47 protein-coding genes (1 of these 47 running past the window's edge) are annotated in these 57,671 nt (G+C 46.4%); 32 read left to right on the forward strand and 15 right to left on the reverse strand.

Translation table 11 applies throughout. The features are described from left to right. On the forward strand, positions 1-256 hold a 256-nt coding region (locus tag LZZ85_RS23215), incomplete at its 5' end, for a hypothetical protein (protein ID WP_237875778.1). Positions 257-284: 28 nt separating this feature from the next. Next, positions 285-1,712, forward strand: a complete 1,428-nt coding sequence (locus LZZ85_RS23220; protein ID WP_237875780.1) for an L-serine ammonia-lyase — start codon at positions 285-287, stop codon at positions 1,710-1,712. Positions 1,713-1,825: 113 nt separating this feature from the next. Here the strand turns inward: LZZ85_RS23220 and LZZ85_RS23225 are convergent, their stop codons facing one another. Together LZZ85_RS23225 and mqnE are read right to left on the reverse strand one after the other, a co-directional pair. After that, complete coding sequence (locus LZZ85_RS23225; protein WP_237875782.1) at positions 1,826-2,260, reverse strand: CBS domain-containing protein; 435 nt, start codon at positions 2,258-2,260, stop codon at positions 1,826-1,828. 209 nt (positions 2,261-2,469) lie between these two features. Next, on the reverse strand, positions 2,470-3,645 hold the full coding sequence (gene mqnE / locus LZZ85_RS23230) for an aminofutalosine synthase MqnE (RefSeq protein WP_237875784.1): 1,176 nt from the start codon (positions 3,643-3,645) through the stop codon (positions 2,470-2,472). A 173-nt stretch (positions 3,646-3,818) separates the two neighbouring features. Here mqnE and LZZ85_RS23235 point away from each other — a divergent pair, with 173 nt between their 5' ends. Further along, a complete protein-coding gene (locus tag LZZ85_RS23235; RefSeq protein ID WP_237875787.1) occupies positions 3,819-5,075 on the forward strand; it encodes a nucleoside permease in 1,257 nt (418 codons plus the stop codon). Positions 5,076-5,096: 21 nt separating this feature from the next. Continuing rightward, entirely contained in the window at positions 5,097-5,939 is an 843-nt protein-coding gene (locus tag LZZ85_RS23240; protein ID WP_237875789.1) for a hypothetical protein, read from the forward strand. A 515-nt stretch (positions 5,940-6,454) separates the two neighbouring features. Here the strand turns inward: LZZ85_RS23240 and trxA are convergent. The 3 genes from trxA to LZZ85_RS23255 all read right to left on the reverse strand — a co-directional run bounded on the left by trxA (position 6,455) and on the right by LZZ85_RS23255 (position 11,980). Beyond that, entirely contained in the window at positions 6,455-6,772 is a 318-nt protein-coding gene (gene trxA / locus LZZ85_RS23245) for a thioredoxin (protein WP_237875791.1), read from the reverse strand. 213 nt (positions 6,773-6,985) lie between these two features. After that, complete coding sequence (gene dnaE, locus LZZ85_RS23250) at positions 6,986-10,603, reverse strand: DNA polymerase III subunit alpha (protein WP_237875793.1); 3,618 nt, start codon at positions 10,601-10,603, stop codon at positions 6,986-6,988. Positions 10,604-10,729: 126 nt separating this feature from the next. Then, the gene (locus tag LZZ85_RS23255; RefSeq protein ID WP_237875795.1) at positions 10,730-11,980 is read right to left on the reverse strand and encodes a YncE family protein; all 1,251 of its coding nucleotides are present in this window, start codon (positions 11,978-11,980) and stop codon (positions 10,730-10,732) included. Between the two features lie 213 nt (positions 11,981-12,193). Between LZZ85_RS23255 and LZZ85_RS23260 the strand changes: the two genes are divergently transcribed. Then, positions 12,194-12,907: a C40 family peptidase gene (locus tag LZZ85_RS23260; RefSeq protein ID WP_237875797.1), complete on the forward strand. Its 714-nt coding sequence runs from the start codon at positions 12,194-12,196 to the stop codon at positions 12,905-12,907. A gap of 307 nt (positions 12,908-13,214) precedes the next feature. On the opposite strand, the gene LZZ85_RS23265 is transcribed toward LZZ85_RS23260, so the two are convergent. Continuing rightward, on the reverse strand, positions 13,215-14,714 hold the full coding sequence (locus LZZ85_RS23265; RefSeq protein ID WP_237875799.1) for a lipopolysaccharide biosynthesis protein: 1,500 nt from the start codon (positions 14,712-14,714) through the stop codon (positions 13,215-13,217). An 89-nt stretch (positions 14,715-14,803) separates the two neighbouring features. After that, on the reverse strand, positions 14,804-16,471 hold the full coding sequence (locus LZZ85_RS23270; RefSeq protein WP_237875801.1) for a M1 family metallopeptidase: 1,668 nt from the start codon (positions 16,469-16,471) through the stop codon (positions 14,804-14,806). Positions 16,472-16,526: 55 nt separating this feature from the next. Between LZZ85_RS23270 and LZZ85_RS23275 the strand changes: the two genes are divergently transcribed. Then, on the forward strand, positions 16,527-18,188 hold the full coding sequence (locus LZZ85_RS23275; protein WP_237875803.1) for an ABC transporter substrate-binding protein: 1,662 nt from the start codon (positions 16,527-16,529) through the stop codon (positions 18,186-18,188). A 149-nt stretch (positions 18,189-18,337) separates the two neighbouring features. Here LZZ85_RS23275 and msrA read toward each other — a convergent pair whose 3' ends face one another. Beyond that, the gene (msrA, locus tag LZZ85_RS23280; protein WP_237875805.1) at positions 18,338-19,021 is read right to left on the reverse strand and encodes a peptide-methionine (S)-S-oxide reductase MsrA; all 684 of its coding nucleotides are present in this window, start codon (positions 19,019-19,021) and stop codon (positions 18,338-18,340) included. Positions 19,022-19,259: 238 nt separating this feature from the next. On the opposite strand from msrA, the gene LZZ85_RS23285 reads away from it, so the two are divergent. Then, on the forward strand, positions 19,260-21,371 hold the full coding sequence (locus LZZ85_RS23285; protein ID WP_237875807.1) for an endonuclease MutS2: 2,112 nt from the start codon (positions 19,260-19,262) through the stop codon (positions 21,369-21,371). 140 nt (positions 21,372-21,511) lie between these two features. Here the strand turns inward: LZZ85_RS23285 and LZZ85_RS23290 are convergent, their stop codons facing one another. Beyond that, positions 21,512-22,027, reverse strand: a complete 516-nt coding sequence (locus tag LZZ85_RS23290; RefSeq protein ID WP_237875809.1) for an acyl-CoA thioesterase — start codon at positions 22,025-22,027, stop codon at positions 21,512-21,514. Between the two features lie 204 nt (positions 22,028-22,231). On the opposite strand from LZZ85_RS23290, the gene LZZ85_RS23295 reads away from it, so the two are divergent. From LZZ85_RS23295 to LZZ85_RS23370, 16 genes are all read left to right on the forward strand, one after another. After that, entirely contained in the window at positions 22,232-23,461 is a 1,230-nt protein-coding gene (locus LZZ85_RS23295) for a proline dehydrogenase family protein (RefSeq protein WP_237875811.1), read from the forward strand. A gap of 296 nt (positions 23,462-23,757) precedes the next feature. After that, on the forward strand, positions 23,758-24,351 hold the full coding sequence (locus LZZ85_RS23300; protein ID WP_237875813.1) for an RNA polymerase sigma-70 factor: 594 nt from the start codon (positions 23,758-23,760) through the stop codon (positions 24,349-24,351). 284 nt (positions 24,352-24,635) lie between these two features. Next, a complete protein-coding gene (locus LZZ85_RS23305) occupies positions 24,636-25,757 on the forward strand; it encodes a FecR family protein (protein WP_237875815.1) in 1,122 nt (373 codons plus the stop codon). 262 nt (positions 25,758-26,019) lie between these two features. Beyond that, entirely contained in the window at positions 26,020-29,370 is a 3,351-nt protein-coding gene (locus LZZ85_RS23310; RefSeq protein WP_237875817.1) for a TonB-dependent receptor, read from the forward strand. A 17-nt stretch (positions 29,371-29,387) separates the two neighbouring features. Beyond that, a complete protein-coding gene (locus tag LZZ85_RS23315; RefSeq protein ID WP_237875819.1) occupies positions 29,388-30,905 on the forward strand; it encodes a RagB/SusD family nutrient uptake outer membrane protein in 1,518 nt (505 codons plus the stop codon). 26 nt (positions 30,906-30,931) lie between these two features. Next, positions 30,932-31,855, forward strand: coding sequence for a hypothetical protein (locus LZZ85_RS23320; protein ID WP_237875821.1), 924 nt, complete (start codon positions 30,932-30,934; stop codon positions 31,853-31,855). 14 nt (positions 31,856-31,869) lie between these two features. Continuing rightward, complete coding sequence (locus LZZ85_RS23325) at positions 31,870-32,715, forward strand: glycoside hydrolase family 16 protein (RefSeq protein WP_237875823.1); 846 nt, start codon at positions 31,870-31,872, stop codon at positions 32,713-32,715. 559 nt (positions 32,716-33,274) lie between these two features. Then, positions 33,275-33,853, forward strand: coding sequence for a hypothetical protein (locus LZZ85_RS23330; RefSeq protein WP_237875825.1), 579 nt, complete (start codon positions 33,275-33,277; stop codon positions 33,851-33,853). Positions 33,854-33,963: 110 nt separating this feature from the next. Further along, positions 33,964-34,758: a thymidylate synthase gene (locus LZZ85_RS23335; RefSeq protein WP_237875827.1), complete on the forward strand. Its 795-nt coding sequence runs from the start codon at positions 33,964-33,966 to the stop codon at positions 34,756-34,758. 25 nt (positions 34,759-34,783) lie between these two features. Beyond that, positions 34,784-35,275, forward strand: a complete 492-nt coding sequence (locus LZZ85_RS23340; protein ID WP_237875829.1) for a dihydrofolate reductase — start codon at positions 34,784-34,786, stop codon at positions 35,273-35,275. A 284-nt stretch (positions 35,276-35,559) separates the two neighbouring features. Beyond that, a complete protein-coding gene (locus tag LZZ85_RS23345) occupies positions 35,560-36,354 on the forward strand; it encodes an O-methyltransferase (RefSeq protein ID WP_237875831.1) in 795 nt (264 codons plus the stop codon). A gap of 96 nt (positions 36,355-36,450) precedes the next feature. Then, positions 36,451-37,563, forward strand: a complete 1,113-nt coding sequence (locus LZZ85_RS23350; protein ID WP_237875833.1) for a Re/Si-specific NAD(P)(+) transhydrogenase subunit alpha — start codon at positions 36,451-36,453, stop codon at positions 37,561-37,563. 54 nt (positions 37,564-37,617) lie between these two features. Beyond that, positions 37,618-37,929 carry an NAD(P) transhydrogenase subunit alpha part 2 gene (locus LZZ85_RS23355; protein ID WP_237875834.1) on the forward strand — a complete coding sequence of 104 codons (312 nt, stop codon included), beginning with the start codon at positions 37,618-37,620 and terminating at the stop codon, positions 37,927-37,929. Positions 37,930-38,000: 71 nt separating this feature from the next. Further along, on the forward strand, positions 38,001-39,461 hold the full coding sequence (locus LZZ85_RS23360) for an NAD(P)(+) transhydrogenase (Re/Si-specific) subunit beta (RefSeq protein WP_237875836.1): 1,461 nt from the start codon (positions 38,001-38,003) through the stop codon (positions 39,459-39,461). A gap of 134 nt (positions 39,462-39,595) precedes the next feature. Next, entirely contained in the window at positions 39,596-40,972 is a 1,377-nt protein-coding gene (locus LZZ85_RS23365) for a methyltransferase RsmF C-terminal domain-like protein (RefSeq protein WP_237875838.1), read from the forward strand. Positions 40,973-41,064: 92 nt separating this feature from the next. After that, positions 41,065-42,066 (forward strand): LysM peptidoglycan-binding domain-containing protein, encoded by a 1,002-nt coding sequence (locus tag LZZ85_RS23370; protein ID WP_237875840.1) that lies wholly within the window; start codon positions 41,065-41,067, stop codon positions 42,064-42,066. 196 nt (positions 42,067-42,262) lie between these two features. Here LZZ85_RS23370 and fmt read toward each other — a convergent pair whose 3' ends face one another. Beyond that, on the reverse strand, positions 42,263-43,258 hold the full coding sequence (gene fmt, locus LZZ85_RS23375; RefSeq protein ID WP_237875842.1) for a methionyl-tRNA formyltransferase: 996 nt from the start codon (positions 43,256-43,258) through the stop codon (positions 42,263-42,265). Between the two features lie 21 nt (positions 43,259-43,279). After that, positions 43,280-44,599 carry an exo-beta-N-acetylmuramidase NamZ family protein gene (locus tag LZZ85_RS23380; RefSeq protein ID WP_237875844.1) on the reverse strand — a complete coding sequence of 440 codons (1,320 nt, stop codon included), beginning with the start codon at positions 44,597-44,599 and terminating at the stop codon, positions 43,280-43,282. Positions 44,600-44,863: 264 nt separating this feature from the next. On the opposite strand from LZZ85_RS23380, the gene LZZ85_RS23385 reads away from it, so the two are divergent. After that, on the forward strand, positions 44,864-45,319 hold the full coding sequence (locus LZZ85_RS23385) for an FKBP-type peptidyl-prolyl cis-trans isomerase (protein ID WP_237875846.1): 456 nt from the start codon (positions 44,864-44,866) through the stop codon (positions 45,317-45,319). A gap of 123 nt (positions 45,320-45,442) precedes the next feature. Beyond that, positions 45,443-46,690 carry a peptidase T gene (gene pepT / locus LZZ85_RS23390; protein WP_237875848.1) on the forward strand — a complete coding sequence of 416 codons (1,248 nt, stop codon included), beginning with the start codon at positions 45,443-45,445 and terminating at the stop codon, positions 46,688-46,690. 121 nt (positions 46,691-46,811) lie between these two features. Here the strand turns inward: pepT and LZZ85_RS23395 are convergent, their stop codons facing one another. Next, complete coding sequence (locus LZZ85_RS23395; RefSeq protein ID WP_237875850.1) at positions 46,812-47,819, reverse strand: LLM class flavin-dependent oxidoreductase; 1,008 nt, start codon at positions 47,817-47,819, stop codon at positions 46,812-46,814. 85 nt (positions 47,820-47,904) lie between these two features. Between LZZ85_RS23395 and LZZ85_RS23400 the strand changes: the two genes are divergently transcribed. The 5 genes from LZZ85_RS23400 to LZZ85_RS23420 all read left to right on the forward strand — a co-directional run bounded on the left by LZZ85_RS23400 (position 47,905) and on the right by LZZ85_RS23420 (position 52,348). Further along, on the forward strand, positions 47,905-49,023 hold the full coding sequence (locus LZZ85_RS23400; protein ID WP_237875852.1) for an OmpA family protein: 1,119 nt from the start codon (positions 47,905-47,907) through the stop codon (positions 49,021-49,023). Positions 49,024-49,229: 206 nt separating this feature from the next. Then, positions 49,230-50,186 carry an SPFH domain-containing protein gene (locus tag LZZ85_RS23405; RefSeq protein WP_237875854.1) on the forward strand — a complete coding sequence of 319 codons (957 nt, stop codon included), beginning with the start codon at positions 49,230-49,232 and terminating at the stop codon, positions 50,184-50,186. Positions 50,187-50,596: 410 nt separating this feature from the next. Next, positions 50,597-51,289 carry a MotA/TolQ/ExbB proton channel family protein gene (locus tag LZZ85_RS23410; protein WP_237875857.1) on the forward strand — a complete coding sequence of 231 codons (693 nt, stop codon included), beginning with the start codon at positions 50,597-50,599 and terminating at the stop codon, positions 51,287-51,289. An 11-nt stretch (positions 51,290-51,300) separates the two neighbouring features. Further along, on the forward strand, positions 51,301-51,699 hold the full coding sequence (locus LZZ85_RS23415) for an ExbD/TolR family protein (protein ID WP_237875859.1): 399 nt from the start codon (positions 51,301-51,303) through the stop codon (positions 51,697-51,699). Between the two features lie 229 nt (positions 51,700-51,928). Further along, complete coding sequence (locus LZZ85_RS23420; protein WP_237875861.1) at positions 51,929-52,348, forward strand: hypothetical protein; 420 nt, start codon at positions 51,929-51,931, stop codon at positions 52,346-52,348. 217 nt (positions 52,349-52,565) lie between these two features. Here the strand turns inward: LZZ85_RS23420 and prmC are convergent, their stop codons facing one another. Beyond that, positions 52,566-53,420 carry a peptide chain release factor N(5)-glutamine methyltransferase gene (gene prmC, locus LZZ85_RS23425; protein WP_237875862.1) on the reverse strand — a complete coding sequence of 285 codons (855 nt, stop codon included), beginning with the start codon at positions 53,418-53,420 and terminating at the stop codon, positions 52,566-52,568. 33 nt (positions 53,421-53,453) lie between these two features. Here prmC and ribD point away from each other — a divergent pair, with 33 nt between their 5' ends. Together ribD and LZZ85_RS23435 are read left to right on the forward strand one after the other, a co-directional pair. After that, a complete protein-coding gene (gene ribD, locus LZZ85_RS23430) occupies positions 53,454-54,530 on the forward strand; it encodes a bifunctional diaminohydroxyphosphoribosylaminopyrimidine deaminase/5-amino-6-(5-phosphoribosylamino)uracil reductase RibD (RefSeq protein ID WP_349291754.1) in 1,077 nt (358 codons plus the stop codon). After that, complete coding sequence (locus tag LZZ85_RS23435; protein WP_237875866.1) at positions 54,531-55,133, forward strand: IMPACT family protein; 603 nt, start codon at positions 54,531-54,533, stop codon at positions 55,131-55,133. Positions 55,134-55,300: 167 nt separating this feature from the next. Here the strand turns inward: LZZ85_RS23435 and LZZ85_RS23440 are convergent, their stop codons facing one another. Beyond that, positions 55,301-57,127, reverse strand: coding sequence for an alpha-amylase family glycosyl hydrolase (locus tag LZZ85_RS23440; protein WP_237875868.1), 1,827 nt, complete (start codon positions 57,125-57,127; stop codon positions 55,301-55,303). Positions 57,128-57,370: 243 nt separating this feature from the next. After that, on the reverse strand, positions 57,371-57,671 hold the 3' portion of the coding sequence (locus LZZ85_RS23445) for an acyltransferase family protein (protein ID WP_237875870.1). 800 nt of this gene lie beyond the right edge of the window; only the last 301 of its 1,101 coding nucleotides appear in the window; its start codon lies beyond the right edge, outside the window; the stop codon is at positions 57,371-57,373.

Consider the following 57,671-nt stretch of genomic DNA (forward strand, 5'->3'; position numbering starts at 1 on the left):
GGTGAAAGGGAATCCATGGGAAAAGCACAGGATCTTCCGGGAAAATAACGGAAATGTAGCGGTGAATAAACGACCGGTACATAAGCTGAATGTCTTATCCGTCCCCCCAACTTTTGCACCGATCCACGAGCCGCAGCTGCTGATCGCGAAGACACTCTGCAAGGCCTGGAACTGCTATTCGAAAGGTTCATTGCGTCACATCAATATTATCCATGGTCTGCTGTCCATGGTCCGCAGTCCTTCTTCTCACTTGTAAGCACTAACTTTACATCAAACTTTCTCCCTTGTCATACGAACCTATTTCCGTCTTTGATATTTTCAAAATTGGTGTTGGCCCTTCAAGCTCACATACGCTGGGACCCTGGCGCGCAGCACAGCGATTCTTGCAGTCGCTCGAAACACAAGGACTGCTGGATACCGTGACATCGATCCAGGTATTACTATATGGTTCGCTGGCGAAAACGGGCATCGGGCATGGAACAGATATCGCTGTTCAACTGGGCCTCGCGGGTACGGATCCGGTAACGATCCCTGTGGACAGTATTCAGCCCGTGATCAGGCGGATTGCGGAAGCAAAAAAAATAAAGCTGGCGGGTAAGCTGGAGATTGATTTTGATCCGGAAACCGCCATTGGTTTTCTTAGCTCCGAAACACTGCCGTTTCATTCCAACGCACTTAGCTTTCTTGTAAGACTGAATGACGGGGGATCTATCTCTGAAACATATTATTCGGTGGGCGGCGGTTTTGTCGTGAAAGAAGGAGAGACGACAGGCGTCAGATCAACCGTTCAACTTCCTTTCCCGATCAATACGGCAAATGACCTGCTGCGCTGGTCCATCAAAACCGGCCTGGCGATCAATGAGATCGTTCTGGAAAATGAAAATGCCTGGCGAAGCGAAGCTGACACCCGCGAAGGGCTCTTGAAAATATGGGAGGTGATGCGCGAATGTATCTACCGCGGTTGCCATACCGACGGGTTTTTACCGGGAGGGTTGAATGTTCGCCGACGTGCATCCGGATTGAATAGAAAACTATTGAAGGACACTGTTGTGTCAGACTATGAAAGCTGGGCAAAAGCGATCCGCCAGGGTGGGATGGGTTTCAATTATGTACTGGATTGGGTAAGCTGTTTTGCATTGGCGGTGAATGAGGAGAATGCTTCGTTCGGCCGCGTAGTGACTGCACCTACGAACGGAGCTGCAGGCGTAGTGCCTGCCGTGCTGATGTATTTTGTATTGTTCACAGAAGGTGAGGAGATGGATAAAGTAACGCGCTTTCTACTGACCGCAGCAGAGATCGGAAGTATATTTAAGAAGGGAGCAACGATATCCGCGGCAATGGGTGGCTGCCAGGCTGAGATCGGCGTATCGTCTGCAATGGCTGCCGCAGCACTGACAGAAGCGAGTGGCGGCAGTCAGCGGCAGGCAATGATGGCCGCCGAGATCGCGATGGAACATCACCTCGGTATGACCTGTGATCCTATCGCCGGACTCGTGCAGGTTCCCTGTATCGAACGCAATACCATGGGAGCGATCAAGGCGATCACCGCATCACAACTTGCCTTGCAAAGCACACCTGATTTTGCAAAAGTGTCCCTGGACGCGGTCATAAAAACGATGTGGGATACCGCACAGGATATGAACTACAAATACAAGGAAACGGCTGATGGTGGATTGGCGATAAATGTGCCCTTGAGTCTGCCGGAATGTTAGATAAGTAAAAATTAAAAAGTCAAAATTAAAAAATACACGCTGTGGCATACAAAGGATCTCTTCTGTAGCACAGCGTGTATTTTTAATTTTGACTTTTTAATTTTTACTTCCCTCTAGCCCTGGCCGTGTATATAATTTTCGAGCTGATTGATTGTCTCCTTTTGGCTTAGTATTGTTTCCTTCACTACATCACTCATGGAGATAATTCCTGCGAGTTTACCATTTTCAAATACGGGAACATACCTGATCGCATTTTTTGTCATCAGGGACATGCAATGTTCAACACTGTCTTTAGGTGTAACGGTGGGCAGTTCGGAGCTCATGATCTCCGATACGAGTGTATCATGCGAGTGTTTTCCTTTGAGGATCACTTTTCTTGAATAGTCTCTTTCAGAAACAACTCCGACAAAGTTTCCATCATAGATGACCATTACAGATCCGATGTTCTTTTCTGCCATGATCCGCAATGCATCGAGTACGGTAGTATTGGGAGAGACACTGATCGTGTCGGTTCCCTTGCGCGCAAGAATAGATGAGATTGAATTCATACCAGCAAGTTTTTTGGTTAATGGAATTTAACGAAAAAACAGGAGGCAGAAAAAAAATGTTGGCGGCATGAGGTTCCGTGGATTTGATCTCGTATGGTCAACGCAGAGATCGCAGAGTAACCGCAGAGGGCGCGAAGGGGATAATATCCTTCGCGCCCTCTGCGATCTTTGCTTTGCTCATACGCAGGCAGATCAATTGCCGGTCCTTGCTAGTTCAGCAAAGGATTCGTCTCTATCTCTTTCACATCCAGCTCGCTATAGTCACGGATGACATTGTAAAGAGTACCTCTTTCAACAGGCTTACGGCGGGCCTGTTTGATAAGGGTAACGAGTTGAGCTGTGTTCATGGAAGGCGTTTGCTCTTCGGAACCGGCCATCGAATAGATCTTGGTGGTATCGTCGATCGTGCCATCTATATCATTAACCCCGAAAGAAAGGGTCAGCTGTGCATTGTGACGTCCCAGCATCGGCCAGTAAGCCTTCAGGTGCGGAAAATTGTCCATATAGATCCGTGCGATCGCGTACATGCGCATGTCTTCGATCACGGTGGATTCTTTGATATGGCTCATATCGTTCTGCTGGTTGCGGAATTTCAGGGGGATAAAGGTGTTGAATCCTCCGGTCTTATCCTGCAATGCCCGTAAACGGCTCATGTGATCTACACGGTGGCTGTAATTCTCGATATGCCCATAGAGCATGGTCGCGTTGGTATTCATTCCCAGCTTGTGGGCCGTTTCATGGATATGCAGCCAGCCGGTACCATCGATCTTATCGGCACAGATCTGTTCGCGTATCTCCGGGTGGAAGATCTCCGCTCCACCGCCGGGCAGGGAATCCAGGCCGGCTTCATGGAGATAGGCCATTCCTTCTTCCACAGTCTTCTTTGCTTTGCGGAACATATAATCCAACTCTACGGCGGTAAAGCCTTTGATATGAAGATCAGGGCGATGGCCTTTGATGGAGCGCATCAGTTCCGCGAAGAATTCGAGATTCATTTTCGGGTGAACGCCGCCTACCACATGCACTTCCGTTACCGGTTTGCCGTCATAGCTTTTCACAATATCCATCATCTGCTGCTGGCTCAGTTCCCAGCCTTCATCGCGATGAGCATAAACACGGCTGTACGAGCAGAAATGGCAGGAATAGACGCATACGTTGGTCGGTTCGATATGGAAATTCCGGTTAAAATAGGTCGTGTCCCCATGCAGTCGCTCACGGATACTGTTGGCCAGTGAGCCTACAAAAGACAGGGAGCCTTTTTCAAAAAGGAGGATCGCGTCTTCGTCAGTGATCCGCTCGTTTCTGCGCACTTTATCGGCGATCTTCACCAAAGCGGGGTCAAGCTGAGATTCTGAAAAAACATCGGAGGGTAATACGGCTGCCATAGATTCTTTTTAAATCGGTGCAAATTTACGATTCATATTGAACAAACCTGCCCGTAAAAAGTTGTTATACGATCCTGCAGACCGGCAGAAATCCCGCGTGTATTCATTTCAAAACGTAAAATTCTTATCTTCCGCTTTATTACCCTGGTAATAAGCATCTAAACTAACGTATTATGAATTTGAGGATCCGTCTGACCGTTCTGAGTTTTTTTGAATTCTTTGTTTGGGGCGCGTGGCTGATAACGATTGGGGCGTATTGGTTTCAGACAAAACAATGGGGCGGAGCTGAGTTTGGCGCGATCTTCTCCACGATGGGGATCTCTGCCATCTTCATGCCGGCCATCTTCGGGATCATCGCAGATCGTTGGGTCAATGCGGAACGCCTTCTTGGTATTTGTCACCTGATCGGCGGTATCATTCTTTATTTTATCCCGCAGGTAAACGATCCTAATACTTTCTTCTGGGTGTTGTTACTTTACATGGTGTTTTATATGCCTACGATCTCACTGGCCAATACTGTTTCCTATACCGCGCTAATCAAAAATGGTAAGGACATCATCAAAGACTTTCCTCCGATCCGTGTGTGGGGAACGATCGGTTTTATTGCCGCCATGTGGATCGTAAGCCTGCTCCATATTGAAACTTCTGCCGCGCAATTCTATGTGGCTGCAATTGCTTCCGTGTTATTCGGATTTTATTCGTTCTCGTTGCCGAAATGTCCTCCCCAATTAAAAACTACCGGGCAAACTTCCCTGGTGGATGCATTAGGATTGAAAGCTTTCTCACTGTTCAAAACGCCGAAGATGGCGTTGTTCTTCATCTTTGCTTTATTGCTGGGTGCGGCATTGCAATTGACGAATGCGTATGGTGATACATTCCTGCACGACTTTGCCAAAATGCCTCAGTATACGAATACGATGGCGGTGAAATATCCCGCGATCATTATGTCAATTTCTCAAATGTCAGAGACGGCATTCATTCTTGCGATCCCCTTTTTCCTGCGGAAGTTCGGCATCAAACAAGTGATGCTGATCAGTATGGTTGCATGGGTGCTGCGTTTCGCGCTGTTCGCATATAGTGACCCGGCGGGAGGTTTGTGGATGATCGTTGCATCATGTATCGTATATGGAATGGCATTTGACTTCTTCAATATATCCGGTTCTCTTTTCGTGGATACACAGGTGAATCCTGAGATACGCGCCAGCGCTCAGGGGATCTTTATGATGATGACCAACGGCTTCGGGGCATTCCTTGGAAGCCAGATCAGCGGTATGGTGATCGAGAAATATTTTACCAATGCAGACAGAAGCATGGACTGGACAGGTATCTGGCTGGCCTTTGCGGGATATGCATTGGTTGTGGCAGTGCTGTTCGCTATCTTCTTCAGGCATAAACATGAGCCGGAAGCTACCGCCAGTGTAAGACACTAGTCCTCTTAATAAGCCATTCATATGAATAGATTCGTTCTCACTGCATTTGCGGCAGCGTGCATGTTCTCATCATGTAAAAATGAAGAGAAGAAGCCTGAGCCCGCAAAAGGCGCAACACCGGTTTCGGGTCAATGGATCATCATTTATCCCAAAGACATCCTCGTCAGTGATGATCAGAAAGTCGTGTACGCAGCCGCGCAGGATTCCATCGTTAACTTATTCGGCTTGAAGCTGATCAGCTTTGGTGATGACGGGCGTTTTGTACAGGCAGACAGCAGCCAGGCACAACCGGGCACCTGGTTGCAAAAAAACAATGGGGAGATCCTGATCGATCATGGCGGATTGGGGTTTGATAATTTCCGTGGCGATCTTGTTGGTGTGGATATTAAGACGATGAAGATCTCACAGGATCTGAAGATCGAAGATCAGACAATTCCGGTGGAATGGCATCTTAAGCGATTGAATGTTGACCAGGCAAAAGCACTGCTTGGAGCAAAGGAGAACTGGTGGAGAAAGAAAGCTCCGGTTCCCGAATCAGATAGTGCAATAAAAGTACGCATCAGAAGCATGCTCGAATATTACTCCGCTTATTTCACGCTGGTGTCTGAAGAGTCATCTTATTTCTCTATGGAGAGGGTGATGCTTCCGTTCAATTATTATCAGCATGCGGTGGGACTGAAATCTTACAAGAAAACTTCCCCAGCATTTCTGAATGTGTTCTATAATGAATCAGATGCGCAGCGGGCATATAAAATACTGGAGAGTGGAATGATCAAACGGGCGAAGCTGAAGGATTATCCCTCAGGGAAGGATTATGTGATAGAGTATGCGATGTATATGAAGAAACTGGCGGAGGCGCTGTAGGGAATGTAAAAGTCAAAATAATAGCGAAAACCTGTTTGGTTTTAATTGATAAAATTTCAGTGTGCTGAGTTGAAAATTTTACCCCAGCGATCCAATGTTATTTACTCCCGGGAATAGGATGTTGGTCGCCTCTTCAATTTTTGCCTTGAGGCGCGCCTACGCGCCCTGTCCGGCACAAATAAGGTATAGAGGTATTCACCACCCGGACCAGTGAAACAACACCTTGAATTTAAGAGAGCCGGAGTGAGATCAGTCTCAAAAGACTCGTCTGTTTCAGGATCTGAAACGGTCAGTCGCATCGTTTTACCAGGGTTTCGCCTGATCCGTAGCGTCTTTCTGATGGTTGGAAGGCCTGTTCCAGGCCTCAACGATGGCTTTCACCAATCGAAGCATACCCCGCCTGCATGCTTGGCACCAGCTTGAAATCAGGTCCCCACCAAAAACAAACAACCCCGCTCAGCATCTGAACTTCAGTTCAAATACCAAACGGGGTCATTCTTATCTTTTATGGTCTGTTAAATATGCGCTTCGATCTTCTTAACGAAGTTGCCTTTAGGCTGAGCACCAACGAGTTTATCTACAACCTGGCCATCTTTAATGAAAAGGATAGCAGGGATAGAGGTAATACCATAGTTCATTGAAACCTGTGGGTTATTGTCCACGTTCACTTTACCTACGTTCACTTTGCCATCATATTCTTTGGAAAGTTCCTCGATCACTGGTCCGATTGCGCGGCAAGGTCCACACCATTCTGCCCAGAAGTCAACCACGGTCAGTTTATCAGAAGCCAGGACATCAGCCTGGAAGTTGGAGTCATTGAATTCTTTTGCCATTTTATTACGATTTTAAGTTTGTTAGTAATTTCTATCAGGGTTGCAAATTTAAGTCCGATATGAATAACAGGAATACGTGGCAGAAAGTTGTGCAAAAAATGTCATAATTACCTGCTTGTTTCTGCCAAAATGGTCCTTTAACGTTTTGTTTTACAATGTGTTAAATATGTTAACATAGTTTACTGCCGTTATCCACGTCCCGCAGTTTCTGCTTTAGCTGGCCTGCACCTGCACACGAAGCTCGGGTGTTTCCTGCAGGAAATGGATCATTTCATCATTCATTTCGAACCCGTTATTTCCGCTGACCAGGCTGATCCTCATTCCGGCTTTTGGCTCGGAGAGGATAAATTTCAGGGCCGTGCTTCCGCCACGGAAGCTCTTCAGGTTGCTTTCAACAAAATCGATCATGCCTTTGTTCAAATCCTGCGGGTGGATCTCGATATTGATCTGCCTGGTCATCGTCTTTTTGACAGACTCGGCCAGGGTGACCTGCTGGATCTTGAACTCAAACTCTTCTTTATTCCATCTTGGTTTCAGAAAACCCGTAAAGAAAACCGTTGTTCCCTGTTGCAGGAACGGCGAGATCTTCAGATAGTCTTCGCTGAACAGGGCAAAGTCCATTTTGCCGGTATAATCCTCAATAACAAAGCTTCCAAACTTGTTGCCACTTTTAGCGATCCGGTGCTGGGCATCGGCTACCAGGCCAAGCATTTTGAAGATCCTGCCCGGATTTGGCTGCAGTTTAATAGAGTCCCGGAACTCAAGGAAATCAGCAATAGGCGTCATGCCATAGTGTTTCATCTCAAAGCGGTAGTGGTCGAGCGGATGACCGCTCAGAAACATACCAGTTACTTCTTTTTCTTTATCCAGTTGCTCGGTAAGTGACCATGGTTCACAATCTGCCAGCTTTGGGGTGGGGATTTCCATCATCGTCGGCAGATCTCCAAAAAGGGTATGACCGGAACTGGCATTCTGATTGGCGACGATCTGGCCGTATTTGATGATCTTCTCCAGGCCGGTGGCGGTTTCTCCTTCGGGAATATTGAAATACTGCCTGCGGTGATGCTCGGGGAAACAGTCAAAGCCTCCGGCATAGGCAAGGCTTTCCAGTGTTTTCTTGTTCACCGCACGCTGGTTGATCCGTTTAATGAAATCAAATATATTTGGATAGCCGTCCTTTCTTTCTTCTACAATATTCTCTACCGCTGCTTCACCAACTCCTTTCATACCACCCAGACCAAAACGGATCTCACCGATCTTATTCACGGCAAAGCCTTTCAACGATTCATTGATGTCCGGCCCGAGTACTTTAATACCCATCCGCTTACATTCTTCCATGAAGAATGTGATCTTCTCAATACTGCCGGCGTTATTCAATACGGCGGACATATACTCACCCGGGTAGTGTGCTTTTAAGTAGGCTGTCTGATAAGCCACAAATGCATAGCAGGTAGAGTGGGACTTGTTGAACGCGTATTGCGCGAACGCTTCCCAATCGGTCCAGATTTTTTCCAGTTTATCGGCAGGCAGTCCTTTTTCAACGGCGCCTTTGATGAACTGGGCTTTCATTTTATCAAGAACAGCTTTTTGTTTTTTACCCATCGCCTTCCGCAATACGTCGGCATCACCTTTACTGAAGCCGGCGAGACTTTGCGCCAGCAACATTACCTGTTCCTGGTAAACAGTGATCCCGTAAGTTTCTTCGAGATACTCCTTCATTTCTGGAAGGTCATAGGCGATCTCTTCTCGGCCGTGCTTACGGTCGATATAGTTCGGGATGTATGCGATAGGACCGGGGCGGTACAGGGCGTTCATCGCGATGAGGTCACCGAATTTATCGGGTTTCAGCTCGCGAAGGTATTTCTGCATACCGGGGCTTTCAAACTGGAATGTGCCGATGGTAGCAGCCTGTTGATAGAGTTCGTATGTTTTTTGATCATCCAGCGGAATGTCATCGATCACGATGTCGATGCCATGGTTCTGTTTGATCATGGTCAGTGCATTCTTGATGATGGTCAGGGTTTTCAAACCCAGGAAGTCCATCTTGATAACGCCTGCATCTTCGATAATACTTCCTTCGAACTGGGTTACCCAGAGAGGAGAGTCTTTAGCGATGGACACCGGTAAAAGTTCGGTCAGGTCTTTTGGTGCGATGATGATACCCGCTGCGTGAATCCCGGTGTTGCGGACAGAACCTTCCAGACGTTCCGCTTCGTGCAATACCTTGCCTGCTGGTGTATCCCGCTGAGCATAGAGTTCGCGGATCCGCCTGACATTATCCAGGTCTTCGCTGGCCAGGCCGTCTTTTTCTTCCAAAGACTTTTCACCGTCCTTGGTTTTCATTGGTGCCTGCAGTACCCGCCTTAATTCGATCCCTGGCTTATCCGGAACCAGTTTCGCTATGGCGTTTGATTCCGCCAAAGGAAGGTCCATTACACGCGCCACATCTTTGATAGACATTTTCGCGGCCATGGTACCATAGGTGATGATCTGTGCCACCTGGCTTTTACCATATTTATCTACCACGTAGTCGATAACCTTCTGACGGCCTTCATCGTCGAAGTCCGTGTCGATATCCGGCATTGACTTACGATCGGGATTGAGGAACCTTTCAAACAGGAGCTTGTATTTGATCGGATCGATATTGGTGATACCGATGCAATATGCCACGGCGGAACCGGCAGCGGAACCACGACCGGGGCCGATAAATACGCCGATATCGCGGCCAGCTCTGATGAAGTCACTTACAATCAGGAAGTAACCGGCGAATCCCATCGTCCGGATCGTGTAAAGTTCAAAGCGAAGACGTTCGTCAATTTCTGGCGTGATCTCGTTATAACGGGCTTTGGCTCCTTCCCAGGTAAGGTGCTCGAGATATTCGTCCTGTGTGGCGAATTCCGGGGGCGTCTGGAAATTGGGAAGAAGGATATCCCGTTTAAGGTTGAGCAGATCGATCTTATCGACGATCTCATTGGTATTATCGAGCGCTTCGGGGAGGTCATGAAAGACCTTGCCCATTTCAGCGGTTGTTTTGAAATAGAACTGATCATTGGGGAATGCGAAACGTTTTCCTTTCATGTTCATATCGTCATCGGCGAAGTCACGCATCGCTGGGGTGGTGATCTTTTCTCCGGTGTTGATACAAAGAAGGATATCGTGTGCGTTAAAGTCTGACTGATCCACGTAGTGAGAATCATTGCTGGCAATGATCCTTACGTTGTGCTTGCGGGCAAATTTGATCAGGATCTCGTTCACCTTATCCTGCTCGGTCATATTATGCCGTTGCAGTTCGACGTAGAAGTCATCTCCGAAAAGGTCCAGCCACCATTTGAATTCTGTTTCTGCTTCTTCTTCGCCTTTCCGTAGGATCGCCTGTGGAACGGATGCACCCAGGCAGCAGGTAGTGGCGATGAGTCCTTCGTGGTATTGAACAATAAGTTCTTTATCGATACGTGGATACTTACTGTACAGCCCTTCGATAAAGCCGAGCGACGTCAGCTTTACAAGGTTTTTATAACCCTGTTCGTTCTTGGCCAATAAGATCTGGTGATGACGAACGTCACGTTGCTCTTTGGTAAAGATCTTCTGGTGACGGTTAGCGGTAACATAGAATTCGCAACCGACAACGGGTTTTACTTTAAGGTTGCCATTAGCGTCTTTGTGTTTGTATGCTTCGGATACGAATTCGAAGGCACCGAACATATTGCCATGGTCGCTGATGGCGAGGGCGGGCATACCATCGGCAATTGCTTTTTTATAAAGTGCCTGAATGGAAGCCTGTCCATCCAATAAAGAGAACTGGGTGTGTACGTGTAAATGAGAGAATTTCATGGGTTGTCGTTCCTGGTATTAGTCAGCGTAGCAATATCGCAGAGGAAGCTATGTGAACGCAGAGAGCGCCCAGACTTTGCGTGCTTTGCGTTCATATAGCGCTCTCTGCGATACTCCTACGCCAAATTATTTCTTCTTAAAACTGAAAACGTTGATCAAGCCATTAGTATAACTGCAAACCCATGCTTCGAGTTTACTGTCGTCCTCAAAAATGTCTACGCCAACGGGATGTCCTTTACATGGCAAAGATGCCACTTTCTCAAACTGTGTGTCGTTTATTTTATAAACATCTACGAAGTCGGAACTATAGCAGGTAACAAACAGGAATTGCTGATTTTTTGAAAGGATAAGTGTGCGGGGTTGGGCATGTGTGGTGGCGGTAAAAAGCGTTTTTCCCGTGGAAGGGTCTACACAAGCGATCTTCGCGAGTTTATTGTAGGAGACAAAAAGCCGGCCTGCTGTGTCTGCTACCACATGCCTGGGGTTGGAAACCACCTGGATGGGCTCTTCTTTTTCCCAGGTTTCATTGTTGATAACATCTATGACGGAGCCTCCCATGATGGCGACATATGATTTTTTTTCGTCGTCATCTACGGCAATACCGCGGGGAATGGCGACTGTTTTGATGGTATCGATCATTCGGGCTGCCGGGAATCCGGCAGTGTCCATTTCCAGGACGCTGACGGTATAGGAGTGCCAGTTGCTGACCAGCAGGTGTTTATCGTCGGCGGTTTTAGAGATGACCTTCGGAGTTTTACCTGTTTTGACCAGCGGCACCCAGAAGGAGTCTTTTTCCGCCTTGCCAGGATAATTGACGGTGATCTTTTTAAGATGCTGGTCTTTTAGTGGGTGTGGTTCGTTTTCGTCATTGTCGTCCACCCGGATAGGCACGATACCTTCCGCATTGTGAAGGGATACCCAGAGGATCCTGTCGTCATGACTCAGGCAGGCCTCCACCGGTTTTTCTTCGTATGAAGAGATCGGTTTGTCGGTGGTGTAGTCCCATCCGGTGCCTTTTGTTGGCGCAAATTTGAACTCGCGTATGACAGACCGGGTGGTCTGATCGAATTCATAAATGCTCATCCCTTCAAGGTTCATTGCGTAAAGCTTTGAGCCATCTCCGTTAAAAAGCACGGATTTGGTGCCGGGGGCTGCTTTCAGGACCTCTGTTTTTTCGTATACGATGTGAGAGTAGGGCGCCAGCACGGGTTTTTGAACGGTATCAACAGTGACCGTGGCAGGAATAGAATCCGCCGCGAGCACAAGATTCTTTGGAATGGAGTCCTGAACAGCCGCTGGCGTAACGGCTTTTACGCTGGCCGCACCCTGGCAGCTGAACAATACAAGACAAACGGGAATGATCAAAAACAAAGGCATTTTGGGTATGATTAACATGTCAAATATATCTCACCTGTTGATCTGCATCATCAAATCAATATACACACAGATTCCCCGAAAATTTAGCTGGTAGTGTCATACAATTAAAAATTTTAATTTCAGTTACTCCCTTGTTGAATTTTCACTAAAAAATCCTATATTTTTGCATGGTTTTTGATGAAACCGGAAAACCGAATTCTTAAAAAAGGCCTGATGACACGACAACTGATCCCGGCTTTTGCCATCATTCTGTTTCTTACCAGCTGTTCTTCTATGAGGCCGGTGAATTCAAAGCAGCCTGTTATCGCAGGCAAAGGCAATTCCGCAAATACTGACAAAGTACAATTCCTGAACGATATCAGCACGGAGTCAACCCCTCCGGTGTTGAAATATGCGGCTCCTAAAACGCAAACTTCTTCCAAAGCTTCTCTAAAAGAGGATCATGGATCTGTGACGCATGCTGCGGCAGCGGTGGAAAAAGCTTCTGCAACACAATTGAAATATGCCATCCTGCTGGATACAGAAGTGGAAAGCCTTGATGGCGACCTGTTACTGGATCATGTAGATGAATGGTATGGAACACGTTATAAGCTTGGGGGTAATTCAAAAGCGGGTATCGACTGCTCCGCATTTGTACAGGCTGTATATGTTTCCGCATTTGCACTGACCTTGCCACGGACGGCGCGGGAACAGTATAAGGCGTCCCGCATTATTTCTTCCACAGAACTCAAGGAAGGAGACCTTGTATTTTTCAACACACGCGGAGGAGTATCCCATGTGGGGATCTACCTTCAGAATAATAAATTCATTCATGCTTCGACTTCGCAGGGCGTAACGGTGAGTGATATGTATGATCCGTATTATATGCGGAGGTTTATTGGGGCGGGGAGGATAGAGAAACCTGAGGCGTCGAATAAGATATTTTAACCTGTAAAAAGATCCGGCAATTAGAGCCGGATTTTTTTGTGGTGTGGTGGGCGACCGGGGCACAGTGGTTGGAGAGGATTAGGTTGCCGGGTGGGTAAAGCGCTTTTTTTGCCGGAGGGCAAAGTCTCTTTTTTTCGACTTGAGGTCGAAAGACTCCGTTTACTTTTTTGCCTTGATGCAAAAAAAGTAACAAAAAAAGTAATCAGAGACTTCGAGGTTCTCACCTCAAAAAACCTATAACAACAAAAAACAGCGCTCTTGCCCGCCCGGCAAAAAAACTGCACCCCACAGCAGGCAATTGCTCCCACTACAGCCTCAATCGTTTTTTTACCGTCTCAACCACTGGCTTCAGATCCGGCGAAAGCTTCAGGTATACTATAGCCGCACCAAAGAGCATCAAAAACAGAAGGCTTCTGCAGAACAATCCGGCGAAGCCGTGAAGGTTTCTGAAGGCGAAGTAGGTAAGTATGTAGGCTGCGAGGCCGATAAGTACGGAATACAGGGAATTTCTGGTAAAAGGGAAAAGCCTGAATTTCTTCCAGAGGAAGATGATGCGGATCGCATTGTAAATAGTGATCGAAATAAATTGTGCGATGGCCGGTCCGAGGATGTCAAATTCTTTCGCCAACAGGTATGTCAGGGGGAGCATGAGGAACAGAAGAATGGCTCCGCTTATCAGTTGAAATCTCCAGTAAGTGGAGGTTCCGATAATCTCGGTGTTGATCCCCGTGCCGAGATCTACAACACGCGTCAGCCCCAGGAAAATGAATGAGCTGAATCCGAGCAGGTATTCCGGTTGAATCCCCAGCGTAATGATCGCCTCCCTGTAATTGAGCAGCATGAGGAAATACATGCAGGAGGCGAAGATCAGCAGGTTGATAGACGAACGGTGGTAGATCTTTTGCAGTAATGCCATATCCCGGTCTTTCCATGCTCTTGACAAATGCGAGATAGAAGAAGCGACAATCGCCCGTTGCGGCGCCTGGATGATACCGGTAAGAGTGAAGGCTATCGAGAAGATGGCCACTTTATTCATTCCATCTTCCAGGACGGCGGCAATCACCAGTGAATCGAATATCTGGGATACATAGAACACAATAGAACCGGAGTAAACGAACGCACATAGTGTCAGGATCTTCCGTGCATACCGTCGTGTGACCTTGCTGATGCTGAAGCTGAGATAGATCTCTTTCCTGACCAGCAGATAAATGAAAAGGATCAATGCTATTGCAAGGTAGGTGAGAGAATAAATCTTTATAAAGATGTCAAAGTTGGGTATGATGCGAAGGGCAAAAAGTAAGATCAGCAGGGTCGTGAATATACGGAATTGAACTTCCTTCAGAAAGCTGGTCAGTACCGGGCGCTTTATACTCCAGGAATACGCTTCCAGTACTGCGAAGATGCATTGACCCAATCCCATCGGAAAGATCCACTCATAGTATTGTACCATTTCGGGAGAGTTCTCACTGAACTTCCGGATGACCAGTGTTTTGAAAACGATTCCCGCAATCGTAATGATGGTAAATCCAATCAGGGTGACACCCAGTGCGATCGCAAGCATGTCATTTTTCGACTTCGAAAGATTGTCCTGGTAGTAAGGAAAAAATTTGATGACATACGTCGGCATCGATAAAGTACCGAAAGCCATCATCAGGATGGAGGTGTCATAAAAAAACTTCGTAAGCCCGTATTCACTTCCGGTAAATAAACCTCCTTTTGTGAAAAAGTAAATATTGAGCATACCGATCAGAAAGCCGAGATACACTACGCCTGACGAGATAATACTTTGCCTTCGGATGCTGCTCATGATAGTTTTGTGGTCGGATGAAAGGCCGTTGACCGATGGCCGTTACCCGGATCGTAATTCGATTGTTAATGCCTGTAAGTATATTCCTTTTAGTTTTTCAATTTCGGGATCACATAATCGCTCTTGCTGGAATGAATATAAAAATTTTTATCAACGGAGAATTCCTTTTCATCCAGTTGTTTCATGGATAATGTCTGCCAGTTTTCGGTCGCATTAATCGTATAAGCTTTGTTCTTTGCGTAGATCCGAACAGGCATGTTGAAGCCGGCAATACATTCCCTCCAGCGATAGCTGATTGCATCATTTTCGATCTTATATTCCAGGACAGGGATACGCGTGTCTCTCAGATACTGATCAAACACTTTCGAGAGGTCCTTACCTGATTTCCTGGAGATGTATTCTTCTACTTCTTTGGAAGTTGTGATCTTGTGGTAGAAATCCTTATTCAATCCTTTCAAAATATCTTTGAACGTTTTTTCATTGTCAATGATCTGCCGGATGGTATGTATCAGGTTTGCTCCTTTGGGGTACATATCTCCACTACCTTCTTTGTTTACGCCATAAGGTCCGATGACCTTGCTGTCATTTGAAATGGACTTACGCAATCCCTGGCAATATTCATCAGCCGCTTTCTTCCCGTAATTACATTCAACAAATACTACTTCAGAGTAAGTGGTGAAGCCTTCGTGGATCCACATGTCGGCAATGTCCTGCGTGGTGATGTTATTCGCAAACCATTCGTGGCCGCTTTCATGAACAATGATATAGTCCCACTCCCTGCCCCAGCCGCTGCCGGACAGATCCATGCCAAGATAGCCGTTCATATATTTGTTGCCATACGCAACAGCGCTCTGGTGCTCCATGCCAAGATGTGGTGCTTCCACCAGCTTATAACTGTCTTCATAAAAAGGATAAGGACCGAACCATTCTTCAAAGCATTTAAGCATGCGTTTTACATCACGCCCGAATTGTGCTTTTGCTTTATCGATATTCTTTTCCAGCACCCAGTAGCTGCATTCGAGATTGCCCTTTACGCCGGCGTAGTCTTCTTTCCAGTTTGTGTAATAGCCGATATATGGAACGATATTGTAGTTGTTGATCGGGTTGACCACGGCCCATGTCCAGGTAGTTGTTCCATCTCCATTCGATCTTTTTTCTTTCAGTCTGCCATTGGAAATAGCGGATAACGGATCTGCAACGGTCATGCTCAAGCTGGCTCCATTTTCCGGTTCGTCGCCCTGGTAGTCTTTGCACGGATACCAGACGCTGGCGCCGAGTCCCTGGCAGGCGACGGACATCCATGGACGGCCTTCCGGATCTTTTTTCCAGATCCAGCCGCCATCCCAGGGTGGGTTTACTGCTTCGCGGGGTTTGCCGGAATAGAACAGTTCGATAGAGTCTGCGGTCAATCCATTCGGATACCCGGCAGGCAATTGTATATAAAAGACATTCCCGTCTCGCTGATAGCTGAGTTTTGTTCTTTGCGTTCCGATAAATACGCTGTCGAGCTGCATGGGTTGCTGCAGATCGATCTGCATGGAAGCGGTAACATTTCCGCTGATCTTATAAGTGATCCTGCTGGAACCTTTGATCGTTTTAGCTGCGTAATCCGGCGTTACCGCGATCTTATAATTGGTAACATCCCACCATGCGCGTTCAGGTGTAACGGACCCGCGCAATGTGTCCTGATGAGTATATTGTGAAAAAACGTCAAGGGAGATGAACAGGAGAAATAAAACAGTAGCAAATGTTTTCATGCTGTAATTACAGTTGAATGAGTTTGAATTGTAAATTTAGTCGTTCAGACCGAATATGTCTGTTAAAACAACGATGAGCGGATACCGTCATTCATATCTCTGGATCATTTTCCCGGCCATCCTGGCGATCTCGTGCTCATCAGCGAGCAATGAAGGGCGTAAGATATTTTATTATAACGAACAGACGGGCATTGCTTCGCTTGACCCGGTTTTTGCAAAAAATCAAAGCATCATGTGGGCGGTCCACCAGTTGTACAATACGCTGGTGGAAGTGGATGATAGTTTGCATATTATCCCGTCTGTTGCGAAAGGGTGGGATGTTTCATCTGACCGGACCGTCTATACATTTCATTTACGAACGAATGTCTTTTTTCATGATGATCCCGCTTTTGCGGGCGGGAAAGGACGTGCAATGAATGCTGCTGATGTTGTGTACAGCCTGTCGAGGATCACGGATGGGAAAGTGGCAAGCCCCGGTGGCTGGATCTTCAATGCGAAACTTGATTCCGTTCAGCCTTTCCGCGCCAAAGACGATTCAACCTTTGAAGTGAAACTTCGCCGTCCCTATCATCCTATCCTGGGCATCCTTTCGATGCAGTATTGTTCCATCGTGCCAAGGGAAGCAGTGGAGATGTATGGTTCCGATTTCAGGCGTCATCCGGTTGGTACCGGCCCGTTCCGGTTTGTGGCCTGGGAAGAAGGGCAGGCGCTGGTTTTGGGAAAGCATCCGAACTATTTCGAATCAGATGAACAGGGAAATCGCCTGCCATACCTCGATGGGATCAAAGTCAGTTTTTATGACAGCCGCGCAACAGAGTTTTTATTATTGCGCCAGCACAAGCTTTCTTTTATCAACGATATCGAATCGTCTTTCAAGGACGAAGTGCTTACCAAGAAAGGAACATTGCGGAAAGACTGGGAGGGGAAGATACAGTTGCAGACGAATCCTTATCTGAACATCGAATATCTCGGTCTGCTGGTTGATACAACCAATCCTATCATGAAAGGGGCTCCAACCCGGTTCAGGAAGATCCGGCAGGCGATCAACTACGGCTTTGACCGCCGTAAGATGGCGTTGTATCTGCGTAATTCATTGGGTACCCCGGCAGAGTCAGGATTTGTACCCGAAGGGCTGCCTTCTTTTGATACATCTGTAGTAAAGGGGTACACCTATAAGCCGGCTAAAAGCCGTCAGCTGCTGGAAGAAGCAGGTTTTCCGGATGGGAAGGGGTTGCCCGCTATCAAATTGCTTACGATCCCGATCTATGCGGATATGGGAGATTATATTGCCAAACAACTTAATGAAGTTGGGATAACTGTGCAGGTAGAAGTAGTGCAGAAATCATTACTGCTGGAACTTACTTCTAATTCAAGAGCCCTCTTCTTTCGCGGCAGCTGGATAGCTGATTACCCGGATGCGGAAAATTATCTTTCTGTTTTTTATTCTAAAAATCCGGCTCCGCCGAATTACACACGTTATAAAAATCCTGCGTTTGATGCATTATTTGAAAAGGCTTTGGCTGAAACAAATGATTCGCTGCGCTACCGACTTTATCAGCAGGCAGATCAGTTGATGATCGATGACGCACCAGTGGTGCCATTGTGGTATGATAAAGTGGTCAGACTGGTGCAGCCGGAGGTAACGGGATTCAGGCCGAACGCGTTGAATTTGCTCGAACTGCGCAGGACCGGAATAGGGGCAGATGATCGCAGGTAATAGCCCTCAGGTTAAGCGCCACAAGAGATATCACTGGCGCATGCATATCGCAAAGTAGCAGCTAACAATACAAGCAATACCTAACGACCCTGACGGCTGCTTTGCGATACGCATACGTTGATACGATGTTAACCTGACGGCTATGTCTCTCAATCCTTCTTCAACTTATCCTTGAACACTTTTCTGAATTTATCGAGCTTCGGTCTGATAACGATCTTACAGTAGGGATTCTGATTTTCGTTATTTTCAAAGTATTGCTGATGATAATCTTCCGCAGGGTAGAATTTTGAAAATGCAGTGACTTCTGTTACGATCGGGTTATTGAACGCGCCGGTTTTATTCAGTTCGTCTTTATACTTTTCCGCTTTTTCTTTTTGTTCCGGGTTGTGATAAAAAACGCCGCTGCGGTACTGGGTACCTACATCATTGCCCTGGCGGTTAAGGGTTGTGGGATCATGTGTTTCCCAGAATACTTCCAGTAATTCGTCAAAACTGATCTTTGCGGGGTCATAAACGATCTGCAACGCTTCGGCATGGCCGGTTTCTCCGGTGCAGACTTCTTTATATGTTGGGTTCTTTACATGTCCGCCGGTGTATCCTGATGTAGCGCTGATCACGCCGTCAAGTTGTTCAAAAATTGCTTCAGTGCACCAGAAACAGCCATTGGCCAGCGTAGCTGTGTCGGTTTTGCCGGAAAACGAAGTTGTAGTCATAGTTCCTGTCTCTTTTTTCGTGGTTTCTTTTTCAGAGGGGGCTGATTGCTGTGCGCAGGATAACATTCCTGTGGTAGTTAACACAAGCACTCCCAGTACTGCTTTCAAAGTTGCCTTCATTGAATTGTTAAAGTTTAAGTTTAAACGGTTACTGTGGCTGATCATCTGCTGTCTAATCCCGATAATCCGGGAAATCCCTGTCCAGTCATTGGCTTCAATACGCGATCGCTGCAAATCACCATTCACCGCTCAAATATCTACGTAAAATAACATCCATCAGCTTTCAAAGTTCACTACTTTAACAACTCAGCAATGAATTACCTTTGCATGCTGAATAAAATTGAGGTAAGCGAGTATTATGAAATTATTTCCAGAATCGGCGTATTTACAACTGGAGTTCGACAAGGTAAAAGCCCTGCTGGCAAACTATTGCCAGACTGAGCATGCCCGGCAGAAGGCCCAGGAATTGCGGATCCATACGCGGAAGGATTTTATTGATGTACAACTTAGGCAAAGCTTTGAGTATCATCAGATTTTGCAAAATGGCATTTATTTCCCCAACGATTATATCCTGAACCTTGCCCGGGAGCTGAAATTGCTGGGGATTCCCGGAGCCGTGCTCAATGGGGAAGAATTTATGGACCTCCGCAAGCTGGCGGAAAGCATGGAACGCCTGTTCCGTTGGTTTGACGCAGAGCGCAAAGGCGCATATTCTGCAATGGCCAGTGTGATCGCGAACACCTACTATGAAAAGGCGATCATCCAGATGATAGACGAGGTGCTGGACGAATCGGGCCAGGTGAAGGACAATGCGTCGGAAGACCTGAAGAATATCCGGATGAGCCTTTACAAGAAGCGGAACGAGCTACGCAGAGTGTTTGAAAAGATCGTCGCGAAGCTGAATAAGCAGGGCTATTTAGCGGAGATCGAAGAGAGCTTTATGAGCGGCAGAAGGGTGGTGGCTGTATTCGCTGAACAGAAGAGAACGGTAAAAGGAATTCTTCATGGAGAAAGCGATAGCCGTAAAACGGCGTTCGTTGAGCCGGAAGAGACGATCGAACTGAATAACCAGGTTCATGAGCTGGAGAACGACGAACGGAAGGAAGTATACAGGATCCTTCGTCAGCTGACTACAAGGCTTTCTGCATACTCCGGCCTGTTGCTGATATACCATGGCATTGTTGGTGATTATGATTTTATACGGGCGAAGGCAAAACTCGCGGCTGATTACAGAGGCGAGTTTCCCGCGGTGGTTGATAAAGCGCACGTTCAATTGGTGCAGGCGTATCACCCGCTTTTGTACATCTACAATCAACGTACAAAAAAACCGACGATACCTACAACGATCACGCTGGATGAGAATAGCCGCATCCTTGTGATCAGTGGTCCGAATGCCGGTGGTAAAACGGTGACGATGAAAACCGTTGGGTTACTGCAGATGATGGTGCAAAGCGGCTTGCTTGTACCGGTACATCCTTCTTCACAGTTTGGGATCTTTAAACAACTCATGATCCATATCGGCGACACACAGAGTATCGAATTTGAGTTGAGTACCTATAGCAGTCATTTGCTGCACATGAAACATTTCATGGAAAATGCGAATGGCAAAACGCTCTTCTTTATTGATGAGTTAGGTAGCGGTAGTGATCCGAATCTTGGAGGCGCATTTGCGGAAGTGATCATGCAGGAGCTGGCGAGGAAACATGCATTCGGGATCGTTACAACACACTACCTGAACCTGAAAGTGATGGCGGGCAAGACACAGGGGATACTGAATGGTGCGATGGCATTTGATGAAAAGAACCTGCAGCCGCAATACAAGTTGCTGATCGGTAAGCCGGGAAGCTCTTACACTTTTTCCATTGCAGAAAGGATCGGCCTGGATAAATCGCTGATCAGGCGGGCACGCGCGCTGGTGGATGAAGATCAGTTCCGGCTGGATAAATTATTGAACCGTACAGAACAGGATCTCCAGGATCTTCAAAAAAGAGAGAAAGAGCTTAATCAGTTGATGAAGGAGAACGAGCGGTTAAAGAGAGAGATGCAGCAGGTGATGGATAAGGAACGTCACCGCCAGCAGGTGGAAGTATTAAAGGAGCAGAACCGTGTGTCTGAAGAAAGGATCTCTTACCTGAAGGATATGGAGCGCAAACTGAAGCAGATGCTGATCGAGTGGCGAAAGGAAGAGAACAAGAACAAAGTGATCAAACAAATGGATGCGCTTCTTTTCAAAAAAGATGAAAAGAAAGTGGCTAGTAAGATGCAGAAGAAGATCGACTCCCGGTTTGCAGAGATCGGCGGTGAGATCAAAGTGGGGGATAAAGTAAAAATGAAACGCAATCACCAGGTAGGTGAAGTGATGGAACTCCGTGGCAAGAAAGCGGTAGTGAAAATCGGTTTATTGCCGATGCAGGTGGATCTCGCGGATCTGGTGGCGGTGAGGGAGAAGGAAGAGGGGGAAACGGGGTGAGAGTTTAAAAGTTTAATAGTTTAATAGTTTAAAGGTTTAATAGTTTGAGAAGCCGATCGCTCACTGTTTGATGATCCAATTTTTTAAACTTTTAAACTTTTAAACTATTAAACTTTTAAACTTCTACCTCCCCATTTTCCTCACCTGTTCGTAAACAACGCCTTCAACTCCTGCGCATCATCCGGTTTCATTTTTCCGCCGAGAATAAGGCGAAGTTGGCGGCGGCGGAGGGCACCTTCGAATAAGCGTTTTTCTTCATCGGTTTCAGGGACCAGCCCATTGACGGGACGGGGGCGGTTGTCATCGTCCAGTGCCACGAATGTATAATATGCTTCGTTGCTTTTGTATTTGTGCTGTTTTTTCAGATCTTCTCCCCACACTTTCATGTGTACTTCCATAGAAGAGGTGAATGCCCTTGTTACTTTCGCCTGTATATGCACCACATTTCCCAGTTTAATTGGGTTTTCAAAGGAAATATTATCAACTGAAGCGGTAACGACTGGTGCATTGCTATGCTTTTGGGCAGCTAGTGCGGCGGCAATATCCATCCAGTACATCAAACGTCCTCCCATCAGGTTTCCGAAAACGTTCGTATCATTCGGCAGAACAAGTTCTGTCATAATGGTCAGGCTTTCCGAAGCGGTCTTTTCTGTCATCATTCAAAATTTGGCGCAAAGCTAAGCTAAGAGGATGAAAGAGGAAAAAGAGGTGCCTGATAAGCAGGTCATTTTCTGTATTTTGGGAAAACTACTTTTCCTGTCGATACACTGAGCTCTCATTTTCCCCTTTCATCCTCTTAGCGTAGATTTGCGCGGTAAAACAACAATCTCCAATCACACAATCATCACATTAGTAGCAACATGGAAGCTCACCCCCCGGTTTCTTTTGATAATACTGAATTTGCTTTCGAGTATAAGAAAGACAAAGAGTTGAAGAAAGCCCGTTTTCTTTTCAGCTGTATGGGTAAATCCTGGCTGGTGAAAATTGGTACCAGGCTAACGCCCTGGGCCGTTAAATCGGGCCTGCCTGTAAAAGGGTTGATCCGCAGTACAATATTTGAACAGTTTGTTGGAGGCGAAACTTTAGAGCAAACTGCAGTAGTTGCAAAAAAACTTTCAGACTATCATGTACAGGTGATCCTCGACTATGGCGTGGAGGGTGGCGATGATGGCGAGCCAGGTTTTGATCATGCAACAGAGGAGTTCATCCGGGTGATCAATTATGCAGCTACCCAGCCTAATATTCCGCTGATGAGTATCAAGGTTACAGGCTTTGCCAGGTTTGCATTGCTGGAGCAACTTGACGCACTGATGCAGCAGCAGCAAGGTCCTTTAATGAACAGGTATGAAAAGGCAGTGGGACAGTTGTCTGCGACTGAAAAGCAGGAATGGGAGCGTGTGCATGCGCGTATGATGTCTATCTGTAAGGCTGCCTCGGATCAGAAGGTGGGCGTGCTTGTTGATGCAGAAGAAACATGGATCCAGGATCCTGTTGATGCCTTGACGATGCAGGTAATGGAATTGTTCAACAAAGAGAGGGTAGTGGTCTTTAATACTATCCAGCTATACAGGCATGATCGCCTGGCGTTCCTTAAGCAGAGCAAAGAGGATGCAGTAAGTGGAAATTTCATCCTTGGCGCGAAGATCGTCCGCGGTGCGTATATGGAGAAAGAAAGAAGAAGGGCTGAAGAGAAGGGTTATCCATCGCCGATACAAAAAGATAAGCAATCGACCGACAGAGATTATGATGCCGGTCTTCGTTTTTGTATCGAACATCTGGATCAGATTTCAGTGATCGTTGCTTCACATAATGAGGGAAGCAGTTTGCTGGCTGTTCAGTTGCTTCGTGGGAAGAACCTTCCTTTGGATCATCCGCACGTTCACTTCAGTCAGTTGTACGGTATGAGTGATAATATAACATTCAATCTTGCACATGCGGGTTGCAGTGTAAGCAAGTATCTTCCGTTCGGTCCTATCGAAGACGTGATCCCATATCTGATGCGTCGTGCACAGGAGAATACTTCTGTGAAAGGACAGACGGGCCGTGAGCTTGCGCTGATCAACAAAGAGCTAAAAAGGAGAAGCGTTTAAAAGTCCACTGGCTTAAAGTTGTGCATATTGGTACTATTAAGCTTGAAAACTATCTGACTTTTAAACTGATCTTCTTTCTTTGCTTTTCGCTTCTGATAATAAAAGTCTCTTTCACATTTCTGCAAGCGATTGCAGTCATTGTGCCAACATTAATGATCCTCTTTTATTGCGGGAATGAACACGTAATAAAAGAGGATCATTAATGAAAAGAGGGGGATGAAAAAAAATAGTGATGTTCAAAGAAAATTTTTTTTTAAGAAAAATGTTATAATATTGTTATCGCTATTTAATAACGATTGCCAGAAACTGCTACGATAGAAACACTCCAACAGCGCATTGCTTTGTATGAAGACATGAATGCATACAAAGAGCTATACTATCAGTTATTTGATGGTCTTCATCGTTTTTCATTTTCCATTGTTCGTTCAAAAGAGGTGGCGGAAGAAATTGTTTCAGATGTCTTTATTAAGATCTGGCAGATTCGTGCGCGCCTGGGCGAAATAGGAAATCTGAAAGTTTACGTGTATACCATTACCAAGAATTTCTCTCTTAATTATCTTCAGCGTACATACAAAAATGCGCCCGTGAGTATTGAAGAAGTGGAGGTAGAGGTTGGTATTGAAATGCGTAATCCGGAGGAATTATTTATTTCGTCGGAGATCATGCAAACGATCCGTCAGGCCATCATGCAGTTGCCACCTCAATGCCGTTTGGTGTTTCAGCTGGTGAAAGAAGATGGATTGAAATATAAGGAAGCTGCTGAAGTCTTGAATATTTCAGCGCTGACTGTTCGCAATCAGCTCGCGATTGCCATTCGGAAACTTGGCGAAACTCTTCCTGCGCCGGTACAGAAGCTGATACCTTCAGCGAAACTTTTCTCCGCATCTTAGTTGAGTACAGACAGCCCCAAGCATATCCCAGCTCCTGGATTCCAGGGATGCATCAACGTTTAGGTCGCCCTGCCGGAAGACATGCATGTTGGCGCGTTAAGCGAACGGCTGCATATCGAAACCCGACGTATATTCCCACACGAATAAATAAAGAGCGCTCTCCTTTGCAATGATTTGATTTCCAATTGTCATTCGGATGCATTCCGTAAATGTTAAAATTTTTCCAACCACCTTGGTACATCTTATATCTTCCCCGTGTCTTATCTCATTACAGACGCCAACTTATGACGGAAGAAAGATTTTGGTCATTGTTAAGTGCCCGGTTAGCAAATGAAGCGACACCGGAAGAACTAGCAGAATTAGAAACATACCTGAAGGAAAATCCCGCGGCACAGTCACGTACCGGGGCGATAGAAAATATATGGTCCGTCAACCCTTCGATCTCTGACGATTATAAAGAGGCTGCTTTCAACAAGCATCTGCAAAGAATGAGTAATCATTTTTCTGAGCCGGTTCTGCAATATGAATCAGATCTGCCGGAAGAGCAGGTAGAGTTGAAAGTTGCGAAGAAAAAGCCGGTCTTCAGAATAATGGCCTGGATCACAGCTGCTGCAGCTGTTGCGGTGCTTGGTTATTTTACGTACTGCTATTTTCCTTTCACTTCTGCTAAAAACAGCAACGCTCTCGCGCAAAATACGGTCAGTACGAAACGAGGCTCAAAATCAAAAATACAATTGCCGGATGGGACGCAGGTTTGGCTGAACGCGGACAGTAAGATCACGTACAACGAGAACTTCCAGGGCAAGATCCGGGAAGTACAGCTTTCCGGGGAGGCTTTTTTTGATGTGGTGCATGATGAGGAAAGGCCTTTTGTGATTCATACCAGTGTGATCGATGTGAAAGTGCTGGGCACGGCCTTCAATGTGAGATCTTATGCGGATGAAAAGAATACAGAAACCTCGTTGATCCGGGGTTCGGTGGAGATCACTCTCAGGAATAATCCTGATAAGAAGATCGTATTAAAGCCGAATGATAAGCTGATCGTAGATAATGACGAAGCAAAAGCGGAAACAGCTTCTCCCGATGTAGTGAGGATGCCGCATCACGATCGCCCGAGCCTGCTCACATTAGGGAAAGTGAATTTCAAAGAAAATCAGACTACAGCGCTTGAAACGCTTTGGATCAAGAATACGCTGGCATTTGATAAAGAGTCTTTGGAAGAGATCGCCCTGAAGATCGAAAGATGGTATGATGTCAAAGTCAGCATACCGGATACCAGGATCAGAAGAACCGAGTATAGTGGTGTTTTCGAAGATGAAGATCTGGAACAGGTGATGGAAGCATTACGAATTTCGGGAAACTTCCACTATGATATTAATAAGAAAGAGATCACGATAAGGCCCTGATACCTTTTTACGATAAGAATTTTACAGAACTGCTAAAACGATTGCTCATCTTAAAAACTGCATGCATATGAAGAAACCTACATGACTTCCCCCGTTTAAATAGAGAACGGAGAATGTTTGCGGCATCCTCCGTTTTTGAAAGACAAAGAATTTGCTCTGGCTAGAGCAAAAATCCCATCATTTAATTCAAAACTAAGGTATGAAAAAAAATGGATCAGGCGCGTCCCCCCATGCGCCCAACCAATTCATCAAATGCTTACTCATGATGAAGTTTACCGTTCTGCTTATTATCGCCTTTTCCCTTCAATCTTTCGCCCATGGTTATGGCCAGGAGAATATCAACCTGAACCTGGAGAAAGTGACGTTGAAAAAGGTTTTTAAAGCCATCGAACAGCAGGGAGCCTGCCGTTTCGTTTACAAAGATGAAATTTTGCCGAGAGAGCAGCGTATCAGCATCTCTGTGGCAAATGCCTCGTTAGAAGAAGTTATGAATAAGGTGTTGCAAAACACCGAGTTAAGTTATAAAAGATTGAGCGGAAGCCTGGTGGTGATCACCACCGGTATGGAAGCTGCCATACCCGTGCCTGTTTCAGGTAAAGTCACAAGCGACAGCGGCGAGCCGCTCTCCGGCGTGTCTGTTACCGAAAAAGGATCGACCAATGGTACCGTCACCGATGGTGATGGCAATTTCGTGATAAATGTATCCAATACAAATGCAGTGCTGATTGTAACATACATAGGATTTGTTTCGAAAGAAGTAAGTCTCAATGGATCTTCACAGGTATCGGTTTCACTGGTTGCTGAAAACAAAAACCTCGAAGAAGTGGTGGTAGTGGGTTACGGCACCCAGAAAAGAAGGTCTGTAACCGGCGCTATTACCAGTGTAAAAGCGAGTGATCTGGAAAATATGCCAATTATGCGCGTTGACCAGGCTTTGCAGGGGCGTGTATCAGGTATGACAATTGCCGCTGCGTCCGGACAGCCAGGATCTTCTTCTACCTTACGGATCCGTGGTACTACGACATTAAATAACAGCGACCCGCTTTTTGTTGTAGATGGTATCGTTGTGGACAATGGTGGTATTGATTACCTCAATCAGAATGATATCGAATCAATTGAAGTATTGAAAGATGCTGCTTCCGCTGCTATCTATGGTGCACGTTCTGCATCGGGCGTGATCCTTGTGACCACGAAGAAAGGAAAAGCAGGTACGATGGCCGTTAATTATAACGGTTATGTCGGCATGCAGGAGCCAGCTACAAGATTGAAACTGCTTAATGCAAAAGAATACGCTACTTTATCAAACGAAGCGTTTGCAGCAGGAGGCGGAACCGGTCTTTTGTTCCCCAACCCTGATGCTCTTGGAGAAGGTACAAACTGGCAGGATCAGATCTTCAGCAATAATGCGCTGATCCAAAACCATGATATCAGTATCAGTGCCGGCTCTGAAAAATCAACCTATTATTTTTCTCTTGGTTATTTTGAACAGGAAGGTGTGGTAATGCCAGAAATCTCTGCTTACAAAAGATATAACGCCCGCCTGAACTCAAATCACAAGATCACGAAATGGCTGACTTTCGGAAATACACTTGGATACTCTTACATAAGAAGCCAGGGTATTGGTAATACGAATGGAGAGTTTGGTGGACCACTTGCATCGGCCATTAACCTTGACCCGATCACAAGCCCGATCGTTACTGATCCAAATGACGCAAACGCACCTGTTTACGTTAATAACCGTGTTGTACGCGATGGACAGGGACGTCCGTACGGTATCTCAAATTATGTAAGGCAGGAAATGACGAATCCTCTGGCATATGCCAAAACAAGAGAAGGTAACCATGGCTGGTCGCATAATCTTGTAGGAAACGTGTTTGCTGAGATCGAAGTGATCAAAGGCCTCAAGGTTAGAACAAACCTTGGTGCAAAACAGGCATTTTGGGGAGCCACTTCGTTTAACCCTATGGTATTCCTGAACACTTCGACATTTACAACAAATAATTCTTTTACACGCGAATTGAATCGCGGCTTTAACTGGACGTTTGAAAATACAATCTCTTATGCCCGCAGGATCGGAGATCACAACTTTACACTGCTTGGTGGTACCGGTGCATATGTGGATGATAACAGTGTGAACAGCGGTATTACTGTAGATAATCTTCCCGTAAATACTTATGGAGAAGCTTCGATGAACTTTGAAAGCACGCCTGCGAATCGTCGCTCATGGGGCGGTGAAAGTTACAGGCATAAAGTATCTTCTATTTACGGCCGTCTTGTTTACGATTATAATGATAAGTATTTATTTACGGCTATTCTGCGCCGTGACGGTTCTTCCCGTTTTGGTTCGAATAACAAATATGGTTATTTCCCTTCCGGTTCAATCGGCTGGGTTGCCTCTAAAGAAGATTTCTTCCCTCAGAACAATGTGGTTTCTTTCCTGAAAATCCGTGGTTCTTATGGCGAAACCGGTAATGACGGTTTCGGAAACTTCGCCTTTATCTCTACGATGGGCGGAGGACGTAACTATCCTTTCGGAAATGATAACTACCTGATCGGCTACAGCCCCAACGCACCGGCTAACCCTGATCTTCGCTGGGAATCTACCAGCCAGTTGAATATTGGTTTCGATGCCAACCTTTTCAAAAATCTTACATTGACTTTTGACTGGTATAAAAAGAAAACCAGGGATATCCTGATGGAAGTAGCTATTCCTGCTTATGTCGGCCTTAATAATCCTCTGGGTAATGTTGGCGCGATGGAAAACACAGGCGTTGAGCTTGAGTTAGGCTACTCACAGAAGTTGGGAGATGTGAATTTCAACGTAAAAGGTAATATCTCGTATGTAAAGAATACAGTAACAGATATCGGTGAAGAACGCGAATTCATTGATGGTTCCAGCTGGCAGGCCAGTACTTACAGGCTTACACGTGCCGTAGTTGGTCGTCCTACTTACTCGTTCTATGGATTTGAAACCGCAGGTATTTTCCAGAATCAGGCAGAGGTAGCTAATTACCAGAATAAAGATGGTAAAGTGATCCAGCCAAATGCAGTGCCTGGTGATTTCAAATGGGTTGACCGTGATGGTGATGGTGTTATTACAGAAGCTGACCGTACTTTCATTGGTGATCCCACTCCAACATGGAGCTATGGTTTTACTATCAACGCATCCTATAAACAATTCGATCTTGTTCTGTTTGGGCAGGGTGTTACAGGAAATCAGATCTTCAACGCGCTTCGCCGCCTCGATGTAGCTAATGCTAACTGGACCACTGCAGCACTAGGCCGCTGGACAGGTGAGGGGTCAACAAATTCCTTCCCGCGTCTGACTACAAAAGATAACAATAGCAATTTTGCTTACCCGTCCGATTTTTATCTGTCTGACGGAGCTTATTTCCGTATTAAAAACCTCCAGATAGGATATACCGTTCCTGCTTCATTGCTTAACAGGGCTGGTATCAAAAAGCTGCGCGTGTATGTGGCAAGCGGCAATCTGCTGACTCTGACAAAGTATACTGGTTTCGATCCGGAGATTGGTGGCGGCAGTTATGGTATAGACCGTGGTGTTTATCCTCAAGCCCGCTCATTTATGGTTGGTCTTAACGTAGGTCTTTAATTAAAAATCTGATCACAATGAAACGCAAATATTTATATCAATTCTGTTTTGTTATACTTGGTGCTTCGGCATTATATGGATGTAAAAAAAGCTTTCTGGATGTAGACCCTGTAGGCTTGAATCTGGAAGTGAATTATTACTCAAATCCTGATGAGGCTTTTACAGGGGTTGTTGCTGCATATGATCCATTAGGGATGGAAACCGCTGCAGGAACTTATGCCAATAAGCTTGGGCCGCTCAATGCTGCAAGCGATGATTGTTTCGCTGGAGGTGCTGATGGTGGTGCGGATATGGCTACCTGGCAGGCCTGGAATAATTATTCTGCATTGACACCCGCTGTCGGTCCACAGGACGCTTTCTGGCGCCGGAACTTTGTTGGTGTTTCAAGAGCAAATATTATTCTGTCCAAGCTCGGAAATGTTCCCGGTCTCAGTACTGCATTGAAAGCACGCTATATCGCGGAATCAAAATTCCTGAGAGCATATTACTATTTTGATCTGGTAAGATTGTTTACCAATGTCCCTCTTTTTACAGCGCCTATCGAAGGTGATGCGATCTATACACAGGTTCAGGCAACGCCGGAAGCTGTATATGCTCAGATCGAAGCAGACCTGAAAGACGCTATTCCTGATCTGCCTGTAAACGTAAGTATCGCTTCAGAAGGAGGCCGCGCTACCCAGGGAGCAGCAAAAGCATTACTTGGAAAAGTTATTCTTTATCAGAACAATGATTCAAGAATGATCGAGGCTGCAAATCTGTTCGACGATGTGAACAAATCCGGTAATGTTTATGGCTATGAGCTTCTGACAAGTTTCCCGGCAATATTCCGCCCAGACAACAAATTCAATAAGGAGTCTATTTTTGAGATCAGCCATACCCCAGTAGCTAACAGCAGTTGGAATGGTTGGGATGTTATAGAAGGGAATGTCTACTGCCAGATGATCGGTGCCCGTGGTTACTCCGGGAATATTTATGAATCAGGCTGGGGCTTCAACCCTGTGACTGATGCTTTGCATGATTTCATGTATGGTGACCCCCGTTACCAGTACACGATAGCTGATATTGACAGTATGGTAGCTGTTGGCGCCGCGAGCAATTATGAGCCAGGATATCAGAATACAGGCTTTTTCGTTCAGAAGTTTGCACCGCTGAAAGCATGGCGCTCTACGGGTGGTGGTAACGCAGAACTGAACTATCCAAACAACGTGATCGAGATCCGTCTGGCAGATACTTATCTTATGCAGGCTGAGGCACTCGTGCGTGGTGGCGGCGACCTGGTAAAGGCTGCCGGACTTTTGAACGCGGTTCGTGCAAGGGTTAGTCTGCTGCCGGTTGCGGCTACAATTGAAAATATCTATCGTGAACGCCGCGCAGAGCTGGCAACAGAAGGACACCGCTGGTTCGATCTCGTTAGAACAGGCCGTGCCGCTGCTGCATTATCATCCAAAGGGTTTGTTGCCGGTAAACATGACCGCCTACCAATCCCGTTGAATGAACTGAGCAACACTCAGCTTAAGCAAAACCCCAATTATTAATCAGGCCTAGCCATAAAAAGCTTGTTATGAAGCATATTAATAAAACAAGATTATTGATCGGTGCCACCTTTATCATTGGCGGTGCAATATTCTTCCAGGGATGTAAAAAAGAAGGAGCTGACCTGGAACTTGGAGCAAAACCAGTAGTTGATTTCAAAGTAGTAGAAGATACAGATCCGAATAACCTGATCTTAGTGTCTACTTCAAATGTTCCGGTTATCCCATACTGGACGGTTTCAACAGGCTTTACGCCCGTTGGAGACTCTGCACGCGTGAATTTTGCCAGAGCTGGCCAGTACACGGTCAAAATGAAAGCCTACGGTATGGGCGGAGTTGATTCGATTACAAAGACCATCAATATCGCGCAGAATGATCCGAATGCCTGCCTGCCGACCAAGGCAGCAGGATTTATAGCCAGTTGCACGCAAAAGACATGGAAGCTCAACCCCGCAGCCGGTGCATATGCAGTAGGGCCGAATGCAGGCGACGGAAGCTGGTGGACCAGTGCTGCCAGTGAAGTAACGACCCGTCCATGCGAATTTAACGACACCTACACTTTCAACTTTGCCACAAGTGTATTCGCCTACGATAATAAAGATGATTTTTATTCTGACGGGTATCTCGGAACAGTTCCTTCTCAAGGTTGTCAGCCATCTGCTAACCTTACAGGAGAACAGGCTTTCTGGAAATCTAATCCAAACTATCGATTTGAGGTTTTGCCAGGCGGGACAAAAGGACTTGGCCGTTTGAAACTGATCGGTAAAGGCGCTCATATCGGATTACAAAAGGCACAAACCGCCGGAGAGATCAATTCTGGCCCCGCAGGTACCGAAAATATCTATGATATTATGGAAATGCAGATTAATGCCGGAGGTAGCGGACATGATATCCTGAAACTCGCCCTCTTTTTCGGTGGCGGCTGGTGGCATTTCACTCTGCGTTCTGAATAATAAAAACGATCACTATGCGAAATTTAATCGTATCCACAATTTTCCTGCTGAGCCTTGCATCATGCAAAAAAAGCGGGAGAGACGGCGGGAGTGTGATCACTCCGCCAGCACCGCCGGAAGCAAAGGAATATACTTTTGAAGCTTCACCAATGTGGGCGGATGAGTTCGACTATACCGGAGCTCCAGATCCGAATAGCTGGACCTATGACACCGGCGATCATGGATGGGGCAATAATGAGTTGCAGAACTATACCACGGATGCTAAAAACGTCCAGGTAAAAGATGGCATGCTGACCATCACCGCAATAAAGGAGCCCTCCGGTAGCAAGGCTTACAGCTCTACAAGGCTTGTTTCCCGTGGTAAGAAAGACTTTACCTACGGAAGACTGGAAGTGAAAGCCAAACTTCCTTCAGGACGCGGCACATGGCCCGCGATCTGGATGCTGCCAACGGCCAGAACGTATGGCGACTGGCCAAAGTCAGGCGAAATCGACGTCATGGAGCATGTCGGATACGACCCGAACGTAGTTCACTTCAGTATTCACTCTGAAGCCTACAATCACGTTATAAATACACAGAAAACGGCTACACGGCAGATCCCGACAGCTATGACCGATTTTCATTTATACCGTGTCGACTGGACTCCGGCTTATATCAGGGGATTCTTTGATGGCGTACAGGTATTCAGTTTTGCCAATGACGGCAAAGGATACGCAAGCTGGCCGTTCGACAAAGCCTTCCACGTGCTGATCAACATTGCTGTTGGTGGTAACTGGGGCGGCGTACAGGGAGTAGACGATACTGTTTTCCCCGCAGCCATGTTGGTGGACTATGTACGCTTATATAAGCTGATTCCATAATGCAACGAGATTTATACAGCTGGCCTCCGGCGGCTATAAGAAGCCATAGATAAGGCAATCGTTAAGCACTTAGCAGCAGTTAGTGCCGGGCGGGTCGTTTTCGACCCGCCCTTTTCGTGCTAAGACCTACCGTGTAACCCATATCTTTCCAAAACGATTCGTATGGCGTAAGGTTCCCGCGGATTACGCGGATTATAGCCCTACTGTTGAAATAACAGCTGGTAATGTGAAATTTTCCGGGTTAGAATGCGCGGATTACGCAGATCAACTTCTGCTTTCCGAAGCTAATCCGCGAAATCAGCGCTTTCAGACAACAAACTTGGGCGTTAACGAGGCATTTTTCAATGATGTGACTGATAAATCAGCGTAATCAGCGGCAACCTTACGCCAACCCTACTGATGGGTTCTCGGTAGTGCAAAGAGACGGGGAAGAGGTGAAAGATGTTTTAACAGTGGTGGAGGAGGGGATTGGTACTATTGTTGCGACAGGCGGGCTGGGAGACTTTGCTATACCGAATAAACTTTCTGCATGAATTAGATCTACTCTAAACTGTTTAGAATGTTTTTAGCCGTGGGTTCCGTTTCAGAATTTATAAAGGTGGTCCAGATTGTTTGCTGGATCGCATTACCGGTATTTGCGGTGGTCACCGCACTTATTGTTTATCAACATTATAGAAAAATAAGAAAGAATAGGGAAGAGGCGTTACTGGCCGGAGATCTGCCAACTCCGGCGGCAATGGCACAGCTGAACAAAGAAGCTGATTTTATACTTTTTGATCATACCGGTTTGGTGGATGAATACCACCATAAGCTTTGCAATAGTGAAGCCCGATATGCAGCTTTGCAACATAAATATGCTGCTCTGCAGGTGAAATGTGCGGCCATGGCCGTTTTTGCGGCGGGTGGACAAACCGGAGAGTCCAATATTTCCTCTTATTCGGGTTTAAAACGCGAAGTTGATCGATTTATAAAAAAGTATCATATCGAAAGAGACAGGTCGGCAGCTGCAAATGAACAGCTGACCCATATCAATTTGCAGTTGGAAAAGGAAAATGAGCGGCTGCGGGTTCTGATCGAAAGCCTGACTGTAGCTCCTGAGGCTCAACTATTCGTCCCTGCCGCTGAAAATGTTGCCTGATCTATTACGCCGTCCAAAGCGTCAAGCGCAATCCCCTTTTGAAATAACTTTTCCCCACGCGGTTAGTTTCCTCTTTTCCCTCTTTCATCAGCTTAGCTTTATTTTGCAGTATGCAGCAGTATCTCGACCTTTTACAACATATCCTCGACAATGGAGCTCACAAAACAGATCGCACCGGTACAGGTACACAAAGCGTGTTTGGCTACCAGATGAGGTTCGACCTTCAGAAGGGGTTCCCTTTGGTTACGACTAAAAAAGTACACCTTAAAAGCATTATTCACGAACTGCTATGGTTTCTAAAGGGGGAGACCAATATTGCTTATCTGAAAGATCATAACGTAAAAATATGGGATGAGTGGGCGGATGAAAACGGCGAGCTCGGACCGGTTTACGGAAAACAATGGCGTAGCTGGGAAGGGAAAGATGGGAAGGTCATTGACCAGGTAACAGATTTGATCAAACAGATCAAAACAAATCCTGATAGCCGCCGCCTGATCATCAGTGCATGGAATGTAGCTGAGCTGCCTGAAATGGCATTGATGCCCTGTCATACCATCTTCCAGTTCTATGTGGCAAACGGTAAACTGAGCTGCCAGCTTTACCAGCGTTCAGCCGATGTATTTCTCGGCGTGCCTTTCAATATTGCTTCATACGCTTTACTGACAATGATGATCGCGCAGGTGTGTGATCTTGAGCCAGGCGATTTCATTCATACTTTTGGTGACGTTCATATTTACAGCAATCACCAGGAACAGGTGCAGCTTCAGTTGTCCCGCACACCTTTCCCTTTACCGGAGATGAAACTGAATCCGGCAGTGAAGGATATTTTCAGCTTTAGCTTTGAAGATTTTTCACTTGAAAATTATCAGTCGCACCCTGCTATAAAAGCACCGGTAGCCGTTTAATTCTTTTATCGTTTATTGTTTGATCATGATCCTGACACTCGTTGTAGCAGCTGCCAGAAATAATGTAATAGGGAAAGATAACCAGTTGCTCTGGCGTTTGCCCAATGATACGCGTTACTTTAAAAATGTGACCTGGGGGATGCCGGTAGTAATGGGGAGGAAGACATTCGAGTCATTGGGCAAACCGCTTGCCGGCCGCACCAATATCGTTCTCACCAGAAACGGCAGCTGGAAAGCAGAAGGAGTTACTACCGTGAAAACAATGGATGATGCCGTATTTCTGGCAAAACAAATGGATGTAAAAGAATTGATGGTGATCGGTGGTGGCGAGATCTATAAAATGGTAATGCCCAAAGCCAATCGTATTCATCTTACCCGTGTAGAAGCCGAGCCTGAAGGCGATGCCTGGTTTCCGGAAATAGACTCCTTACTCTGGAAAATGGTCCGGGAAGAAAAATTCCCTGCTGACGAGAAGCATCAGTATGCGTATTCGTTTCAGGTGTGGGAGAGAAGGTGATCGTTGTCCGTTGACCGTTGTCCGTTGTCCGGAATTCAAGTGAGGTGGAATAAAATTGGATCTTCGTGTACAAATTAAAAGCGAGGGGCTATCGTTGATAAACGATAGCCCCTCGCTTTTAATTTGTGTCGGTCAACGGTCAACGGTCAACGGTCAACGGTCAACGGTCAACGGTCAACGGTCAACGGTCAACGGTCAACGGTCAACGGTCAACGGTCAACGGTCAACGGTCAACGGTCAACGGTCAACGGTCAACGATACCTCAGAGTTTCCTACATTTGCGCGTGTTCAATCCATTTCAACTTTTACGCAAGTACGTCCGCTATTATTTTATCAGCTACAATGGTAAAGGGCATGGTATGCATTCGCCGTTCGTTTATGATCTTATTATTCATGTGTTGAATGACAGGAAGGTTTACGCAGATTATGCAAAGGTGGAAGCAGCGAGGAAGCGTCTGCGGCAGGATCAGCGCACGTTGATGGTAGAAGACATGGGCGCAGGATCGATGAAGAATAACCAGGGAAAAAGAAGTGTCGCTGATATTGCGAGGCATGCAGCAAAGCCAGCGAAATACGGGCAATTGCTTTACCGGATGGTCAAATATTATCAACCGAAGGGAATTCTTGAACTGGGAACTTCGCTTGGTATCACCACAAGATATCTTTCTCTCGCAAAACCCTCGGCCACACTGGTCACGATGGAAGGCGCTGCAGCCATCGCGTCGGTCGCGGAAGAAGGAATGCGGCAGGACGGGTTGGATAATGTTAGGCTTCATCGTGGAAATTTTGATACAGAATTGCCGGTTGTTTTAAAAACGTTCAAGCCAGACTTTATTTTTGTAGATGGTAATCATCGAATGAAGCCAACTGTTGAATATTTTGAACAACTTCTCCGTGTTGCGGATAATGATACAATAATTGTATTTGATGATATCCATTGGAGTGAAGAAATGGAACAGGCCTGGTCATATATAGCAGATCATCCTGCTGTGCGTTGTTCCATCGATCTTTTTTTTATCGGTATCGTTTTATTCAGGCAGGAATTCCGCGAGAAGCAGCACTTCACTATACGGTTTTAAAATCACTTCGTAGATTTACTTAGGACGCCAGCAATTTTTTAATATCTTCGGGGTGTGTGGTAATGCAATTCTTCCATTATAAACCGAACAGCGTTCATGACTATCGGATTGATCAAAGAACCCAGCCATGAAACACGCGTATCCCTCCTGGCGGACGCCGTGGGCACTCTCACAAAAAAAGGAATCACAGTATTAGTGGAAGACGGAGCCGGCGAAAAGGCTTATTGTTCCAACGCAGAATATGAAAAGGCGGGAGCCCTGATCAAAAGCAGGGTGGATGTGATCACCGCATCGCAGGTTTTACTGGCCATTAATACTCCTGAATCAGCCGTCTCATTTCCCAAAGGCCAGGTATTGCTGGGTGTATACCAGCCGCTTTATCATCCTGCGTTAATGAAAGAGTGGGCCGCAGAAAATCTTACCGTATTCTCATTGGATATGCTGCCACGAACTACGCGTGCGCAATCAATGGATATACTCAGCTCACAGGCAAACATTGCAGGTTATAAGGCAGTATTGCTTGCCGCAAATACTTACGGACGCTACTTTCCCATGTTCATGACCGCAGCTGGAAGTATAGCGCCGGCAAAAACACTGATCTTAGGCGCAGGTGTTGCAGGATTGCAGGCGATCGCTACCGCGAAACGTCTAGGCTCTGTTGTTGAAGTATTCGATACACGCCCTGCCGTAAAAGAAGAAGTGATGAGCCTTGGCGCAAAATTCATTGAAGTGGAAGGAGCTGCCGATGCAAGTAAAGCAGGTGGTTACGCGGTGGAACAAACAGAAGAATACAAACAAAAGCAACAGCAGCGTATCGCTGACAGTATTGCAAAAGCTGATATCGTAATCACAACAGCACAGATCCCGGGTAAGAAAGCGCCCATACTTGTCACAGAACAGATGATCGCCTCGATGCGTAACGGCTCGGTGATCATTGATCTGGCAGCAGCTACCGGAGGTAATACGCCTTTTACCAAAGACAATGAAACCGTTGTACAGAATGGTGTGAGTATCATCGGGAACTCCGCTCTTCCTTCAACCATGCCTTCCGACGCAAGTAAATTGTATGGCAAGAACGTTCTCAACTTTCTGCAGTTGATCACTACCAAAGAAGGACAACTGAACCTTAACTGGGACGATGACCTGGTAAAAGGAAGTTGTATTGTGCATGCAGGTGAAGTGGTGAATGAGCGGGTTAAAAATCTTTAATGCGACACGCATCGATGCGGGTTGTGAATTTCCTTACTTCGAAATTTCATTCTTATGGATAGTTTTCTTTCATGGATACACGATAATCAGCAGATCATTTACATCGTGATCCTGATGGTGTTTGTTGGGATCGAAGTGATCGGCCGCGTGCCCAGCGTTCTTCATACACCATTGATGAGTGGCGCCAATGCAATACATGGCGTTGTGATCATTGGCGCGATCATCGTAATGGGGAAAGCCGAATCCGATAATTACCTCGCGCTGATACTGGGGTTTCTGGCGGTTGTATTGGGAACCCTTAATGTGGTTGGAGGTTTTGTGGTAACTGACCGGATGCTGGAAATGTTTAAGAAAAAGAAAAAGTAACTGCCGAAATATGCCTGCGGGCACCCGGCAAGCTATTTTAATTTTGAATATTTACTTTTTAATTCCTCTGCATGGAGCTTAATATACTTACTCTTTGTTATCTCATCGGTTCTGTCACCTTTATCGTTGGGTTAAAGATGTTATCCAACCCGGCTACGGCCCGCAAGGGAAACCTGATAGCGGCAGGAGGTATGGTCATTGCCATTCTCGGAACTATTTTTTTGTATGAAGAAGATGGCCAGAAGCTTGGTAATTACGGCTGGATCTTTGGCGGTATTGCCATCGGTACGCTGATCGGTTTTCTCGCCGCGAAGAAGGTAAAGATGACGGCAATGCCGGAAATGGTGAGTTTGTTCAACGGAATGGGTGGAGCCTGTGCCGCCCTGATCTCAATTGTGGAATACGATCACATGATGGCGCATCCTCCATTTGCGGAAGGATTTTCTTTTTTCCCGCCGATGGATACATTCTTCCAGGATCCCGCCATTCCGTATGGGAAAGTGATCATTATTCTTCTTGGGCTGATCATCGGATCTGTATCCTTTGCCGGAAGCATCATCGCATGGGGGAAACTGAACGGTAAGGTGAAAGACTTTTCTTTTAAAGGGCAGCATATTTTCAATATCGTAATGATGCTGGCAATCCTTGGCCTGGCTACATATCTGACCATAAACATACAGGGTAGTAGTCATGTCCTTTTCTATATCATCTTCGCACTATCGTTATTGTATGGCGTATTCTTTGTATTCCCGATCGGCGGTGCAGATATGCCAGTCGTGATATCCTTACTGAATTCATTCACCGGTGTTGCCGCTGCGTGCGGAGGTTTCCTGTATGATAATAAAGTGATGCTGACCGGTGGTATTCTTGTCGGTGCTGCAGGTACTTTACTCACGATCCTGATGTGTAAGGCGATGAACCGCTCCTTGCTGAACGTGCTGATCGGTTCCTTTGGAGCCGGTGCTGCTAAAGCAGCGGGCGGTGACGGCAAACAGCAAGGATCCTATAAAGAAATCTCCCTTAGTGATACAGCAGTAGTAATGAGCTATGCAAGCAAAGTGATGATCGTTCCCGGTTATGGATTGGCTGTTGCGCAGGCGCAGCATGCCTGTCATGAACTCGAAAAATTGCTGGAGGCAAAAGGCGTTGACGTTAAATATGCGATCCATCCTGTTGCAGGACGCATGCCCGGTCATATGAACGTATTGCTTGCAGAGGCGGATGTTCCGTATGAGAAATTACTGGAGATGGAACAGGCAAATGAAGAATTTGCCACTACGGATGTTGTGCTTGTGCTTGGTGCAAATGATGTAGTGAACCCCGCAGCCAAAACAGATCCATCTTCCCCCATATATGGAATGCCGATCCTGGATGTAGAGCTGGCTAAAAACTGTATCGTGAATAAGCGAAGCATGAAGCCTGGATATGCTGGCATTGAGAATGATCTTTTCTTTCAGCCAAAAACGTCTATGTTGTTTGGAGATGCGAAGAAAGTATTGCAGGACCTGATTGCGGAGATCAAGAATCTTTAGGTTTTTGACTGGCTTAAGGAGTATCGCAAAGACCGCAAAGGATCGCGAAGTTCGCAAATAAATTTTAGCGCACATTGCGGGCTTTGCGATACTGCCCACGCTACCCGTTTTGACTGTTTGTTGTATCTTTGCCCGTGCAATTACCTCAACCACTTCTTCAGTCATTGGAACGTGTCGACAGCTTTGACAAAGCCGCTTTCGAGCAAGTACACGCTTCAGGGAAACAGGTCACTTCCCTTCGTGTCAATCCTGCAAAACCTATCGCAGATTTTCCTCATTCACATTTATCTGCATTAACAGTAAATGCGATCCCATGGAGCCGAAACGGATACTATCTCTCCGGTCGTCCTTCGTTTACATTTGATCCATTATTTCACGCAGGTACATATTATGTGCAGGAAGCCAGCAGCATGTTCCTGGAACAGGCGTTGACGCAAACGGCCGATCTTTCCAAACCATTGCGTGTACTCGATCTTTGTGCGGCACCGGGAGGGAAGTCGACGCACATACAATCACTTCTTTCTGCGGAAAGCTTACTTGTTACGAATGAGGTGATCCGCGCGCGCGTGAATATCCTGAAAGATAATATCATCAAATGGGGTTGTAACAACGTACTGGTCTCCAATAATGATCCTAAAGATTTTGCAAAGCTTGAAGATTATTTCGATGTGATCGTGGTAGATGCGCCCTGCAGCGGTAGCGGCTTATTCCGGCGGGAACCCGAAGCAATGGATGAATGGAGCCCCGACAATGTTGTATTATGCAGTCAGCGGCAGCAACGGATCCTCGCAGATGTCTGGCCCGCATTGAAAAAAGATGGCATACTGATCTATTCCACCTGTTCTTACTCAAAGGAGGAAGATGAAGATATTACAGATTGGGTCATGGAGAACTTCTCTGTTTCTCCAGAAAAAATACAGGTCGATCCTTCCTGGAACATCGTTGAAACGCAGGGAAAGCAAAATGCCTTTGGTTATCGCTTCTGGCCTGATAAACTGGATGGGGAAGGATTCTTCCTGGCTTGCTTCCGAAAACGGGAAGGTGATGATGAGGCGGTGATGAAGATCAAAAACAAGCCAATCGCCGTTAATAAAAAGGATATTCCCATACTGGAAAAATGGGTGATCGGCAATGACTACTTCTTCCTGCAACATCTTCAGACAGTATATGCCTGGCCGGTTGCACTTCAGCAGGATTATAACTGGTTGTTAAATAACTTGCGGGTGCAATATTCGGGAACGATTCTTGGTGAACTGATCCGCGATAAACTGGTGCCGGATCATTCACTGGCAATGTCTGTGATCCTGGATAAAAGCCTTCCGCAAACGGAACTTGACTATAAACAATCCATAGAATACTTGCAGCGTAAAGATCTTAAACTGGAGACTGAAAAAGGGTGGCAGTTGGTTACTTATCAATCCCATCCACTTGGATGGATAAATGCATTGCCCAACAGGATCAACAACTATTACCCGCGTGAATTGCGTATTCTGAAAGAAAGGCCGGAGTGAGTTTTACGAAGGGAAATAAGTGTCCTCCCGGTTGTTTTCCCTGCCCGGCTTTTGATTCTTAAGTTCTATATTTACACCTCTAATCTCTTAGCATGAAAAAGCCGTTCATTTTTCTTATTTTGTTTTTCGCTGTTGTTTTCGCTTCACAGGCTCAGGGTGATGGTTTGCTCGTGAAACAAGGTGATAAAGGGTTATATCTTGATCATACCGTTTCTTCAGGACAGGGCTTATATTCAGTAGGACGGTTATATAACGTAAGTCCTAAATACATTGCCTCTTTTAATAAATCGGATATCAATAAAGGTCTTGAGATCGGCCAGGTGATCCGGATACCTCTTACGGATACAAATTTTACCCAGAAGAGTAATAAAGGGATTCCTGTTTATTATACGGTCGGTGCCAGTGAAGGCTTACTGAAGGTGAGCAACGTGAATAACAAGGTGACGATGCAAAAACTCCGCGACTGGAATGGTTTGAAGAGCGATGCATTACAGGTGGGCCAGAGACTCATCGTAGGTTACCTTGTTTCAAAGGAAATGCAGAATGTTGTATCCAGTGCGCCAAAGGTCACGCCGGCGAAACCGGAAGAAAAGCCAGTTGTAAAGAATGAGCCTGTTCAGGAACAACCCAAAACGGCTCCTGTTATCGGTTCGTCAACTCAGCCGGTACAAACAACACCGGTAAAAGAGGAACCAAAAAAAGAAGAACCTAAGAAGGAAGAGCACAAAAAAGCAGAGCCGGCCCCCCGTCAGGATAATCCGGTAAGCAGTGGCCAGGGATACTTCAAAACCTTCTATGAGCACCAGGTAAAACAAAGTCCCGTTGCAAAGAATACAACCGTCACCGCCGGGATTTTCAAAACCTCCAGTGGCTGGGAAGATGCGAAGTACTATTTGCTGATTGATGGTGTTGCGACAGGAACGATTGTTCAGCTGATCAATCCTGATAATAACAAAGCGATCTATGCGAAAGTGTTGGGAGAGATGAATGGTATCCGTCAAAATCAGGGCTTGGGCATACGGATCAGTAATGCAGGTGCTGCGGCTCTTGGCGTAACGGACTCCGAAAAATTCATTGTCAAAATTATCTATTAGCCGGGATGCCTATGAGTTCTGGAATTAATATGATCAGCGCCCGATAGTATGAAGCTTTCATGCTATCGGGCGCTGATCGTATTGATCACTTACGAAGTAAGGTTTAGTCAGGCAAGAAGATTATTAAGATTTAGTAATAAACGCTGTTCTATCATCATAGCGCATCCCTTAACTCCAACAAGCCAATATATCCCTGTTAATAGCGGTAACCTCTCAGGAAATCCTGCGTATTCATTTTCTTTTTTCCTTCGAGTTGTAATTCTTTTACTTCGAGGTAACCATCCGCGCAGGCGAAACGAAGGTATTGTTTTCCATCTGTGATCAGATCGCCCGGTTTTTCCGCAGGCATGTTAGGTGTATCCGGATAGTTCTTTTCGCTTCGGTAGATCTTTAAAGTTTTGCCATCCATTGTTGTAAATGCGCCAGGGAATGGAGAAAGACCTCTTACAAGATTGTGTACTTCTTCTGTCGTTTTATTGAAATCGATCTTGCTTGTTTCTGTAAAGATCTTTGGTGCGTGTTTAAGATCAGCTTCTGAGGCGGATGCCTGCGGTTGGGGATTAAGGCTGTTTTCCGCAAGTCCTTTAACCGTTTTGACAAGTAGTTGTGCTCCTATCTCCTTCATCTTGTCGTGTACTTCACCAGCTGTTTCATTTTCTCCGATAGGGAAGCTGTCCCTGAGAAGAATGTCGCCGGTATCAATGGCGTGTTGTAGTTTGAAGGTGGTGACGCCGGTTTCTTTTTCTCCATTGATCACAGCCCAGTTGATCGGCGCCGCACCACGGTATTGCGGAAGAAGAGACCCGTGGAGGTTGACTGTTCCTAATCGCGGCATATTCCAAACCACTTCAGGGAGCATGCGGAAGGCAACGACGATCTGAAGATCTGCCTGCAATGCTTTCAGCTCATCAAGGAATTCCGGGTTCTTCAGTTTTTCCGGCTGAAGAACATTCAATCCATGCTCTACGGCATATTTCTTTACGGCGCTTTCCGTCAGTTTCATTCCGCGGCCTGCAGGTTTGTCGGGAGCAGTGATCACGCCCACAATGGTAAAACCGGCTTTTACCAGTGCATCCAGTGATGCAACGGCAAATTCAGGCGTACCCATGAACACGATCTTTAAGGGAGATACCAGCCCGAAAGAAACGGTATTCGGACCAAGATCTTTTTGCTTATGCTGAAATTCAATCATGCTGCGAAGATAAAACAGAGCTTACTCCTCATACAAAAGATATTTTTCCCGGATGGCTTTAAATTTCGTGAGGCCGGGCTCCCAGCTCTTCCTGATCGCTGCCTCAGACAGGCCCTTCTGTATCTGCAAACGCAGTTCACTGTTGCCGGCCAGTTTGTCGAAAAAGCATTCTTCCATTTTCCCTGATTTTGGGATGATGAAGAAGCTATCCTTTTTTGGGAAAAGTCGATATGCTTCGAGCAGCCATTTCAGTTGTAGCTTGTTATTTACCTCAGTTTTTACTTTTTCAACGGAGCCGCTCAGATCCCAGCCATAGCAAAGCTGGCCGTATAGTTTGGAACTCTTTGCACCTTCATTGGGGTTTGGTGTAAATGAATAGAGGTTTTTAGGTAAGGAAGGATGACCGAATACCTGGAATGGTTTGTTGGTGCCACGACCCTCGCTGAGCACTGTGCCTTCAAAAAAGCAAGTGGAAGGATACAGGTAGATCGACTGGATGTTCGGAAGATTGGGAGAGGGTTTTACAGGTAATTCGTATGCGGATCTGTGTGTGTAATTTTCGCAGGTGATCACTTTTAGCGAAAACTCTTTTCGGTCAAATTTCTCGGGATTATACCAGCGATAAGAAGCTGCATATTTTGTAGGAACTCCGGTGGTATCGGAATTATCGATCACTGCGATAGTGTCTTGCATACCTTGCAGCTTCTGATTTGATCCGGGTTTAAGCCACTGCTCCATTGCGATCATATTGGCATATTCTCCTATGGTCATGCCATATACTACAGGAACTGATTGCCGTCCTACGAATGACTGGTATTTCTTATCAAGCACAGGGCCATCTATATAGTGCCCGTTCGGGTTCGGGCGGTCAAGGATGAGTAGTGGCTTATCGGATTCGATGGCCGCTTCCATTAACGCCTCCAGTGATGAGATATACGTATAGAACCGGACACCTACATCCTGTATATCGAAGAGCAGCACGTCAACCTGTTGAAGGTCCTCGGGGGAAGGTTTTGTTTTGCTTCCGTAAAGAGACACGACAGGAATGCCGGTTTGTTTATCCGTGTAGTTCCCTACTTTCTCGCCGGCATCCGCGGTGCCCCGGAATCCATGTTCCGGTCCAAAGATCACCGTGATAGTTGCACCGAGTTTGCGCAAAGTGTCTACGAGGTGTGTACTGCCAACTACAGAGGTCTGGTTAGCAAATACACCCACTTTTTTACCCTTTATCAGCGGCAGGTATTCAGAGATCCTTTCAGCGGCGGGAATAATACGCGGTTGCGCATGGAGGAACAGGGAAAAAAGAAGAACGGGAAGGATCAGGAATCTGCTATATTTCATCTGTATTATTTAATGATTAAAGACGGATTAAAATACGGTAAAATGTTGAGCTGTTGCAAAATATACGACAAGGAAGTTTACAATTATTTCATCTGGACGTCTCTTCCGGCATTGCGGCCAGCGAGCCTTACGGCAACGCCGGATCAGCGAGATGACAATACCAGAATAGTTCCATAAAAAACACAGACGATCCGAAATATTTGCATGGTTGCATTAGTCAAAATGGGCTAAATTGCAGCCATATACTTAATTTAAAATATTACAATGCAACAGGTAAAAAGTGGTGATAAGGTGAAGGTTCACTATCATGGCCGCCTCACCAGCGGAGAAACATTTGATAAATCTGAAGGTCGTGAGCCTCTTGAATTCGAAGTTGGCAGCGGCATGGTCATCAAAGGTTTTGACGATGGTGTTACCGGCATGACTGTGGGAGAGAAGAAGACCATCGAAATCCCTTTTCTTGAAGCATATGGCCCTAAGAATCCTGAAATGGTGATCGATATGCCAAAAGACCGTTTCCCTGCTGATATGCAGGTGGAGGTTGGCATGCCTCTGGGTATGAGCGATGGCCAGGGGAATCAATACCAGGTAGTGGTTACAGAGATCAAAGATGATGTGATCATCCTTGATGCAAATCACCCTCTTGCCGGCAAAGACCTGATCTTCGATCTGGAACTCGTAGATATCGAAGGGCAGAAGCCTTTGATCATTATGCCGTAAGCAGCAAATGAAACAAATGTTAAGACCATTTTACATAAATGGTTTTTCTGATAACATTGCATAACTTTGAAAAGAGCCTGGCATAACGCCGGGCTTCTTTGTCAGACCACCTAAACAAAACAGATGTTTGCGAACTATAAATTTACTGCGGCGGAGCGATTTCTGAGATACGTGCAGATCGATACACAAAGCGATCCGCAATCCAACACGCAACCTTCCACCGGAAAGCAGAAGGATCTTTCCAAAATACTGGCTGAAGAACTACTCGCACTCGGCCTCACTGATGCACACATGGATGAATGGGGCTATGTATATGCAACCATTCCTTCCAATACAGATAAAAAAGTTCCGGTTATTTGTTTTTGCTCACACGTAGATACGGCTCCGGATTGCAGCGGAACAGGAGTGAAGCCAATTGTGCATCGTGACTATCGCGGGCAGGATATTGTTCTTCCGGATGACAGAACGCAGGTGTTACGCCTGGAGAATTATCCGTACCTGAAAACGCAGATCGGTAACGATCTTATCACCGCAAGCGGAACAACCTTACTTGGGTCTGACGACAAAGCAGGCGTAGCAGAGATCATGGATCTGGTGAATTTTCTTCAGACTCATCCTGCAATAAAACATGGCGAGATCAAAATACTGTTCACCCCGGATGAAGAAGTGGGTCGCGGTACAGCTAAAGTAGATCTTAAAAAACTTGGTGCTGAATTCGGATACACGCTGGATGGCGGCGAAGCAGGAAGTGTGGAAGATGAAACCTTCAGTGCGGATGGTGTTGAGCTGATCATTCATGGAGTGATCGCTCATCCGGGATATGCAAAAGGCAAAATGGTAAATGCGATGAAGATCGCCGGACAGATCCTTGCTGAATTGCCGAAAGATCGTCTCTCACCGGAGAGCACAGAGGGCAAAAGAGGGTTTATTCATCCTGTCAGAGTCGAAGGACTGGCCGAGAAATGCACGATCGAATTTATCATCCGTGATTTTGAGACACCAGGTCTGAAGAAGAAAGAAGACTTTTTAAAAACACTGGTGGAAGAAACGATCCGTTTTCATATCGGTTCCACTTTTGAATTTAAAGTGACTGAACAATACAGAAATATGAAAGAGGTGCTGGATGTACATCCTCAGGTGGTAGAATATGCGAAGCTGGCGGTTGAACGTGCGGGCCTCGCCGTGAAAATGGAAAGTATCCGTGGAGGTACAGACGGAAGCAGGCTTTCATTTATGGGATTGCCCTGCCCTAACTTGTTTACGGGCATGCAGGCGATCCATTCAAAACTGGAACATGTAAGTGTGCAGGATATGAATAAGGCGGTGGAAACACTGGTGCATTTAGTGCAGGTATGGGAGGAGAAAGCCTGATCTTTGTCTCGCGTAGTGGTAACGCAAAGCACCGCAGAGAGCATAGAGAATTTTTATAGCTATACTTCTTCGCGTTCTCTGCGATCCTTTGCATCCTTTGCGTTGCTCCTGCGCCAATCTTTTATAGTGAAAGGTCGACAGTATTTGCCAGCAACTCATAAGACCTCAGTCTATCCTCTTTTGTTTCCGCAAACGTTGCTACCACAATCTCTTCTGTTTGAAACGATCTTGCCAGTTCTTCAAATTGCACTTTCAATTCCTGCGGTGTTCCCACATAGAACCTGTTCTTATGGTATTCCAATCGCTGCAATTCCGCAGTAGAATAAACATAATCTTTGATATCATCGAAGTTATATAGCTGATCAAAGTTTCCTTTTTCAAAGCTCAGCAACCGGTAGCCGTACATAAATCTTGCCCTGTCATTTTTTCTCTCATCTTCAGAACAGAAGGCAAAGATGCCCACATTTGTTGCAGGCCTGGGAAAATCATCCGAAGGTTTGAACCTTTCTTTATACAGTTTTACAGCTTCGGGTCCGCCGACAGGGTTGATGAATTGCGCATAAGACAGTCCCATTCCGAAATGAGCGGCGAGATACGCACTTTCTCCACTTGAGGTGAGTGCCCAGATCGCGGGTGATGATTCGATGGAAGGGATCGCTCTGATCTTTCCGTTCAGGTTATTGGGCGTAGGTGTTTCCGAAAAATAATCATGCAGTTCACGGATCTGTTGCACATATTCCTGCGGATCGAAAGTATTGGAGGGATTGAGCAGTTGCGAGGTGGGGCGATCGCCGCCCGGGGCTCTTCCGATACCGAGATCGATCCGGTGAGGATACAAGGCTTCCAGCATACGGAAATTCTCTGCAACTTTCAGCGAGCTGTGATTGGGCAGCATGATACCGCCTGAGCCAAGCCTGATCTTAGTCGTTTCGCCGCCAAGCCTTGCGATCATTAATTCCGGCGCCGCTCCGGCCAGTGTCACGGTATTATGATGTTCTGAAAGCCAGTAACGGGTATATCCCAGTCGGTCGGCCAATTTTGCCAGTTCGATACTCTCCAGCAAAGAGTCCTGCGCAGTGCTGCCCTTGCGGATCGGGGTCTGATCAAGTACACTTAACTTCAATTGCATTAAGAGGGAACAATCAACAGACTAAAAAGTTGTGGGAGCCGTTTTAGAAAAACTTCATTTACCGATCTTTTCTTAATTTCTGGACATGAGAATGAGCTGTTTTTTATGGATGATGCTGCTGGCGCGTAACGCTATTTCCCAAAATCTTTTGGCAAATGGAGGAATGGAGGATATCAACATCTGCACGGAATACACAAAAGAATGTGCACCCGAGGCGTGGATGAGTTCCGCCAGCGGCTTTGTGAACTTTTTCAGAGATGCGAAGCGCGCACATAGCGGTCTCAATTGTATGGCGATCGAGGCGGCGCATTTTCAAAAGAAATACAACCGCACATTTCTTCGCAGCAGGCTGATCTGCGGATTGCGGAAAGGAAGTAAATACCAGCTGGAGTTTTATGTAAAATCAATTCATCCTATTTTGGATAGTGTGGGAATTCTATTCACAGCGTCAGACCCTTTTCTTGGCAAGGCGTACATGTCAGAAAGAAAGCCTGACCTCCTCCTGGGTGCGGCTGTGCAGAAGAACGCGTTCACTGACACCGCTTGGCACCGTGTCAAACTTATTTACGAAGCAAAGGGCAATGAAGCGTATTTCCTCGTAGGGTATTTTGCCCGGAATGATTATAAAGGGGAGCGGCTGAAAGAACTGGAGAACCAGTATTTCATCTTTGTCGATGATTTTTCACTCGTGCCCCTTGATCCGAATGAACATCTTTGCAGCGACTGGAAACAGGCAGTTGAGGATATTTACGGCGAAGATGAAAGGCATGAATTGCTTGAAAAGAAAAGGAAATATTACCGGAATATTCCGCCACCGGTTCCTGAATTGCAGCGAAACACCTACACGGTGATAGATACGCTTATTTTACCTGATATCCTTTTTGAATCCGGGAAAGCAAAATTGCAGCAGGTCAGTTTTGCTGTGCTGGATAGCATCGCGAAGCGGGTTGCCGGCAAAACGGTTGACTCGCTGGTGCTGAAAGGACATACTGATAATACCGGAACGCCTGCGTTCAATGCCGATCTTTCTATCAGCAGGGCGAGGGTGGTAGCTGATTATATAGCACCGAGGATAAGTACCAGAAGGATCCCTGTTTTTGTATATGGATTATCTGATCAACAGCCGGTTGCGGATAATCGTCAGCCTGCGGGACGGCAGAAGAACAGGAGGGTGGAGATACTGGTCTACGTGAGGGAACAATGATCCTGATCTGCGTAGAATATCGCAAAAGATGCCGGGAGCCTGCAGAGAACGTAAAGGCTTCTTAGCGGCCTTCGCGGCTTCTTCGCGTACTCTGCGTTACTTCTACGCCAGTCAGCCTGATCATATTACCCTGCACTGTAAGGTGCCGGAATAAATTTCCCTTTGTTCAGACCCTTGACTATCTTTAGCCGACAAAACCGATTGCAATGGATATAGGTAATTTTCTCGCCAGCTACTGGTGGCTTCTTATTCTTGTTTTTATTTTATTCAGTTCATTTTTTACGATCAACCAGGGATATATCGGGGTCATCACATTCTTTGGAAAGTATCAGCGGATCGTAAGACCGGGCCTGCGCATGAAGATCCCCGTGCTTGAGGTGCTGTACAAAAAGATCTCGATTCAAAACCGCTCTGTTGAATTAGAGTTTCAGGCGGTAACGCAGGACCAGGCTAATGTTTATTTTAAAAGCATGTTGCTTTATGCGGTGCAGAATGCAGATGAAGAAACCATCAAACGGGTGGCATTTAAATTCATTACAGATCGTGATCTGATGCAGGCTTTGATCAGAACGATCGAAGGTAATATCCGTTCTTTTGTTGCAACAAAAAAGCAGGCGGAAGTACTTGGTCTCCGCCGCGAGATCGTGCAATATGTAAAAGTTGAGATCGATCATACACTGGAAGAATGGGGATACCACCTGCAGGATCTTCAGATCAATGATATCACCTTTGATAAAATGATCCTTGATTCAATGAGCAAGGTAGTAGCAAGTAATAACCTGAAAGCGGCGGCTGAAAATGAAGGTCAGGCTTTGCTGATCACTAAAACAAAGGCAGCGGAAGCAGACGGTAACTCCATCAAGATCTCTGCTGAAGCGGAAAAAGAAGCGGCGCGCTTGCGTGGTCAGGGTGTTGCATTGTTCCGTAAGGAAGTTGCGGCAGGTATGACCGAAGCGGCAGAGCAAATGAAACAGGCCAATCTCGACACAAATGTGATCCTCTTCAGTATGTGGACGGAAGCGATCAAGAACTTCGCAGAGTATGGCAAAGGAAATGTGATCTTCCTTGACGGCAGCCCTGATGGAATGGAAGTGACCATGAAGCAGATCCAGGCATTGATGGTGAAGCAGGCGGGAGTGAAGGAGGCGGAGAAAGGAAGGTAGCAGACAGCGGATTGCGATGGCTGCCTGAAGTGGACATCGGTTATGAAGGTATTTTAGATCGCATTCGACATTTTATAATAACGAGAGCCGGAACATTCTTCAGCTAAGAATGCCCGGCTCTCATTGTTTTCCCGACCAGGCTTTCACTTTTGCAAAAGCTCAATGCTATCCTGAACCGCCTTACAGAGCGAACATCTGCTTCCGGGTGCGCAGTTTAGCAAAGGATGTAGGTTGTGGTCGATTCATTGTTTGCGACCCCCGGTCTTGTTAAAATAACTCTAAACCCCTCACCTCCACACACTCGGGCATTGTTTTTACCGTTTGTTGAATGGTTATTAAGAGCTGTTGATAATAATTGAAAACCAGTTCTTATGGCATGCCTTACATTTACGTATTAAAGAAGATGATCTATGTTTGACCTCCTACAGATTGTTGATACATTAGCCAGTGGTGCGGTTGGAAGTACGGTGCAGAAGGAAGAAACCATTCGATTTTTTGACCTGATTTTTATGGGTGGATGGATCATGATCCCACTGGGACTTATGATGCTGCTCACTGTTTATTTTTTTGCTGAAAGGCAGATCGCGATCCGGCAGGCATCAAGGATCGATTCGAATTTCATGAATATTATCCGTGATCATATCGTAAGCGGTAATATCACTGCAGCAAGAAGTTTTGCAAAGAACACCAACAACCCTGTAGCAAGGATCATCGATAAGGGTATTCAGCGGATCGGGAAGCCGATCGATAGTATTGAAAAAAGTATGGACAATGTCGGCCAGCTTGAGATGTATAAGCTGGAGAAAAATCTTGGGGTACTTTCTTTCATTTCCAAGGCTGCGCCGATCTTTGGTTTCGTAGGAACCCTGATCGGTCTGATGCAGTTGTTCTCCCAGATCCAGCGCGCGGGTGAGGTTGACCTGAAGATCATTTCCCAGGGTATCTACACAAAACTGATCACATCTATCACAGGTCTTGTGATCGGTTTGATCGCATACCTCGCACATAGTTATCTCAATACGCAGATCGATAAAGCGGCAAATAAAATGGAAATGGCATCAGCCGATTTCCTTGACGTATTACAGGAACCCACTACCCGATAAACGGAAGGCGAATGAAGTTCAGAAAAAAACATAAGGAGCAGTCCGAAGTATTTACAGATTCACTGAATGATATCCTTTTCATTCTGCTGATGTTCTTTCTTATTACCACAACGATGGCGAATCCCAACGTGGTAAAGGTGAACAATCCGCGGGGTACAAAAGATACCAAAGCGAAGCAGAATATTGTTGTCTCCATCAATAAAGATCAGCAGTTCTTTGTTGGTCAAAGACCCGTCGAATCAGCAATGCTGGACAGTTTCCTGATCCAGGAGATCCGTCGGGCACAGCTGACCGTTGATACGCCGTCTGTGGTGATCAATGCGGATAGCATTGCTTATTACGGTGAAGTTTTCCGCGTGATGAAGCTGGCGAAGAGCGCAGGAGCGAGGCCGTTGGGAGTGGTGAAATAGAGGCGTTGTCCGGTATTCGTTGACCGTTGTCCGGCCCGTTAACCGCCATCCGGTATAGCGTTCAAAATTCCAGTATTGAAATTGTTCAGCCAGTACCGCATACGCAGGTTTTTTACTACACGAGATATTTGCGGACAACGGACACCGGTCAACGGTCAACGAACATAGTGTATTTACGATTGCCCATCTCCTCCATCTGCTCTATGTTTGCCCTGTAAATCCAATTGCAATGAAGGGCATACGCTACCTTTTTTCGCTGCTGATCGTGATCGGCCTGTTTTCTTCCTGCTCGAAGAGCAAAGACGAAGTGTTATCTCCCGAGATCGTGGGTAAATGGATGAGTACATCCGTTTATACACAGGACAATGGCCAGTTTAACTGGATGGCTACCAGCAATTTCCGTGAGTTTATTACGTTCAATCCAGATTCCAGGTTCTCCATTTTTACAGATGTTCCGGGAGGGAATGGTACCTATATTTACAATAATGAGCAACGTTCTATCAGCTTACATTTTGAAGGCGGGACCGGTGGTAACAGCAGGGTGGAGAACAGGGCGGTGGAGAATATCAGTGGTGATAAACTGGTGGTGGCTTTTTTTAATCCACAGGGAGAGCTGGTGAATAAGATTGAGTATCAGCGGATCAACTAGAAAACTTTCAATTTTACTCGAGAAATATTTGCAGCCCCGGGATGTCTTCCCGGGGCTGTCTCCGTTTGGAGGACTGGATTTTTCCAACTCGGCATAGGGGAACGCGGCGGACCGCAACGATGCGCAGCGAACGCAACGGAAACAGCCTTGACTGTATTTGTATTTTCGCCGCGTCCGCCGCGTATCGTTGCGGTCCGCCGCGTTCCCCTACGCCATGCTAATCCAGCACCCCCCTGATCATCCGATCTTTTCCCTGCATATCCCGTTTCAATTCCGCTGTATAACCTGCGTCCCGGAAAAGCTCCAGCGTTGCTTGCCCTGCGCCCTCATAGATCTCCACATAAACAGCCCCATCTTTCTTTAAATGCGTTTTCCCGAACGCAGCAATCGCCCGGTAGAAAAGAAGTCCATCATCGTCCGGTACAAATAGTGCCATGTGCGGCTCATATCCAAGCACATTCGAATGCATGTCGGACTTATCCCGCTCAGGGATATAAGGAGGATTGCTGATGATGATATCAAAAGCCGGGAGGGCGGCTCTCGCATCGGCCGACAAAAAGTCGAGTTCAACAAAATGCACATCCGCGCCAAGTGTACGGGCATTTTCAGCGGCAAGTGCAAGAGCCCCTGCACTAAGGTCGCATGCCCAGACTTTTCCTTTGCCGAGCCTGCGTTTCAGAGAGATCGCGATACAGCCGCTGCCTGTTCCTACGTCGAGGATGTTCAGGTCGCCAAGCGGGAATTTGCAATGATCGATCACCCATTCGACCAATTCCTCTGTTTCCGGCCTGGGAATGAGAACGTTAGGGTCGACTTTGAATCGCAGGCCCGAAAACCACGCTTCGCCCAGCACGTATTGTACGGGTTCATGGGTGAGAAGGCGCTCGAGCAGTTGATCCAATAGAACAGACTGTTCTGTCCCCAGCTCTTTTCCAGCCCCTGAATACCTGTCCTGGGCTTTTGTTCCTGTAATATGTTCTATCACCCAATCGCTGATCGTTGACGCCTCTCCGGTGGCATAAATCGCGCTCAGGCGCTGCATTCCGTGGCGTCTTGCTTCCTGTATCGTCATACGGCAAACTTAATTCATTTACATTTGCGCCCGATGAACGTTGATCAGCCGTTAGACATACACGAAACCTTTATGCAGCGTTGCATTCAGCTGGCTAAGCTGGGTGCGGGAAATGTAGCCCCTAACCCCATGGTTGGAGCCGTGCTCGTGCATAATGGCGTGATCATCGGCGAAGGTTATCATCAGTTATATGGACAGGCACATGCTGAAGTGAATTGTGTGAACAATGCGATCTCGAACGGGCATGAGGCATTGCTCTCATCCTCCGTGATCTATGTTTCCCTGGAACCCTGCGCGCATTTCGGCAAAACGCCGCCCTGCGCAGATCTGATCATCCGTCATAAGATCCCTGAAGTGATGGTCGGTTGCCGTGATCCTTTTACACAGGTAGATGGCAAGGGGATCGAGAAGCTCCGCAATGCGGGACATAAGGTGACTGTTGGCATTCTTGAAAAAGAATGCGTCGATCTGAATAAACGTTTTTTTACTTTTCATACACAAGATCGCCCTTATATCATATTGAAATGGGCACAGACAGCAGATGGGCGTATTGGTACGACTGGTCGCCGCCTGCTGATCAGCAACGAATACAGCAATCGCCTTGTCCATAAATGGCGCAGTGAGGAACAGGCAATTCTTGTCGGAACTAAAACGGCCATGGTGGATGATCCCGCTTTGACGACAAGACTGTGGCCGGGCAAGTCGCCCATCAGGCTCGTGGTAGATATGGATCTGAAATTGCCATCGTCACTAAAGTTGTTCAATGGAGAAAGCCGAACGATTGTATTCAATAAGCACCGCCATGGTGATGATGAAGATCGCGGGATCCATTTCTATCAGTTAAAAGAGGGCGCTGACCTGGTGCCGCAGGTCCTGAAAGCACTGAAGTCGCTCAATGTTCAAAGCGTACTGATCGAGGGAGGCGCGGTCTTACTTCAGTCGTTCATTGATGCATCCGCATGGGACGAGGCCCGTGTGATCACCAATATACATTTGTCAGCAGGTGACGGAGTGAACGCGCCCGTGCTGCAACACGCGGGTGAGGTGAGGGAGATAATTCTGGAAGGCGATCGCTTGCAAATTTTTCAACCAGTTAAAGCAGACTTATAAATGACTCCTGATTATTACAGTACCGTGGAAACTTCTTCTTCGGCGGAATTCAAAGACCGTGGAAGCAGGTTTATCGCGTATACTTTCCCGGTAACATCTGTCAACGATTTTAAAGACAGATTAGCCGATATCAAGAAGGAGCATCCAAAGGCGACCCATCATTGTTTTGCATACAGGCTGGGACTTGACGGTTTGCAATACCGGGTAAGTGATGATGGTGAACCTTCAGGAACGGCGGGCCGGCCTATTCTCGGTCAGATCGACAGCAAGCAATTGACGGATGTGTTGGTGATAGTGGTGAGATATTACGGCGGAACAATGCTTGGCGTACCCGGACTGATCAATGCGTATAAGACAGCCGCTTCTCTGGCGTTACAGGTTACGCGTTTTGTGCAGAAACCGGTACTGATCAACTACCGGCTGGAGTTTGATTATACACAGATGAATGAAGTGATGAGGATCGTTAAATATTTTGATTGTACGGTGGTTAAACAGGAAACTGTTTTGTTCTGCATGATGGAGATCGGGATACCAAAGAACAGGCTGGATGAGGTGCTTTTTAAATTGAAAGATCTCCGGACCGTTGAAGTCGGCGCTGTCTGATGAAGCGGCGAGTTGCCGTTATTTCTTTTCCGGACTAATATTGAGCTAACGTAGAAGTATCGCAAAGGACGCAAAGGAGTCGCCAGGAACGCAAAGATATCTCAGCGCCCTTGGCGACTCCTTTGCGTCCTTTGCGATACTTCTACGCAATGCATTTATCGGAACCATCAATCCATTGAGTAAATGATCGCATTGTAAGGTGCCAGGTCAACTCTCGCATTAAAATTTCCCTCCTCATCAGCTTCGGGATGCAGGGTCTCTGTATCATATGCAAAGCTGTCATGAAACTCCGCATCATATCCTTTCCAGTCACTATTGAACCTGATTTTCCATAAACCTGCCTCAGGAAAAGGAATGATGAGATCTTTCTGTTCTTTATTGGCGAAGTTGATCACAACAACGGTTGTGTCTTTTGATCCGCCCTGGTCTGTTCGGCTGAAGGCGATAATATTATCTTCTTCGTTGGTGTAAAGTATTTTTGTTTGGCGGCCGGTGAGTCCTTTTGTAAGACCATATTGATTGGTGCGGAGTTGGATAAGATCACGATACAGTTTTACAATGCCTTCGAAAGTGCCTCCTTTATTCCAGTCGACGGGCCTTGTATCAGAAAACCATCCGTCTTCCAGCATCTCCTGTCCCTGGAAGATCATGGGAATCCCCGGTGAAGTGAATATAAGTACAGCGCCAAGTGTAGATCTCTTTCTTGCAAACCAATTATGCGATTCTCCGGGAGAGATCTCATCCAGTACACGGGTTTTACCATTTGCTACTTCATCATGTGATTCAGTATAGATCACTCTCTGCCAGGTGTCATTGTTATACGAATAAGTGATCGCTTTGGCAAGATCCTCCATATTCCGTTCCTGGTCATCGGGAGCAGACAATACGCGCCTGACGGGATGTACAAAAGCGGCATCCCATTGCGTATCGAATCCTTCGCCACCATCCTGCCAGTCGCGGGTGATCCATTCATTGCATTTCATATCTTCTGCAATGGTGATCTTCCAGGGAAACCGTTCTGCGATCTCTTTATTGATCCATTGCATCAGGCTCCAGCCTTCCGGAATATCGTTGCTTTGGTCATCGTCGCCGTTTACATTCCTGATAAAGGAGATGGCATCGGTGCGCAGTCCATCAACTTTGAACTCATCAAGCCACATCATCGCATTATCGCGGATATACTGCCGCACTTCATCACGTCCGAAATCAGGTCTTGAATCTCCCCAGGGTGTTTTCCGGCGATGATCCTGGTAGAAGTAAATGCCGCCGCCATCATTCTCACTCCATCCATCGAATCGCCAGAGATCCAGATCGTCGGGGCCAAAGTGGTTGTACACGATGTCAAGAATGATCGCAATGCCTCTTTTATGCGCTTCGTTGATCAGTGTTTTAAAACCATTGATACCGCCATATTCGGATTCTATGGCGAAAGGGTGAGACGGGTTATATCCCCAGGAAACTGCGCCGGGAAATTCAACCGGCGGCATGATCTCCAAGGCATTTACGCCCAGATCACGGAGGTAATCCAGTTTCTCGATCACGTCAAAGAAAGTTCCGGGCTTATCCTGTTCCTTGCGGTTGAATGTTCCTACATGCAATTCGTATATGACCAGCTTATTCCAGTCAGGCATTTGAAAACCCTCATCTTCCCAGTTGAAATCAGGTGTGGTGATGACGGAATTTCCAGCTGCGCCAGCCACTTCTTTTGCATACGGATCATTGCGGAAAAGCCGTCCTGCATCTGTTTCCAGAACGTATTTATAAGTTTGGCCGTGCTTCGCTTCGGGAATATTGATGGCCCAGTAACCATTGTCTTCATGCTGCATTTCAGCCGTATCTGGCGACCATTCATTAAAATCTCCCGTGACGAAGACCTGTGTCGCATGGGGCGCCCAAACTCTGAAGAATACGCCTTCTTTGTGGAGAATGCTCCCCATTCCCTGGACGGAGACGTTCGAACGGGGTGTTGACGTAGACTTTGTGGCTGTTTGCATGCTAAAAAGGGATTTATGGTGTAGTAGTGACAAAACAGTGCCATGTTTCTGCCAGCGTGCAGGTGTTATGCTGTTTAGAAGAGTGTAAGTGGAGATTAGTTTGAAAGTTTAAAGGTTTAAAAGTTTTAAAGTTATAAGTGAAAAGTTCTGAGGTAAGAGCTTTTAAACTTTTAAAAGAAATCGTTATACCGGGAGAGGTTTACTGGCGCGACTGGCGTTCTATGTAATTCTGATCATTAGTGATTAGTGCCGGGGTTCACTACTTGTGGAAGGCGGGGGTATTTTTTTGAACCATGGACGGTGTTTTAATGAGAGCATTTTTTTCTCAAGGAAGTGCCAGCTTAAAACGGCAAGGGGGAGGGTGATCAGTATGGTGATCGCAAAGAGCGGTATCGGTGTAATGTTGCCGTTGGTAAGAGAGATGACGGATTGTTGTACCGGAAAGGAGAAGAGGAAGATGCCATAGGAAAAGTCGCCGAACCGCGCAGTCCGGTTGAGAAATGACCGGGAAAATGCGATCTCCATTACCAGGCAGGGAACGATA

The sequence above is a fragment of the Terrimonas ginsenosidimutans genome (genome assembly GCF_022012415.1).
Classification (GTDB): domain Bacteria; phylum Bacteroidota; class Bacteroidia; order Chitinophagales; family Chitinophagaceae; genus Terrimonas_A; species Terrimonas_A ginsenosidimutans.

Coding starts and splice junctions, on each gene's coding strand:
- LZZ85_RS23260 (WP_237875797.1), top strand. CDS start 12,194: ATGACACGACAACTGATCCCGGCTTTTGCCATCATTCTGTTTCTTACC.
- msrA (WP_237875805.1), bottom strand. CDS start 19,021: ATGAAGGCAACTTTGAAAGCAGTACTGGGAGTGCTTGTGTTAACTACC.
- LZZ85_RS23395 (WP_237875850.1), bottom strand. CDS start 47,819: ATGCAATTGAAGTTAAGTGTACTTGATCAGACCCCGATCCGCAAGGGC.
- LZZ85_RS23335 (WP_237875827.1), top strand. CDS start 33,964: ATGCAGCAGTATCTCGACCTTTTACAACATATCCTCGACAATGGAGCT.
- LZZ85_RS23255 (WP_237875795.1), bottom strand. CDS start 11,980: ATGCCTTTGTTTTTGATCATTCCCGTTTGTCTTGTATTGTTCAGCTGC.
- trxA (WP_237875791.1), bottom strand. CDS start 6,772: ATGGCAAAAGAATTCAATGACTCCAACTTCCAGGCTGATGTCCTGGCT.
- fmt (WP_237875842.1), bottom strand. CDS start 43,258: ATGATTGAATTTCAGCATAAGCAAAAAGATCTTGGTCCGAATACCGTT.
- LZZ85_RS23235 (WP_237875787.1), top strand. CDS start 3,819: ATGAATTTGAGGATCCGTCTGACCGTTCTGAGTTTTTTTGAATTCTTT.
- LZZ85_RS23350 (WP_237875833.1), top strand. CDS start 36,451: ATGACTATCGGATTGATCAAAGAACCCAGCCATGAAACACGCGTATCC.
- LZZ85_RS23380 (WP_237875844.1), bottom strand. CDS start 44,599: ATGAAATATAGCAGATTCCTGATCCTTCCCGTTCTTCTTTTTTCCCTG.
- LZZ85_RS23360 (WP_237875836.1), top strand. CDS start 38,001: ATGGAGCTTAATATACTTACTCTTTGTTATCTCATCGGTTCTGTCACC.
- LZZ85_RS23320 (WP_237875821.1), top strand. CDS start 30,932: ATGAAGCATATTAATAAAACAAGATTATTGATCGGTGCCACCTTTATC.
- prmC (WP_237875862.1), bottom strand. CDS start 53,420: ATGACGATACAGGAAGCAAGACGCCACGGAATGCAGCGCCTGAGCGCG.
- LZZ85_RS23285 (WP_237875807.1), top strand. CDS start 19,260: ATGAAATTATTTCCAGAATCGGCGTATTTACAACTGGAGTTCGACAAG.
- LZZ85_RS23415 (WP_237875859.1), top strand. CDS start 51,301: ATGAAGTTCAGAAAAAAACATAAGGAGCAGTCCGAAGTATTTACAGAT.
- LZZ85_RS23315 (WP_237875819.1), top strand. CDS start 29,388: ATGAAACGCAAATATTTATATCAATTCTGTTTTGTTATACTTGGTGCT.
- ribD (WP_349291754.1), top strand. CDS start 53,454: ATGAACGTTGATCAGCCGTTAGACATACACGAAACCTTTATGCAGCGT.
- LZZ85_RS23305 (WP_237875815.1), top strand. CDS start 24,636: ATGACGGAAGAAAGATTTTGGTCATTGTTAAGTGCCCGGTTAGCAAAT.
- pepT (WP_237875848.1), top strand. CDS start 45,443: ATGTTTGCGAACTATAAATTTACTGCGGCGGAGCGATTTCTGAGATAC.
- LZZ85_RS23440 (WP_237875868.1), bottom strand. CDS start 57,127: ATGCAAACAGCCACAAAGTCTACGTCAACACCCCGTTCGAACGTCTCC.
- LZZ85_RS23385 (WP_237875846.1), top strand. CDS start 44,864: ATGCAACAGGTAAAAAGTGGTGATAAGGTGAAGGTTCACTATCATGGC.
- LZZ85_RS23310 (WP_237875817.1), top strand. CDS start 26,020: ATGATGAAGTTTACCGTTCTGCTTATTATCGCCTTTTCCCTTCAATCT.
- LZZ85_RS23370 (WP_237875840.1), top strand. CDS start 41,065: ATGAAAAAGCCGTTCATTTTTCTTATTTTGTTTTTCGCTGTTGTTTTC.
- LZZ85_RS23325 (WP_237875823.1), top strand. CDS start 31,870: ATGCGAAATTTAATCGTATCCACAATTTTCCTGCTGAGCCTTGCATCA.
- mqnE (WP_237875784.1), bottom strand. CDS start 3,645: ATGGCAGCCGTATTACCCTCCGATGTTTTTTCAGAATCTCAGCTTGAC.
- LZZ85_RS23355 (WP_237875834.1), top strand. CDS start 37,618: ATGGATAGTTTTCTTTCATGGATACACGATAATCAGCAGATCATTTAC.
- LZZ85_RS23340 (WP_237875829.1), top strand. CDS start 34,784: ATGATCCTGACACTCGTTGTAGCAGCTGCCAGAAATAATGTAATAGGG.
- LZZ85_RS23405 (WP_237875854.1), top strand. CDS start 49,230: ATGGATATAGGTAATTTTCTCGCCAGCTACTGGTGGCTTCTTATTCTT.
- LZZ85_RS23295 (WP_237875811.1), top strand. CDS start 22,232: ATGGAAGCTCACCCCCCGGTTTCTTTTGATAATACTGAATTTGCTTTC.
- LZZ85_RS23330 (WP_237875825.1), top strand. CDS start 33,275: ATGTTTTTAGCCGTGGGTTCCGTTTCAGAATTTATAAAGGTGGTCCAG.
- LZZ85_RS23225 (WP_237875782.1), bottom strand. CDS start 2,260: ATGAATTCAATCTCATCTATTCTTGCGCGCAAGGGAACCGACACGATC.
- LZZ85_RS23275 (WP_237875803.1), top strand. CDS start 16,527: ATGTCTGTTAAAACAACGATGAGCGGATACCGTCATTCATATCTCTGG.
- LZZ85_RS23435 (WP_237875866.1), top strand. CDS start 54,531: ATGACTCCTGATTATTACAGTACCGTGGAAACTTCTTCTTCGGCGGAA.
- LZZ85_RS23270 (WP_237875801.1), bottom strand. CDS start 16,471: ATGAAAACATTTGCTACTGTTTTATTTCTCCTGTTCATCTCCCTTGAC.
- LZZ85_RS23400 (WP_237875852.1), top strand. CDS start 47,905: ATGAGAATGAGCTGTTTTTTATGGATGATGCTGCTGGCGCGTAACGCT.
- LZZ85_RS23420 (WP_237875861.1), top strand. CDS start 51,929: ATGAAGGGCATACGCTACCTTTTTTCGCTGCTGATCGTGATCGGCCTG.
- LZZ85_RS23290 (WP_237875809.1), bottom strand. CDS start 22,027: ATGACAGAAAAGACCGCTTCGGAAAGCCTGACCATTATGACAGAACTT.
- LZZ85_RS23410 (WP_237875857.1), top strand. CDS start 50,597: ATGTTTGACCTCCTACAGATTGTTGATACATTAGCCAGTGGTGCGGTT.
- LZZ85_RS23240 (WP_237875789.1), top strand. CDS start 5,097: ATGAATAGATTCGTTCTCACTGCATTTGCGGCAGCGTGCATGTTCTCA.
- dnaE (WP_237875793.1), bottom strand. CDS start 10,603: ATGAAATTCTCTCATTTACACGTACACACCCAGTTCTCTTTATTGGAT.
- LZZ85_RS23265 (WP_237875799.1), bottom strand. CDS start 14,714: ATGAGCAGCATCCGAAGGCAAAGTATTATCTCGTCAGGCGTAGTGTAT.